General features: G+C 62.8%; 53 protein-coding genes and 1 tRNA gene (2 of these 54 only partly in view). 33 read left to right on the top strand and 21 right to left on the bottom strand.

The annotated features are described in order from the left end of the window. Positions 1–718 carry the 5' portion of a GntP family permease gene (locus FHW75_RS10445; protein WP_183673589.1) on the bottom strand. Its footprint begins 668 nt before the window's first position, so only the first 718 of its 1386 coding nucleotides appear in the window; the start codon lies at positions 716–718; the stop codon falls past the left edge of the window. 388 nt (positions 719–1106) lie between these two features. On the opposite strand from FHW75_RS10445, the gene FHW75_RS10440 reads away from it, so the two are divergent. Then, entirely contained in the window at positions 1107–2036 is a 930-nt protein-coding gene (locus FHW75_RS10440; RefSeq protein WP_183673586.1) for a malate dehydrogenase, read from the top strand. A 163-nt stretch (positions 2037–2199) separates the two neighbouring features. Here FHW75_RS10440 and FHW75_RS10435 read toward each other — a convergent pair whose 3' ends face one another. Then, positions 2200–3021, bottom strand: coding sequence for an amino acid ABC transporter permease (locus tag FHW75_RS10435; protein WP_025754705.1), 822 nt, complete (start codon positions 3019–3021; stop codon positions 2200–2202). Continuing rightward, positions 3018–3839, bottom strand: a complete 822-nt coding sequence (locus FHW75_RS10430) for an ABC transporter substrate-binding protein (RefSeq protein WP_183673584.1) — start codon at positions 3837–3839, stop codon at positions 3018–3020. Before FHW75_RS10430 ends, FHW75_RS10435 begins: the two co-directional genes overlap by 4 nt. 118 nt (positions 3840–3957) lie before the next feature. On the opposite strand from FHW75_RS10430, the gene FHW75_RS10425 reads away from it, so the two are divergent. The 9 genes from FHW75_RS10425 (at position 3958) to FHW75_RS10385 (ending at position 13695) form a co-directional block, all read left to right on the top strand. Next, entirely contained in the window at positions 3958–4842 is an 885-nt protein-coding gene (locus FHW75_RS10425; protein ID WP_182362581.1) for a homocysteine S-methyltransferase family protein, read from the top strand. 170 nt (positions 4843–5012) lie between these two features. After that, positions 5013–6284, top strand: coding sequence for a cystathionine gamma-synthase family protein (locus FHW75_RS10420; RefSeq protein WP_016713372.1), 1272 nt, complete (start codon positions 5013–5015; stop codon positions 6282–6284). Positions 6285–6426: 142 nt separating this feature from the next. Beyond that, the gene (locus FHW75_RS10415; protein WP_026020391.1) at positions 6427–7866 is read left to right on the top strand and encodes an amino acid permease; all 1440 of its coding nucleotides are present in this window, start codon (positions 6427–6429) and stop codon (positions 7864–7866) included. Positions 7867–7912: 46 nt separating this feature from the next. Further along, positions 7913–8797, top strand: a complete 885-nt coding sequence (locus tag FHW75_RS10410; RefSeq protein WP_016713370.1) for a LysR substrate-binding domain-containing protein — start codon at positions 7913–7915, stop codon at positions 8795–8797. Between the two features lie 24 nt (positions 8798–8821). Beyond that, positions 8822–10210 carry a threonine synthase gene (locus FHW75_RS10405; RefSeq protein ID WP_016713369.1) on the top strand — a complete coding sequence of 463 codons (1389 nt, stop codon included), beginning with the start codon at positions 8822–8824 and terminating at the stop codon, positions 10208–10210. Beyond that, positions 10207–10644: an Lrp/AsnC family transcriptional regulator gene (locus FHW75_RS10400; protein ID WP_183673582.1), complete on the top strand. Its 438-nt coding sequence runs from the start codon at positions 10207–10209 to the stop codon at positions 10642–10644. Before FHW75_RS10405 ends, FHW75_RS10400 begins: the two co-directional genes overlap by 4 nt. Before the next feature lie 208 nt (positions 10645–10852). Next, entirely contained in the window at positions 10853–11896 is a 1044-nt protein-coding gene (locus tag FHW75_RS10395; RefSeq protein ID WP_027615766.1) for a homoserine dehydrogenase, read from the top strand. 12 nt (positions 11897–11908) lie between these two features. Continuing rightward, a complete protein-coding gene (locus tag FHW75_RS10390) occupies positions 11909–13345 on the top strand; it encodes an aldehyde dehydrogenase family protein (protein WP_183673580.1) in 1437 nt (478 codons plus the stop codon). After that, positions 13342–13695: a RidA family protein gene (locus FHW75_RS10385; RefSeq protein ID WP_016713365.1), complete on the top strand. Its 354-nt coding sequence runs from the start codon at positions 13342–13344 to the stop codon at positions 13693–13695. Before FHW75_RS10390 ends, FHW75_RS10385 begins: the two co-directional genes overlap by 4 nt. 23 nt (positions 13696–13718) lie before the next feature. Here FHW75_RS10385 and FHW75_RS10380 read toward each other — a convergent pair whose 3' ends face one another. The 3 genes from FHW75_RS10380 to FHW75_RS10370 form a co-directional block, all read right to left on the bottom strand. Then, positions 13719–14672, bottom strand: a complete 954-nt coding sequence (locus FHW75_RS10380; RefSeq protein WP_183673578.1) for an arsenic resistance protein — start codon at positions 14670–14672, stop codon at positions 13719–13721. A gap of 114 nt (positions 14673–14786) precedes the next feature. After that, positions 14787–16040, bottom strand: a complete 1254-nt coding sequence (gene glyA / locus FHW75_RS10375; RefSeq protein WP_016713363.1) for a serine hydroxymethyltransferase — start codon at positions 16038–16040, stop codon at positions 14787–14789. Between the two features lie 180 nt (positions 16041–16220). Beyond that, positions 16221–20051 (bottom strand): bifunctional diguanylate cyclase/phosphodiesterase, encoded by a 3831-nt coding sequence (locus tag FHW75_RS10370; protein WP_027615764.1) that lies wholly within the window; start codon positions 20049–20051, stop codon positions 16221–16223. A gap of 248 nt (positions 20052–20299) precedes the next feature. Here FHW75_RS10370 and FHW75_RS10365 point away from each other — a divergent pair, with 248 nt between their 5' ends. The 3 genes from FHW75_RS10365 (at position 20300) to gdhA (ending at position 24176) form a co-directional block, all read left to right on the top strand. Continuing rightward, positions 20300–20707, top strand: a complete 408-nt coding sequence (locus FHW75_RS10365; RefSeq protein ID WP_019099379.1) for a hypothetical protein — start codon at positions 20300–20302, stop codon at positions 20705–20707. A gap of 239 nt (positions 20708–20946) precedes the next feature. Then, positions 20947–22614, top strand: a complete 1668-nt coding sequence (gene ettA, locus FHW75_RS10360) for an energy-dependent translational throttle protein EttA (protein ID WP_025754696.1) — start codon at positions 20947–20949, stop codon at positions 22612–22614. Between the two features lie 221 nt (positions 22615–22835). Next, positions 22836–24176 (top strand): NADP-specific glutamate dehydrogenase, encoded by a 1341-nt coding sequence (gene gdhA / locus FHW75_RS10355; protein ID WP_019099378.1) that lies wholly within the window; start codon positions 22836–22838, stop codon positions 24174–24176. 39 nt (positions 24177–24215) lie between these two features. Here gdhA and FHW75_RS10350 read toward each other — a convergent pair whose 3' ends face one another. The 4 genes from FHW75_RS10350 to FHW75_RS10335 all read right to left on the bottom strand — a co-directional run bounded on the left by FHW75_RS10350 (position 24216) and on the right by FHW75_RS10335 (position 27635). After that, positions 24216–24707 carry a GreA/GreB family elongation factor gene (locus FHW75_RS10350; RefSeq protein ID WP_025754695.1) on the bottom strand — a complete coding sequence of 164 codons (492 nt, stop codon included), beginning with the start codon at positions 24705–24707 and terminating at the stop codon, positions 24216–24218. Between the two features lie 67 nt (positions 24708–24774). Continuing rightward, positions 24775–25131 carry a hypothetical protein gene (locus FHW75_RS10345; protein WP_025754694.1) on the bottom strand — a complete coding sequence of 119 codons (357 nt, stop codon included), beginning with the start codon at positions 25129–25131 and terminating at the stop codon, positions 24775–24777. A gap of 90 nt (positions 25132–25221) precedes the next feature. Next, positions 25222–27075 (bottom strand): DUF4105 domain-containing protein, encoded by a 1854-nt coding sequence (locus tag FHW75_RS10340; RefSeq protein WP_025754693.1) that lies wholly within the window; start codon positions 27073–27075, stop codon positions 25222–25224. Between the two features lie 71 nt (positions 27076–27146). Then, on the bottom strand, positions 27147–27635 hold the full coding sequence (locus FHW75_RS10335) for a DUF3015 domain-containing protein (RefSeq protein ID WP_016713355.1): 489 nt from the start codon (positions 27633–27635) through the stop codon (positions 27147–27149). A gap of 251 nt (positions 27636–27886) precedes the next feature. Between FHW75_RS10335 and FHW75_RS10330 the strand changes: the two genes are divergently transcribed. The 5 genes from FHW75_RS10330 (at position 27887) to FHW75_RS10310 (ending at position 32549) form a co-directional block, all read left to right on the top strand. Beyond that, entirely contained in the window at positions 27887–30325 is a 2439-nt protein-coding gene (locus tag FHW75_RS10330) for a Lon protease family protein (protein ID WP_019099374.1), read from the top strand. A gap of 160 nt (positions 30326–30485) precedes the next feature. After that, positions 30486–30824, top strand: a complete 339-nt coding sequence (locus FHW75_RS10325) for a hypothetical protein (RefSeq protein ID WP_084297418.1) — start codon at positions 30486–30488, stop codon at positions 30822–30824. Between the two features lie 99 nt (positions 30825–30923). After that, on the top strand, positions 30924–31412 hold the full coding sequence (locus tag FHW75_RS10320) for a TIGR00645 family protein (RefSeq protein ID WP_003247486.1): 489 nt from the start codon (positions 30924–30926) through the stop codon (positions 31410–31412). Positions 31413–31540: 128 nt separating this feature from the next. Then, positions 31541–31846, top strand: coding sequence for a DUF6482 family protein (locus tag FHW75_RS10315; RefSeq protein WP_016713352.1), 306 nt, complete (start codon positions 31541–31543; stop codon positions 31844–31846). Between the two features lie 85 nt (positions 31847–31931). After that, entirely contained in the window at positions 31932–32549 is a 618-nt protein-coding gene (locus tag FHW75_RS10310) for an FKBP-type peptidyl-prolyl cis-trans isomerase (RefSeq protein ID WP_016713351.1), read from the top strand. 135 nt (positions 32550–32684) lie between these two features. On the opposite strand, the gene FHW75_RS10305 is transcribed toward FHW75_RS10310, so the two are convergent. The 3 genes from FHW75_RS10305 to FHW75_RS10295 all read right to left on the bottom strand — a co-directional run bounded on the left by FHW75_RS10305 (position 32685) and on the right by FHW75_RS10295 (position 34489). Then, a complete protein-coding gene (locus FHW75_RS10305; protein ID WP_016713350.1) occupies positions 32685–32930 on the bottom strand; it encodes a hypothetical protein in 246 nt (81 codons plus the stop codon). 84 nt (positions 32931–33014) lie between these two features. After that, positions 33015–33356 carry a zinc ribbon domain-containing protein YjdM gene (locus FHW75_RS10300; protein ID WP_016713349.1) on the bottom strand — a complete coding sequence of 114 codons (342 nt, stop codon included), beginning with the start codon at positions 33354–33356 and terminating at the stop codon, positions 33015–33017. A gap of 164 nt (positions 33357–33520) precedes the next feature. Next, complete coding sequence (locus FHW75_RS10295) at positions 33521–34489, bottom strand: polyprenyl synthetase family protein (protein WP_016713348.1); 969 nt, start codon at positions 34487–34489, stop codon at positions 33521–33523. Positions 34490–34733: 244 nt separating this feature from the next. Here FHW75_RS10295 and rplU point away from each other — a divergent pair, with 244 nt between their 5' ends. The 5 genes from rplU (at position 34734) to FHW75_RS10270 (ending at position 38421) form a co-directional block, all read left to right on the top strand. Then, positions 34734–35048 carry a 50S ribosomal protein L21 gene (gene rplU / locus FHW75_RS10290; RefSeq protein WP_003247466.1) on the top strand — a complete coding sequence of 105 codons (315 nt, stop codon included), beginning with the start codon at positions 34734–34736 and terminating at the stop codon, positions 35046–35048. Between the two features lie 38 nt (positions 35049–35086). Continuing rightward, the gene (gene rpmA / locus FHW75_RS10285) at positions 35087–35344 is read left to right on the top strand and encodes a 50S ribosomal protein L27 (protein ID WP_003247464.1); all 258 of its coding nucleotides are present in this window, start codon (positions 35087–35089) and stop codon (positions 35342–35344) included. 188 nt (positions 35345–35532) lie between these two features. Beyond that, complete coding sequence (gene cgtA / locus FHW75_RS10280; RefSeq protein ID WP_016713347.1) at positions 35533–36759, top strand: Obg family GTPase CgtA; 1227 nt, start codon at positions 35533–35535, stop codon at positions 36757–36759. A gap of 85 nt (positions 36760–36844) precedes the next feature. Continuing rightward, positions 36845–37963, top strand: a complete 1119-nt coding sequence (gene proB, locus FHW75_RS10275) for a glutamate 5-kinase (RefSeq protein ID WP_025754691.1) — start codon at positions 36845–36847, stop codon at positions 37961–37963. After that, entirely contained in the window at positions 37960–38421 is a 462-nt protein-coding gene (locus FHW75_RS10270) for a CreA family protein (protein ID WP_019096697.1), read from the top strand. The genes proB and FHW75_RS10270 overlap by 4 nt, the downstream gene beginning before the upstream one ends. 128 nt (positions 38422–38549) lie before the next feature. Here FHW75_RS10270 and mksF read toward each other — a convergent pair whose 3' ends face one another. Genes mksF through mksB form a run of 3 tightly spaced genes read right to left on the bottom strand, consistent with a single transcriptional unit; the run spans position 38550 to position 43364 of the window. Continuing rightward, positions 38550–41381 (bottom strand): Mks condensin complex protein MksF, encoded by a 2832-nt coding sequence (gene mksF, locus FHW75_RS10265; RefSeq protein WP_089230423.1) that lies wholly within the window; start codon positions 41379–41381, stop codon positions 38550–38552. Beyond that, positions 41378–42085 carry an Mks condensin complex protein MksE gene (gene mksE, locus FHW75_RS10260; RefSeq protein ID WP_016713343.1) on the bottom strand — a complete coding sequence of 236 codons (708 nt, stop codon included), beginning with the start codon at positions 42083–42085 and terminating at the stop codon, positions 41378–41380. Before mksE ends, mksF begins: the two co-directional genes overlap by 4 nt. Next, positions 42075–43364 carry an Mks condensin complex protein MksB gene (gene mksB / locus FHW75_RS10255; protein ID WP_016713342.1) on the bottom strand — a complete coding sequence of 430 codons (1290 nt, stop codon included), beginning with the start codon at positions 43362–43364 and terminating at the stop codon, positions 42075–42077. Before mksB ends, mksE begins: the two co-directional genes overlap by 11 nt. A 229-nt stretch (positions 43365–43593) precedes the next feature. On the opposite strand from mksB, the gene FHW75_RS10250 reads away from it, so the two are divergent. The 3 genes from FHW75_RS10250 (at position 43594) to FHW75_RS10240 (ending at position 45472) form a co-directional block, all read left to right on the top strand. Then, on the top strand, positions 43594–44379 hold the full coding sequence (locus FHW75_RS10250) for a hypothetical protein (protein ID WP_016713341.1): 786 nt from the start codon (positions 43594–43596) through the stop codon (positions 44377–44379). Then, on the top strand, positions 44376–44831 hold the full coding sequence (gene rimI / locus FHW75_RS10245; RefSeq protein WP_016713340.1) for a ribosomal protein S18-alanine N-acetyltransferase: 456 nt from the start codon (positions 44376–44378) through the stop codon (positions 44829–44831). Before FHW75_RS10250 ends, rimI begins: the two co-directional genes overlap by 4 nt. Positions 44832–44896: 65 nt before the next feature. Then, on the top strand, positions 44897–45472 hold the full coding sequence (locus FHW75_RS10240; protein ID WP_016713339.1) for a D-Ala-D-Ala carboxypeptidase family metallohydrolase: 576 nt from the start codon (positions 44897–44899) through the stop codon (positions 45470–45472). On the opposite strand, the gene FHW75_RS10235 is transcribed toward FHW75_RS10240, so the two are convergent. Continuing rightward, positions 45412–46329 carry a LysR substrate-binding domain-containing protein gene (locus tag FHW75_RS10235; protein WP_027609765.1) on the bottom strand — a complete coding sequence of 306 codons (918 nt, stop codon included), beginning with the start codon at positions 46327–46329 and terminating at the stop codon, positions 45412–45414. The two genes, FHW75_RS10240 and FHW75_RS10235, sit on opposite strands and share 61 nt — an antisense overlap. 183 nt (positions 46330–46512) lie before the next feature. On the opposite strand from FHW75_RS10235, the gene FHW75_RS10230 reads away from it, so the two are divergent. After that, entirely contained in the window at positions 46513–47127 is a 615-nt protein-coding gene (locus FHW75_RS10230) for a LysE family translocator (protein WP_183673576.1), read from the top strand. Between the two features lie 163 nt (positions 47128–47290). On the opposite strand, the gene FHW75_RS10225 is transcribed toward FHW75_RS10230, so the two are convergent. Together FHW75_RS10225 and FHW75_RS10220 are read right to left on the bottom strand one after the other, a co-directional pair. Continuing rightward, positions 47291–47367, bottom strand: a tRNA-Met gene (locus FHW75_RS10225). 95 nt (positions 47368–47462) lie between these two features. Beyond that, positions 47463–48386, bottom strand: a complete 924-nt coding sequence (locus FHW75_RS10220; RefSeq protein WP_019098876.1) for a FecR domain-containing protein — start codon at positions 48384–48386, stop codon at positions 47463–47465. Positions 48387–48576: 190 nt separating this feature from the next. Here FHW75_RS10220 and FHW75_RS10215 point away from each other — a divergent pair, with 190 nt between their 5' ends. The 3 genes from FHW75_RS10215 to FHW75_RS10205 all read left to right on the top strand — a co-directional run bounded on the left by FHW75_RS10215 (position 48577) and on the right by FHW75_RS10205 (position 51270). Continuing rightward, positions 48577–49791, top strand: a complete 1215-nt coding sequence (locus FHW75_RS10215; protein WP_016713335.1) for an MFS transporter — start codon at positions 48577–48579, stop codon at positions 49789–49791. A 100-nt stretch (positions 49792–49891) separates the two neighbouring features. Continuing rightward, complete coding sequence (locus FHW75_RS10210; protein ID WP_016713334.1) at positions 49892–50029, top strand: hypothetical protein; 138 nt, start codon at positions 49892–49894, stop codon at positions 50027–50029. 83 nt (positions 50030–50112) lie between these two features. After that, complete coding sequence (locus FHW75_RS10205) at positions 50113–51270, top strand: MFS transporter (RefSeq protein ID WP_027609763.1); 1158 nt, start codon at positions 50113–50115, stop codon at positions 51268–51270. 7 nt (positions 51271–51277) lie between these two features. Here FHW75_RS10205 and FHW75_RS10200 read toward each other — a convergent pair whose 3' ends face one another. Next, complete coding sequence (locus FHW75_RS10200; protein WP_019098874.1) at positions 51278–52234, bottom strand: FecR domain-containing protein; 957 nt, start codon at positions 52232–52234, stop codon at positions 51278–51280. After that, entirely contained in the window at positions 52221–52736 is a 516-nt protein-coding gene (locus tag FHW75_RS10195; protein ID WP_025754686.1) for a sigma-70 family RNA polymerase sigma factor, read from the bottom strand. The genes FHW75_RS10200 and FHW75_RS10195 overlap by 14 nt, the downstream gene beginning before the upstream one ends. A gap of 171 nt (positions 52737–52907) precedes the next feature. On the opposite strand from FHW75_RS10195, the gene FHW75_RS10190 reads away from it, so the two are divergent. From FHW75_RS10190 to FHW75_RS10180, 3 genes are all read left to right on the top strand, one after another. Next, positions 52908–53534 carry a DNA-3-methyladenine glycosylase gene (locus tag FHW75_RS10190; protein ID WP_019098872.1) on the top strand — a complete coding sequence of 209 codons (627 nt, stop codon included), beginning with the start codon at positions 52908–52910 and terminating at the stop codon, positions 53532–53534. Between the two features lie 85 nt (positions 53535–53619). Further along, positions 53620–54672, top strand: a complete 1053-nt coding sequence (ada, locus tag FHW75_RS10185; protein WP_019098871.1) for a bifunctional DNA-binding transcriptional regulator/O6-methylguanine-DNA methyltransferase Ada — start codon at positions 53620–53622, stop codon at positions 54670–54672. Between the two features lie 56 nt (positions 54673–54728). Beyond that, a protein-coding gene (locus FHW75_RS10180; protein WP_161751625.1) for a DUF3772 domain-containing protein crosses the window boundary here: on the top strand, positions 54729–54964 show its start. It continues 2167 nt past the right edge of the window; 236 of the gene's 2403 nt are visible here — the first part of the coding sequence; its start codon is at positions 54729–54731; its stop codon lies off the right edge, out of view.

Here is a 54964-nt window from a genome sequence, read left to right as displayed (position 1 = left end):
CGGGGCGGGGCTGGTTGTCGGCTTTTTCAGTCAGGGTGAACTGGTCCAGCAATGCCTGATCAGGCCGCGTGCTCATACGCTTCGAGATGAACATGCCATACAGCGGGCCGCCCAGAATCATTGCAGGGATAGCGGCCAGGAAGCCATAGAGCATGGTCGGCCCCACCGAGGTCTTGAGTACGGCAATGGCGGTCAAGGGGCCTGGGTGCGGGGGGACCATGCCGTGCATGGCGGCCAGCGCTGAAATCACCGGCACACCAACGTACACATACGCCGAGCCTTTGAAGCGCGCCTTGCCTTCCAGCTTGCGTGCCACGCTGAAAATCAGCGGCAGCATGATCACCAGGCCCACTTCGAAAAACATCGGGATGCCGATGACAAAGGCAACCAGCATCATGGCCCACGGAATCAAGCGGTCCGGGGTGCGTTTGAGGATCACATCCGCGACCTGCTCGGTGACGCCCGCGTCAGCCAGGATTTTGCCAAGCATGGCACCAAGCGCGATCACCACCCCGACTGCGCCCAGGGTCTTTCCGGCGCCTGTGAGCAGGTGGGAGACGATGCTGCCGGGCTCCATGTGGGTAGCGAAACCCACGCCGATGGACACCACCAGCAAGGCCAGGAGGGGATGCATCTTCAGGCGCGACACAATGAGTGCCACCAACACCAGGACACTGACCAAGGCAGTCAGCAACAGCTGTATATCTAAAGGAGTCATGCAAGGAATCTCGGTTGGGCAGGCGCTCTGGCGGCACTCAGGATTTGAAGGCGGACGATTCGACGTCGAGAGGAATGGCACTGAGGCCTGCGGGTGGGGGTTCCGCACACGGCAAATGAACATTGTTTGGTGGGGTATTCATGGAGCGATTCACCTTGTTATTTGGTCATCTATATGAATCGTTTCAAAGTATTTCGGTTGTGACCGGACACTGTCAAGCGCAGGCGGTCGTCTCTAGAGAAATGCACAGAGCCATTCCTGTGGGGGCGGGGTAAGGGGCGCTCTGTTGTCAGGCATCACATTCGAGTGGCCTTTTAGCCCCGGCGGGCAATACTTCTCTCTATACGCAGGCGTGTTCCTGGTGGCGCGCGCCGCTGGGAGGTGTCTGGTGAACAAACTTTCAATCATAGGTGCCGGCCTGGTCGGCGAGGCGGCGGCGCAGGTCATCGCCAGGGATGAGTTGTGCCGTGAGCTGGTGTTGATGGACGTGCAGGGTGAGCTGGCGCAGGGCAAGGCGCTGGATGTGTGGCAGGCCGCTGTGGAGTCCGGCTCCGATACCCGTGTGTACGGCGGGGCCAAGGCTGAAATGCTGGTCGGCTCCGAGCTGGTGGTGATCACCGCAGGCGTGCCGCGCAAGCCCGGCCAGTCGCGCCAGGATGTGCTGAGCATCAACCTGCCGATACTGGATGGCATCATGGCGGACATCAAACGCCATGCCCCGGCGGCAACGGTGCTGGTGGTGTCCAACCCGGTCGACGTGCTCACCTATCGTGCCTGGAGCCTCAGCGGCCTGGGGCGCGACAAGGTGTTCGGGCAGGCGGGGGTGCTGGATACTGCGCGCATGAAGTGTTTTATCGCTGAGCAAACCGGGTTCTCTGCACGGGATATCACGGCGCTGGTGCTGGGCGGGCATGGCGACAGCATGGTGCCGCTGATGCGCTACTGCCAGATCGGCTCGGTGCCGCTTTCCCACTTCCTGTCCAATGAGCAGATCGAGCAAATTGTGGAGCGCACGCGTAAGGGCGGCGGCGAGATTCTGGGCTTGAAGAAGATGGGCAGCGCCTGTGATGCACCAGGCGTGGCCATTGCGCAGATGGTGGATGCCATCGCCAATGGGCGAAACCGCATTTTGCCGGCAGTGGCCATTCTGGAAGGGGAATACGGGCGCAAGGATATTGCCATGGGCGTGCCCTGTGTAATGGCGGACGCGGGGCTTACGCGGGTGATCGAGTTGCCGCTGGATGCGCAGGAGCAGGCGATGTTTGACCATTCAGCCGATCAGGTGGCGCGGGATATTGCTGAGATGAAGGCGTTGTGAATGAAAGGCTGGCCTTATCGTCGGCGCACTGGTCGGCGATAAGGCTTATTGGAAACAGCGGTCAGAGCAAGATGACCCAGACCGAGGTTGGCGAAGACTACAAGATTCAACCTGGCCCTGCGGGCCAGGTTCTGACTGCCTAGCCCGCGGCTGGGCCTGTCAGCTACCGCTGATAGGCCTTGCCAAAATGCCGCTCCAGCCGCGCCTGCACCAGCTCCAGCAGGATCGACAGCACCCAGTAGATAACCGCCGCCGTCGTCAGCATCTCCAGGTAGCGATAGCTCGATCGCCCATACGATTGCGCAAGGAACATCACTTCCCACACCCCCATGACCGAAATCAGCGATGAATCCTTCAGCATCGAGATGAACTGGTTGGCCGTAGGCGGAATGATCACCCGCATGGCCTGGGGCAGGGTGATGTACCAGAAGATCTGTGGCGTGCGCATACCCAGGGCCAGTGCCGCTTCACGTTGGCCCCGCGCTACGCCCAGGATGCCGGCGCGGAAGATCTCGCTCAGGTAGGCGCCATAGTTCAGCGACAGCGCGATGATGCCGGCACTGATGGCGCCGGGTACCAGGCCAAGTTGGGGCAACCCCAGGTAGATCAGCAAAATCTGGATAAGCAGTGGGGTGCCGCGGAAGAACGAGGTGTAGAAGCTGGCGATGCCCACCAGCACCGCGCTGTTCGACAACCGCGCCAGTGCAGCGGCAAAGCCGAGCAGCACCGATACCACCATCGAGCACAGGCACAGAAACAGGGTCAGCGCTGCGCCTTGCAGAAAGCCGTTAGGCCCCAGCCGGAAGCCGGCAAGGTTCGGAAACTTCTCCAGAATGATCGAAAACTTCAGATCGAAGCTGAGGAAAAACGCAACGAACAGGCCGAACAATGCCAGCCAGGTCAGCAATAACCGGGTGCGAAAGCCGAACAGGCCGGCGCCCGTGGGCTTGACCACAGGCTTGGGGGAGGGGGGGAAGGTGCTCATTTGCTGATATCGGCGCCAATCCATTTCTGCGAGAGCTTGGCCAGGGTGCCATCAGCCTTCAGCTCGGCAAACACCTGGCGCACTTTGGCATCCCACTCCGCGTCGCCCTTTTCGATGGCCACCGAGTTCGGCTCTTCATACAGCGGGGCGCCGGCCAGCTTGAAGCGCTTGTCCTGGTCCAGACGCGGTTGCGCGGTCACCAGGTTGGTGAGAATGGCGTCCAGGCGTACACCGGCGCCCAGGCCCAGGTCCTGGAAGGCGACGTTGTCGGTGTCGTATGGCGCAATCTGCACGAAGTCGAAGGGGTATTCGATTTTCTTGTCTTCGTCGCCTTCGATGACCAGGTTCTTGTTCAGGTAGCTTTCGTAGCTCGAGGCGCTGGTCAGGCCCACCTTGCGGCCATCCAGGTCCTTGGCGGTGTGGATACGTTCGTCCTTGGCATTGACCACGATCACCGCAGGGGAGGCGTAGTACTCCACCGGGAAGTCGAACACTTCGCTGCGTGCCTTGCTCGGGGTCATCGAGCAGATGCAGATGTCGTAGCGTCCGCTCCAGCGGCCCGCCGCGATCACGTCCCAGGAGGGGGTTTCGAGGCGCAGCTTGACGCCGAGTTTGTCTGCCACGGCCTTGGCGACGTCCACGTCAAAACCGTCCAGCTGGTTCTGGTCGTTGAGGAAGGAAAACGGCGGGTAGCTTTCCATCAGCACGTTGACCAGCTCCTTGCGCGATTCAACCCGCTCGAGCGTGGCGCCGGCAAAGGCCTGGGAAGCAGTGGCGAGCAGCACGAGGCCTGCACCGAGCACGGTAGGAAATCGCATGTACATACCTGATATGTTGGGCAAAGGAGTGATAGGGTATTTAATAGTTATAAACCTCCGTGAACTAATGAATTTAATTCATAAGAACCTTCAGAGTAGTTATATGAAACAGCGAGCGATGGTGATTCTTGACGGCGGCATGGGCCGTGAGCTGCAGCGCAGTGGGGCGCCGTTTCGCCAGCCCGAATGGTCGGCACTGGCGCTGAGCGAAGCGCCCGAGGCGGTGGTGGGGGTGCACGCAGCGTTCATCGCCGCCGGTGCGCAAATCATCACCAGCAACAGCTATGCGGTGGTGCCGTTCCACATCGGCGAAGAGCGCTTTGCCAAAGAAGGGCGGCAACTGGCCAATATCGCAGGCCAACTCGCGCGCCACGCGGCAGATGCCGGCCCGCACCCGGTCCGGGTGGCGGGGTCGCTGCCGCCGCTTTTCGGCTCCTATCGCCCAGACCTGTTCCAGCCCGAACGCGTGGCAGAAGTGCTGTCGCCGCTGCTGCAGGGCCTGGCGCCACATGTCGACCTGTGGCTGGCAGAAACCCAGAGTTCGGTAGCCGAGGTGCGGGCCATTCACGCCCACTTGCCGGCAGACGGCAAGCCGTTCTGGGTGTCGTTCACCCTGCAGGACGAAGAGGTTGATGAAGTCCCGCGTCTGCGTTCCGGTGAGCCGGTGGCAGATGCCATTGCCGCCGTGGTCGATCTGGGCGCCGCCGCAGTGCTGTTCAACTGCAGCCAGCCCGAGGTCATTGGCGCTGCGGTCGATGTGGCGCACGCGTTGATCGAGCAACGCAACGCCGACGTCGCGATCGGCGCCTATGCCAACGCCTTCCCGCCGCAGCCGAAGGAGGCCACCGCCAACGACGGCCTGGATGAGCTGCGCGAAGACCTTGACCCGCCGGGCTATCTGGCCTGGGCCAATGACTGGCGTAAACGGGGCGCCAGCATGATCGGTGGCTGCTGTGGTATCGGCCCGGAGCATATCGCCGAGCTGAAACGCAATTTGGCGTAAAGCCTGGCAGGTGGCTGGGCGGCTGCTGCGAGCGCCCGGTCCCCAGCCATTAAAAAAAACGCCACTCAGACCCGGATTCCATCGTTTTTCAGTCTCCCGCCATGTCCCTATAGTCCGCTGAAGGCCGATCCTGAATCGGTGTACACAACTCAGCTGTGCGGGAACCGGATATGAACAACAACGAAAAAATCGAGGGTAATGCAGCGGCCGGTGTCGGTACGCGCGTGGTGTGGGGCGGCGAGCAGGTGCAGCACCCGTACAATGCCACTCAGACCCCGATCGTAGTCAGTGCCGCCTACGGCTACAACGACATCGACGCCTGGTACGACGTGGCTCAAGGCAAACTGCCGGGCTACATCTACAGCCGCATGAGCAACCCTACAGTCGCCACCCTGGAATCGAAGCTGTGTGAACTGGAGCAGTCGGAGTCGGCAGTGGCATTCAGTAGCGGCATGGCGGCCATCAGTGCCGTGCTGCATACCTTCCTCTCCAGCGGTAAACGCGTGGTATCCACCCGAGACAGCTACGGCGGTACCAACAAGATTTTTGAAGAGTTCCTGCCCCGCATGGGCGTGCAGGTGTGCCTGTGCGACACGCTGGACACCGAGGCGCTGGAACGCGAAATCGCTGCGGGCTGCGACCTGCTGTACCTCGAAACCCCCACCAACCCCACCTTGAAGGTGCTGGACATCCGGCGCTTGAGCGCTGCCGCTCGGCAGGTGGGCGCTGTGGTGGTGGCCGACAATACCTTCGCCACCCCGCTGAACCAGAACCCGCTGGCCCTGGGCGTGGATGTGGTGGTGCACAGCGCCACCAAGTTCCTGTCCGGTCACGGTGACGTGCTGGGCGGTGTGGTCTGCGGTGCGGAGCCGTTGATGGCGCAGGTACGCCACTACCGCGAGATCAACGGTGCGGCGCTGGACCCGTTTTCGGCCTACCTGATCATCCGGGGCATCAAGACCCTGGCTCTGCGCCTGCGCCAGCAGCAGGCCAGTGCGCTCGTGTTGGCGCAGTACCTGAGCACCGAACCCTTGGTCGAGGCGGTCAACTACCCCGGTTTGCCCCAGCACCCTGGCCATGCGATTGCCAAGGCGCAGATGCGTGGCTTCGGCGCCATCGTCAGCTTTGTGCTCAAGGGCGGTATGCCGACCGTTGCGCGTTTGCTGCCACGGCTCAAGTATGCCCACCGTGCCGGCAACCTTGGCGCGGTAGAAACCATCTACGGCCCGGCCCGCACCACCAGCCATGTGGAGAACACCCTCGAAGAGCGGCTGGCCCTGGGTATTTCCGAAGGGCTGGTGCGCGTTTCGGTGGGTATCGAGGACACCGAAGACCTGCTGGCAGACCTTGCCCAGGCCTGTGCATCGGTGCGCCAGGAGTTGGCCGCAGCAAAGGAGTTGCACGGTGACGCGTATGCCGGCCTGGGCCAGGCGCAGGCCTGAGGCTGACGCGTAGCACTCACCCTCGCGGTGAGTGCCACTTCATGAAGTCGAACAAAAACAATATGCAAGGCCATTCGCTTCGCTCTGCCAAGACGAGGTCGTCGTAACGTCCTTGCCCGCCCACTTTCATGAGAAACCCACAATGTCCCTGCAAACAACGACAACGAGAAATGCTTCGGCGCATGGCTTCAAACAGGACATGCAAACCCGCCATATCGTCATGCTGGCGCTGGGCGGTGTTATCGGTACCGGCCTGTTCCTGACCTCGGGCTACACCGTCAATCAGGCGGGGCCGCTGGGCGCGGTCATCGCCTATGTGCTCGGCGCGATCATGGTTTACCTGGTGATGATGTGCCTGGGCGAGCTGGCGGTACACATGCCGGAAGTCGGTTCGTTCAGCAGTTACGCCACCCGCTATATCGGCCCAGGCACCGGTTACATGGTGGCCTGGATGTACTGGCTGACCTGGACGGTAGCCATTGGCTCGGAGTTCACCGCCGCCGGCATTCTCATGGTGCGCTGGTTCCCGGACACGCCGGTATGGATATGGAGTGCGCTGTTCGGGCTTGCGGTATTCATCAGCAACATCATTTCGGTACGTTCGTTCGCCGAGACCGAATTCTGGTTGTCTTTGGTCAAGGTGCTGGCGGTGATCGCTTTCCTGGTGGTGGGTGGCGGCGCCATCCTGGGCGGCTTCGAGGTTGCCCACGCGCAGAGTGTCGGGCTGGGTAATTTTACCCGCGAAGGGCTCTTCCCCACGGGGTTCTGGTCGATTGCCATGACCTTGCTGGCAGTGGCCTTCGCCTTCTCCGGCACCGAGCTGATCGGCATTGCTGCCGGCGAAACCCAAGACCCTGAAAAGAACGTACCCAAAGCCATCCGTACCACCGTGCTTCGCCTGGCGTTGTTCTTCGTCGGCACCATCTTCGTGCTCGCCACCTTGTTGCCGCGCGAACAGGCCGGTGTGGTGGAAAGCCCGTTCGTGATGGTCTTTGAAATGATAGGGATCCCCTACGCGGCGGACATCATGAACTTCGTCATCATCACCGCGCTGTTGTCGGCGGCCAACTCCGGGTTGTACGCAGCCGCGCGCATGCTCTGGACCCTCAGCGACCAAGGCAACATGCCACGCCGGTATGCCTCGCTGTCCCGTCGCGGCACGCCCTTCAATGCCATCGTGCTGAGCATGGCGGGCGGTATGGCTTCACTGCTGAGCAGCGTGTTTGCGCCCGATACCATCTACCTGGCGCTGGTGTCCATTTCCGGGTTGGCGGTGGTTGTGGTGTGGATCAGCATCGCCGCCAGCCAGATTGCGTTCCGCCGTCATTACATCGCCAATGGCGGCAAGCTCGAAGACCTCAAGTGCCGCGTGCGTGGTTACCCGTTCGTGCCGCTGGCAGCCATCTTCTGCTGTGTGCTGGCCTGTGTGGGTATCGCCTTCGACCCGGCCCAGCGTGTGGCGCTGTACTTTGGTTTGCCCTTTATCGCCTGGTGTTACCTGGCGTTCTGGCTGACCTGCAAATTCCGCCAGCGTCGTCCGTTGCCGCTGGAAACCGTGGCGCCCGGTTCCGAGGCCGCCTGAGCAGGGTGATACTAGGCCACCGGAACGTTGCCACGAGAAACCGCCGATGACCCAGAAAACCCTGCCCCCCTTGAACTGGCTCAGAGCCTTCGAAGTGTCGGCGCGCTACCTGAACTTCACCCATGCAGCAGAAGAGCTGCACCTCACCCAGGGGGCGGTGAGCCAGCAGATTCGCCACCTGGAGAGCCAGTTGGGGGTAGCGCTGTTCAAGCGACTGCCGCGTGGGCTGGGGCTGACCGAAGAAGGGCAGTCCTACCTGCCGGTGGTGCAGGACGCGATCAGCCGGCTGGCGGTAGGCACCAACGAAATCTTCGGGCAGCGCCAGCGTCGGCCCTTGAAGGTGCGCGGCAGCCTGTCGTTCCTGCACTTCTGGCTGGCGCCCCGGTTGGCCGATTTTCGGCGTTCGCATCCCCAGGTGGACATCCGCTACATCAGCAACCTGTGGGTCAAGGAACTGGATGCCGAGGACGACCTGGAAATCCGCTGGGGCAGCGGGCAGTGGGCCGGTGTGGAGGCGCAACGCCTGACCCGCGACGTGCTGGTGCCGGTCTGCGCGCCCGCGCTGGCCGCCGATTGCCCGCTGCGCGAGCCGCGTGACCTGGCCCGTGCCCCGTTGCTGCATGTGCTGGGTTACGAGGAAGGCTGGGGCTACTGGCTGGAGCGGGTGGGGGCCGATCAGGTCGACTCTTCGAGCGGCCTGCAATTCGACACGCTGGTGTCGACCTTGCGCATGGCTGAGTTGGGGCTGGGTGTGGCGCTGGCGCGCTCGTCGCTGGTAGAGGACTTGCTGCAGGAGGGGCGGCTGGTCGCGCCCTTTACCCCGCGCATCGAGGCGAGCGAGTCGTTTTACCTGGTACGCGGCCTGGGTGAAGCGTTGTCCCCGGACGCCCAGGCGTTCAGCCACTGGCTGGTGGCCATGGCGCACCGTTAATTCAAGTACCTGTCTGGAGCACCGATGCAGTACACATCCACGCGCGGCAACGAAACACGAGTCGATTTCCGCACAGCGTTGCTTTCTGGCCTGGCCGACGATGGCGGGCTTTACGTGCCCACCTCGGTGCCGGTGTTCAGCCCGCAGGAGATTGCCAGCTGGTCGTGGTTGCCGTTCGACGAACTGGCCTGGCGGGTGATGGCACCGTTTGTGGGCGATACCCTCGACGAACCGACCCTCAGGGCGCTGGTCAGCGACAGCTATCGTGGGTTCAAACACCGTGGCATCGCGCCGTTGCAGCAGTTGGGCCATAACGAATGGATCCTGCAGCTGTTTCACGGGCCTACCCGCTCCTCGAAGGACTTTGCCGCACAGTTGCAGGCACGGCTTATCCGGCACTTTTTGGGGGCCGATTGCGAGCGGGTCATGCTGGTGGGCGCCAGTAACGGCGATACGGCGGTGGCGGCGATCGAAGCCCTGCAGCATTGCCCGGCAGCGGGCTTGCTGGCGCTGTATCCCAATGCAGGCACACCCGCTGACCGGGCAGCGGTGATGCGCCGTGCCGCGTCCGACAGCGTCAGCTGCGTGGCCGTGGATGGCAGCTTTGACGACTGCCAGTCGCTGGTGTCGGCGCTGCTGCGTGCCTGGCCATGCCCCGGGCTGATTCCGGTGAGTTTCAATTCGACCAACTGGGTCGGTGTGCTGGCGCAGATCGTGTTCTATTTCCATGCGGCGCTGCAACTGGGCGGTGGGACACGCCCCGTGGGCTTCAGCATCCCCACGGCCAGCTTTGCCGAAATCTACGCAGGGTTCATTGCCCAGAAGATGGGCCTGCCCATCAACCAGATCATCGTCTCCACCAACCGCAACGATGCCTTGCACCGGTTCATTCACTGCAATCGCTACAGCCGTGGCTCAACCCGTCAGACGTTGTCACCGGTCATGGATTTCTCGCTGTTCTCCAATCTGGAGCGCTTCGTCTGGGAGCTGTATGACCGCGATGGCGGGGCGACCCGCGCGCTGATGGAGCATTTCGAGGCCTGTGGCGAGCTGAGCATCGGCAACCGCCAGTGGTTGCATGCACGCATGCTGTTTGACTCCTACGCCGTGGACGACGCGTTGATTCGCGAGGAGATCATCACGCTGTTCCACGAAACAGGCAGCGCAGTAGACCCGCATGCCGCAACAGGGGTGTTCGCCGGGCGTTTACACCGGCGCAACATCGGCGCGCCCATCGTCACGCTTGGGCAGTTTGCCCCGGAAAAGTCTGCCGGGCTGCTGGCGGAGCTGGGGGCCTGGCACGGTGAGGTGCCGGCCGACGTCGAAGGTACTGCCGGCGCCGGGCCACTGCTGAAACCAGAGGACCTGGCGGGGGTTCATGCGTTGTTGGCACGCTTGCAGGCCGGGCGATGAAGCGCATCCTCGACCTCCTGGACGAGCGCATTCTTGCCGAGCTCACCGCCAATGCGCGTATTGCCCATGCCGAATTGGGGCTGAAGGTAAACCTGTCGCGCAATGCGGTACGCCAGCGCATCGAGCGACTTGAGCGCGACGGGGCCATCCAGGGCTATACCTTGCGCATCGGTGAGGGCCGACGGCCGACGTCGCTGATCAACGCGGTGATATTCGTCTACCGCTATGACCGCATGCGCGGTGACGCGGTGCTTGATGCGCTGCGCCAAATCCCCGAGGTGATCCAGTGCGAAGTGCTCAGCGGTGAATTCGACCTGCTGCTGCGCGTCGAGGCCTCAAGCCCGGAGCGGGTACACCATGTGTGGAAGGAAATCGCCGCCATGCCCGGGGTCGAGAACACCGTGACATCGTTTGTGCTGGCCACGGTGATCTGAGCTGCGCTGTTGCGTTTGATGACCCGCCTTACACCCACGCCGCCCGGGCTTGCACCCTGGCGGCGTTTTGCATTCCAGCAGGCGCTCGGGCGTGCAGGGGCACTGGCCAGATTGACCAATAAATACAGCGGATTGCCATATTCAACTGGCATTGCACGGCTCTTACGCTTGTCCTCATCGACCAACCGCCTGGAAAGGACAGCAAACCATGACCGAATACAAAATTGCACTCGTTGGCTTTGGTGGCGTGAACCGTGCCCTGGCCCAACTGATTGCCGAACGCAACGCGCGCTGGCAGCAAGAGCTGGGCTTTGGCTTGAAGATCGTTGGCGTCACCGACCTGTTCCTGGGTTCGGCAATCGACCGCGATGGCCTGGATGCCGCCACGCTGGCCGCGTTGCCGGCTCAAAAGGGGGCGCTGGCGCAAATCCCTCAAGGTTCGGCTGAAGCCTTCAATGAGGCGGTGATCAAGCAGTCTGGCGCCGACATTATCGCCGAGGCCACATTCACCAACCCAACGGACGGTGAGCCAGCGGCAACCTTCTGCCGCTGGGCGCTGGAAGCGGGCAAGCATGTGGTCACCACCAACAAGGGGCCGATCGCCTTGCATGCCCAGGCGCTCAAGGCATTGGCCAGGGCCAATGGCGTGTCGTTCGAATACGAAGGCGCGGTGATGAGCGGTACGCCAGTGCTGCGCATGGCGCGCCAGACCTTGGCGGGCGCGGGCCTGGTGGGGTTCGAGGGCATCCTCAACGGCACCTCGAACTACGTGCTCACGCGCATGGAGGAGGGGCTTGGTTTTGCCGAGGCGGTGGCCCAGGCACAAGCACTTGGGTATGCCGAGGCAGACCCGACCGCCGATGTGGAAGGCCATGACGTACGCCTGAAGGTGGTCATTCTGGCCAATGAGTTGCTCGGCGCCTGCCTGCAGGTGAGTGATGTCGCCTGCAGTGGTATCAGCGCCATCGACAGCGCGGCTATCGAGCAGGCGCAGGCCCAGGGCCAGCGTTGGAAGCTGATTGGCAGCGCCAGCCGGCAAGCCGATGGTTCGGTAAGTGCCCGTGTCGAGGCCCGCCTGTTGCCGGGTCAGCACCCGCTGGCGGGCATTTGCGGTGCGATCAATGCGGTTGCATTCAACACCGAGCTGCTGGGCGCGGTGACCGTGTCCGGCCCGGGTGCAGGGCGTGTCGAAACCGCATTTGCCCTGCTGTCGGATATCGTCGCCATTCACACCGCCGGCCGTTCGGCCTGAGGAGCAACGTTCATGAGCCTGACTTCCGTGTCCCGGGTCGCCAATTGCCAACCCGACTTGATCGATGTGTTCAGCCCCTTCGACGGCAGCCTGGTGGGGAGCGTTGCCAACCTTTGCGCCGACGCGGTGCCAAGCCTGCTCGCCCGTGCTCGCGGCGGCGTGCGCGAAAGTGCCGCGCTACCCCGGCATCGACGCGCCAGCATTCTGGAGCAGGCTGCCCGCCTCATCGAGCGCGACGCTGCAGATTTTGCCGGCCTGATCGTCGATGAAGCAGGCAAGACCCTGCGTCAGGCCGAGAAGGAGGTGAAGCGCTGCATCAATACGCTCAAGCTGTCTGCAGAAGAAGCGCGGCGCAATGCCGGTGAGGTGTTGCCTTTCGATGCCTATGAAGGCTCCGAGTCGCGCCAGGGCTGGTTCACCCGCGAGCCGCTGGGGTTGATCCTGGCCATTACCCCGTACAACGACCCGCTTAACCTGGTCGCGCACAAGTTGGGGCCAGCCATTGCGGGCGGCAATGCAGTCATTCTGAAACCCTCGGAGCTGGCCCCGCTTTCTGCCGTGAAGCTGGTGCAGTACCTGGTTGATGCAGGGCTGCCGGAGGCCGTCGTCACGGTAGCCACGGGGGGCGCCGAGCTGGGCAAGGCCCTGGTGGCCATACGTGAAGTACGCATGATCTCCTTTACCGGAGGCTTCGCTACCGGCGAACAGATTGCGCGGGGGGCTGGCCTGAAAAAGCTGGCGATGGACCTGGGCGGCAATGCGCCGGTGCTGGTGCTGAAGGACTGCGACCTCGAGGCGACTGTCGAGTCGTGCGTGTCGGGCGCGTTTTGGGCGGCGGGCCAGAACTGTATCGGCACCCAGCGCATCCTGGTGGACGCCGCGATCTATGAGGCGTTTCGCCAGCGCTTCGTCGCCCTCACCCAGGCAATGGTACTGGGCGACCCGGGGCAGCGCGCAACCGACATGGGGCCGATGATCACCGAAGCCGCTGCACGGCAGATCGAAGAACGCGTCAACCAAGCACTTCAGGGTGGTGCTCGCCTGCTCTGCGGCCATCAGCGTCAGGGTGCCGCCTATGCCCCGACAGTGCTGGAGGGCGTTGACCACGCCAGCAGGCTGTGGCGTGAAGAGGTGTTTGCACCGGTGGTGATGCTGGCGCCGTTCGAGAGCATCGAGCAGGCGGTAGCGCAGGCCAACGCCCCGGATTACAGCCTGCATGCCGGCGTGTTTACCCGCGACCTGTCGCTGGCGTTGAGCTTGGCCCGGCGTATTGAGGCTGGCGGGGTGATGATCAACGATTCGTCCGACTACCGCTTCGATGCCATGCCATTTGGTGGCTCCAAGTATGGGAGCCTTGGGCGCGAAGGGGTGCGGTTCGCCTATGAAGACATGACCCAGCCCAAAGTCGTCTGCCTCAACCAGATTGGCGGCGGGGAGGCCGCTTCATGATCACTCGTTTCGGGGCCGGCGAGCGGATGTCCCTGGCGGTCAGCTACAGGGGGTTGTTCGAAACGGCGGGGGTGGTGGCGGGCAACCTGCAGGAAGATGTGCAGGGGCAGCTGCGTCAGGCGCTGAGCACGATCGACGGCCTGATGGCAGAGGCCGATATCGGCAAGGCGCAACTGACCAGGGTTCAGTTGTGGCTTGCCGACTACCGCCATTTCGACTTGGTCAATGAGGTGTACGACACCTGGCTGCAGGGTTTTCCCAAACCACCACGGGCGTGCGTCGGCGCAGACCTGGGCGAGGGGTACCTGGTCGAGGTGCAGGTGTTTGCCGCATACCCTTGGCGCTCGTGACCGGCGCGATCCTTAGCCACGGGTCAGCGTATGGCCCGTGGCACCGCTCTTACATAGACAAGCTCGCTTATCAACTCCACCAGTGTCTGCGTGATCACCGCCGCAGCCGCCAACCCGCGTATCGCTTCGGGCAATGCCAATGCCAGCGGTAGCACCACCAGCGAGTTTCGCGTGGCGGCGCTGAAGGTGACTGAGCGTGCTTCGGCGACGGGCAGGCGCAGCAGCCGCGCCGAAATGAACCCGAGCACGGGCGCTAGCAACATGAAGCCGATGTACACCGGAATGACCGGTAGCAAACGGTCGAAGTCTCGCAGCACCACAGCAATCTGCGAGGCGATCACAACCACCAGCACCAGGGCCATCGCCGGTACGGGCAACCACGCCCAGGCGTCGTTCCAGGCCGAAACCGCGCTTGAGCGACGAGCCCCGGCACTGGTGAGCACGGCCAGGATCATTGGCAGCACAATCAACACTAAAAAGGCGTCCACGAACGGGATGATGGAGATGGCCACGTTGCTGCTGTCTCCCAGCATCCAGGCCAGATACACCGGCAGTAGCACCAGTTGCAGCAACAGCAGCACAGGTGTGGCGGCCAGGGTAAGGCGCGAATCGCCTTTGCCGATGTGGGTGAACACCACCACATAGTCGATGCACGGCGTAAGCAGCACCAGCAAGGCGCCGACGAGGATCGCCGGGTGTTCCACCAGCCCACGGGTAATGGCCCAGACCAGTAGCGGCACGAGGATGAAGTTGGCGAGCAGCAGCGCGGTGATGAAGCGGCGGTTGCCCAAACCCTGACGCAGGTCGAGGAAAGGGATCTGCAGAAACATCGCATACATCAGCACGGCAATGGCGGGGGTGACCAGGGCTTCCAGCTGGCTGGCGCTGTCGCTGGCCATCAAGCCGAAGGCTACGGCAGCAAGCACGGCGGCGAAGTAGATCGGGATCTGGTGGGTTTCGAGTTGTTCCCTGGTCAAGGTGCGGCCTGTGCTCGATGAGTGAATGGGGGCACAGGGTAATACGTGATTGCAGCGGCGCAAACGAAAAAGCCCGGCACTAGGCCGGGCTTCTTCACATCAGGCAATCGCCAATCAGTTGCCGTAAACCGGCAGCTTCTTGCAGATGGCCTTGACCTTCTCACGTACAGCGTCGATAACCGCTTCGTTGTTCAGGTCAGCCAGGATGTCGCAGATCCAGCCGGCCAACTCGCGGCACTCGGCTTCCTTGAAACCACGGGTGGTAACGGCTGGGGTGCCGAAACGCAGGCCCGAAGTGACGAACGGCGAACGTGGGTCGTTCGGTACCGAGTTCTTGTTGACGGTGATGAAGGCTTTGCCCAGTGCGGCGTCAGCGTCTTTACCGGAGATTTCCTGCTTGATCAGCGACAGCAGGAACAGGTGGTTCTGGGTGCCACCGGACACCACGTCGAAACCACGCTCGATGAACACGCTGGCCATGGCTTGGGCGTTTTTCACCACTTGCTGCTGGTAAGCCTTGAACTCAGGCTGCAGGGCTTCCTTGAAGCAGATGGCCTTCGCCGCGATGACGTGCTCCAGCGGGCCGCCTTGGGCGCCCGGGAAGACAGCGGAGTTCAGCTTCTTCTCGATGTCGGCGTTGGCGCGGGCCAGGATCAGGCCGCCGCGCGGGCCGCGCAGGGTCTTGTGAGTGGTGGTGGTGACCACGTCGGCGAATGGAACAGGGTTCGGGTACACGCCAGCGGCAACCAGGCCGGCAACGTGGGCCATGTCGACGAACAGGTAGGCACCGACCTTGTCGGCGATGGCGCGGAAGCGGGCGAAGTCCAGAACCTGCGAGTAGGCCGAGAAGCCGGCAACGATCATCTTCGGCTTGTGCTCGACAGCCAGGCGCTCGACTTCGTCGTAGTCGATCAGGCCGTTGCCGTCGATGCCGTACTGGATGGCGTTGTACAGCTTGCCCGAAGAGCTGACGGAAGCACCGTGGGTCAGGTGGCCACCGTGGGCCAGGCTCATGCCCAGGATGGTGTCACCGGCCGACAGCAGGGCCAGGTAGACGGCAGCGTTGGCCTGGGAGCCAGCGTGCGGCTGGACGTTGGCGTAGTCGGCGCCGAACAGCTCCTTGGCACGGTCGATGGCCAGTTGCTCGACGACGTCGACGTACTCGCAACCACCGTAGTAGCGCTTGCCTGGGTAGCCTTCGGCGTACTTGTTGGTCAGGACCGAGCCCTGAGCTTCCATGACTGCCGGGCTGGTGTAGTTTTCCGAAGCGATCAGCTCGATATGCTCTTCCTGGCGCAGAGCTTCTTGCTGCATGGCTTCGAAGAGCTCGGCGTCGTACTTGGCAATGGTCAAATCACGGCTGAACATGGCGGTCCTCAAGGATCGGGGTAGTTTGGGGGGGCATTCTAACCGATTGATTCGCGGCTGGCATATGAAGTGGCATCAAGTCGCGGACCAATGGGCTTCATGTTGCATCCCGCGCCGTGTCTGGGCTGCGCGGGCGCGGTAGTTGACCCGAAAGTCCGCTTTTGAGGGGCTTTGCACCCCTCAATGGAACATGAACAGGGTCTCGTTGGAGAACTGCGCCTCGAACTGATGCGCCGGCATCGGCCGTCCGAACAGGTAGCCCTGTACTTCGTCGCAACCATGCTCGCGCAGGAACTCCAGCTGTTCGTGGGTTTCCACACCCTCGGCGATGACCGCCAGGTTGAGGCTGTGGGCCATGGCGATGATCGCCCGGGCAATTTGCGCATCCTGCTCACCTTCGGGCAGGCCGTCGACGAAGGTGCGGTCGATCTTCAGTACGTCGATGGGGAACTGCTTGAGGTAGTTGAGCGACGAGTAACCGGTGCCGAAGTCGTCGACCGCAATGCTCAGGCCGAGGTTCTTCAGGCTGGCAAGAATCTGCAGCGCCTCGTTCACTTCGCGCATCAGGATACTTTCGGTCAGTTCCAGCTCCAGACACGCAGGCGGCAGGCCGCTTTCTTCAAGGATGTTGGCAATGCGCGTGCCCAACTGGCCGTCGGAGAACTGCCGCGCGGAAATGTTCACCGACACCTTGGGTACTCGCACTTTGGCCTTGTGCCAGGCCTTGAGCTGCCGGCTGGCCTCGCGCAGCACCCAGTCGCCCACATCCACCACCAGGCCCAGTTCCTCGATCACCGGGATGAAGTCGCCCGGTGGCACCAGCCCACGGGTTGGATGGCGCCAGCGCAGCAGCGCTTCGGCGCCGGTCAGGCGCTTGCCGTCGCCGCTGAACTGCGGCTGGTAGTAGAGGATGAACTCGTTCTGCTCCATGGCATGGCGCAGGTCGCTTTCCAGTTCCAGCCGTTCCAGGGCGCTGGCGTTCATTTCGGCCTGGTAGAACTGGAAGTTGTTCTTGCCGCGTTCCTTGGCGTGGTACATGGCGGTATCGGCGTTTTTCATCAACTGGCTCAGCTCGCCCCCATCCTGCGGGCTGAGGGCGATGCCGATACTGGCGGTGACGAAGAACTCGCGGTTTTCCAGCACGAACGGGCGCACCAGGCTGCCGAGGATGTTCTCGGCCACGTGGATGGCGCGGTTAAGGGCCATCTCGCGGGTGGGGCGCGGTTGCAGCAGCAGGGTGAACTCGTCGCCGCCCATGCGCGCCACGGTGTCGTCGTCATCCACGCAGGCCAGCAGGCGCAGGGCCATGTCCTTGAGCATGCGGTCGCCGGCGGCATGGCCGAGGGAGTCGTTGATCGGCTTGAAACGGTCCAGGTCGAGGAACATCAGCACCACCCAGGCCTTCTGCCGCTCGGCCTGCTGCAGGGCGTTGTACAGGCGGTCCTGGAACAGTGTGCGGTTGGGCAGGTGGGTGAGGGCGTCGTAGTAGGCCAGGCGGTGGATGCGCTGTTCGCTGGCCTTGCGCTCGCTGATGTCGGTGAAGAAGCATACGTAGCTGGCCAGGTCGCCCTCGTCATCGAGTACGGCGGTAATGCCGACCCACGCCGGGTAGTGGTCGCCGTCGCGGCGCTTGAGCCACACCTCGCCTTCCCAGCTGCCGCGCTGGTGCAGTTGCTTGACCACGTAGCGCAGGTGGCCTTCCTGTTGTTCATCGACGGTAAGCATGCCCGGCAGCTGGTCGAGCACTTCGCTGACGGCATAACCGCTGACACGGCTGAATGCCTCGTTGGCCTGGACGATATAGCCGGCCGGGTCGGTGATGAGGATCGCCGACGTGGAGTGCTCGAATACCGTCGCGGCCATGCGCAGGTCTTTTTCGGCGCGGCGTTGCTGGCTGATGTCGCGGCCCACGCCAAGTACGCCTTCAAAGCGTTGGTCATCGTCCCACACCAGCACCAGTCTCAGCTCGATCGGGATCTTGCGGCCATCGGCGCGCAGGCAGTCGAACAGGAACAGCTGGGTTGGCAGCTGGCTGCGCAGCTGGGCCAGTTGTGCCGGGTCGCCCATGGCGTTGCTGACGCGTTCCATCAGGCTGTAGATGCCGGTGAGCTGGGCCGGGTTGGCGATGATCGATTGCCAGCCGTTGGCAAAAATCCAGTCAGCCTGGTAGCCCAGCACGCTCTGCACGGAGGGGCTGACATAGTTGAGCTGCAGCAGGCTGTCGGTGGAGAAGATCACGTCGCTGATGCTTTCGGCGAGCATGCGGTAGCGCTGTTCGCTGTCGCGCAGCGACTGGCTGGCCTCGATCTGCACCGTCACGTCCTTGCCCACGCCGATGATGCGCGTTACCAAGCCATCGGCGTCACGGGTCAGCACCTGTTCGCGGATGTCGTAGCAGCGCCAGCCGTCATCACGGTGGCGGAAGCGCAGCTGGCAGTGCAGCGGTTGATCATGGCCGTTGTCACGCTGTTGCTGGCGCAATGCCTGGTAGTGCGCGGCATCTTCGGGGTGCAGCAGCAGCTCCCAGAAGCGGTCGCCCATTTGCGCAAGCTCGGTACGGTCGTAACCCAGGCTCTGCCCCAGGTGGCGGTTGCTGAAAATCATCCGCTGGCTGATTACGTCTTGCACGTACAGCTGATCGGGCACGGTACGCACCACGTCCGACCAGAAACTTTCGCGCTCCAGCAACGACAGCTCGACCTGTTTACGGCTGGTGATGTCGCTGATGCTGAGGATCACGGCCTGGTAGTCGCGGCGCTGCTGCGGCAAGCGCGCCATCAGCCACAGGTGCAACTCACCACCCAGCGGAGCCGGCAGGCGCACTTCAAGCTCCAGCACCTGGCGTTGTTCGATCAGCGCGTCGATCAGTTGCATGCCGACGCTGTCGCGGCCATCGCCACTGCCATCGATCAGCCGCTGCCAGGCCCCTTCGTGGCATTCGATGTTCAACAGCTGGCGCGCTACCTGGTTGACCTCGGTAATCTTCAGCTCCAGCAACAGCGAGCGGCGCAGGTTCGGGTCCAGTGCCAGGCTGTGCTTGAGTGCGGCGTGGTTGCGCAGGTGGTAGCGGTCGAGCTGGCCGGGCAGGCTGGACAGGTCGAGCACGCACAGGGCCACGCCGGTGCCTTCGAAGATTTCCTGGTAGCGCCGGCGGTCTTCCTGCAGCGCGCGCTGGCGGCGGCGCATGTTGATCAGCGCCAACACGGGCAGCAGGGCGCAGAACAGCACCAGCAGGCATTTGCCGATCAGCGCAGGCAGCAATTTTTGCTGGGTCAGCTTGGCGTCGAACAGGCCGCGCAGTTGCCAGGTGCTGTTGTCGATGAAGGCCAGCATCACGCTTTGCAACGGCTCGTGGCTCGTGTCGGTTGGGGCGTGCTGCTGCAGCACTTCGCCGCTGCGGCTGTTTTCCAGCAGCCACAGCGGGTGGCCGCCGCCATCGAGGTGAGTGGTGAGTTCGCGGTAGTAGTCCGGTGACAGGCGCAGCAGCCAGTAGCCGCGGTCCTGTTCGGCGGCCTGGCGCAGCAGCAGGTACAAGGTTTGATTGTCGACCGAATTGGTAAAGAAGTACGGGCGCCCCTGGTTCAGCGTGAGCAGCTCGTCAAGCAACTGGCGGTCTGGGCTGCCTGGCAGGCTGTCACTGCGCAGCTGCCCGACGCTGTCCAGCCAGGCCATGCTCTGCAGGGCGGGCAGGCGTTGGCGCAGGGTATCCAGCAGGCTGGGCAGGGCGGCAGGCGTCGGCGCATTGACGTAGGGCTGTACCACGTTCACGGCCTGCTGGGCCTTGAACGCCATGTTCAGGCTCAGGTGGTCGGCCAACTCTGCGGTGGCGTCCAGGCTTTGTTTGCGCAGGTCGGCCTGGGTGTGGTTGAACTGGGCGAACAGCTGCCACAGCAGCAGGCCCAGCAGGATCAGGGCCAGCAGCGCCAGCGCACCCTTGATCGACCCGCGCAGGGTAGCGGCGGGCGCTTGTGGCGCGGAACGCAATGACGACGGATGAGTTAGGTTGGTCAAGCGTTGATCCTGCGATTGGGCTGGCGATGGCAGGGAAGGATCATGCACGGTGTGTGCCGGTACCTGGCTGGCGCAACGCGGTGGCGCACTATAAGGCCGGACACCTGAAACCGGCTAGCATGCCTAGGATTATGGCAAAGTGCCAGCCATGTTGACCGATGGTGCCTGCCGGGTGGTTCGGCAAGCCCCTGCAACCTGTGCGAGAATAGCGCCCGCTTCACATGACAACGCATCGGAGATGTTCGGTTTTGGTTACTCACTTTTCCTCCAATGGCCTCGATTCCGCCTGTGGGCGCAGCAGTCAGACCCTTGTCAGCACTGCCGTGACCGAGGACGTATCCTGCAAGTCTTGCCAGCGTTCGCTGAGCAAACCCGAGGCGGCCAACGCCGCCAAAAGCAAGGCCCCATCGCTGGCTGAACTGCGCAAGACCGCCAAGGCGGCAGCAGAGCCGGCAGTTGCAGTTGCTGCGGCCAACAAGCCGGTAGCCAAGGTGGTCAGCACGGCGCCTGCGGCCGCCAAACCCGCCAAGGTTGCCGAGCAGCAGCCTGCCCGCAGCGGTGGCTTCAGCGTGAAGTCTGCCTGGGCTGCGCGCCTGGCCGAGCAGGGTGACCGTTGTCGGTTGCCGCGTGGCAAGGCCCCACAGCGTCACGTCTGAGCCATTTTCGGCTGCTGTGCCGGCCCTTTCGCGGCTAAAGCCGAGAAGGGGCCAGCACAGGCAATACGTTTCTCCCAGGGATCACTCCGATCCCAGCCCACCATCGCCCCTCCTATGCAACGCCGTGCGTTGGCGTAGAATGGTCGACTTTGTTCAACGACACCCAAACACACATCTCCCTGGCCAGCGCGCCGGGGCGATCGTCGATGTCTTTACCTATCTGATTAGAGGGCTTGGTTTTGGCTCAATACGTCTACACCATGCATCGGCTGAGCAAGGTCGTGCCGCCGAAGCGGGAAATTCTCAAGAACATTTCCCTGTCGTTCTTCCCGGGCGCCAAGATTGGCGTGCTCGGCCTGAACGGCGCCGGTAAATCGACCCTGCTGCGGATCATGGCGGGCGTCGACAAGGAATTCGACGGCGAAGCCCGTCCGATGCCCGACATCAACGTAGGCTACCTGCCGCAGGAACCGCAACTGGACCCTAACAAGTCCGTTCGCGAAGTGGTCGAGGAAGCCGTCAGCGTGATCAAGGACGCCCAGGCGCGCCTGGACGAGGTCTACGCCGCCTACGCCGAACCGGATGCCGACTTCGACAAGCTGGCTGCCGAACAGGCCAAGCTGGAAGCCATTCTGCAAGCCGCCGATGGCCACAACCTGGAGCGCCAGCTGGACGTCGCCGCCGATGCTCTGCGCCTGCCAGCCTGGGATGCCCGCATCGAGCACCTGTCCGGTGGCGAGAAGCGCCGTGTGGCCCTGTGCCGCCTGCTGCTGTCGGCCCCCGACATGCTGCTGCTCGACGAACCCACCAACCACCTGGATGCCGATTCGGTGGCCTGGCTGGAGCGCTTCCTGCACGACTTCCCGGGCACCGTGGTTGCGATTACCCACGACCGTTACTTCCTCGACAACGTCGCCGGCTGGATCCTGGAACTGGACCGCGGCGCCGGCATCCCGTACGAAGGCAACTACTCGGGCTGGCTGGAAGCCAAGTCGGACCGTCTGGCGCAGGAATCCAAGCAGCAGAGCGCCCACGAAAAGGCCATGAAAGAGGAACTGGAGTGGGTGCGCAAAGGCGCCAAGGCTCGCCAGTCCAAATCCAAGGCCCGTTTGCAGCGCTTTGAAGAAATGCAGTCGCAGGAATTCCAGAAGCGCAGCGAAACCAACGAGATCTACATCCCGGCTGGCCCGCGCCTGGGCGACAAGGTCATCGAGTTCAAGAACGTCACCAAAGGCTACGGCGACCGCGTGCTGATCGACAACCTGTCGTTCGCCATGCCAAAAGGCGCTATCGTCGGCGTTATCGGTGGTAACGGTGCCGGTAAGTCGACCCTGTTCCGCATGCTGATGGGCAAGGAACAGCCGGACTCGGGCAGCATCGAGATCGGTGAAACCGTGCAACTGGCCTGCGTGGACCAGAGCCGCGAAGACCTGGACGGCGCCAAGACCGTGTTCCAGCAGATTTCCGACGGTTCCGACATGATCCGCATCGGCAACTACGAGATCCCGTCGCGTACCTACGTTGGCCGCTTCAACTTCAAGGGGGGCGACCAGCAGAAGTTCGTCAAGGACCTGTCCGGTGGTGAGCGTGGCCGCCTGCACCTGGCGCTGACCCTGAAGGAGGGCGGCAACGTCCTGCTGCTCGACGAACCGTCCAACGACCTGGACGTTGAAACCCTGCGTTCGCTGGAAGAAGCCCTGCTGGACTTCCCGGGCGCCGCGATCGTGATTTCCCACGACCGTTGGTTCCTGGACCGTGTGGCTACCCACATCCTGGCGTACGAAGACGACTCGAACGTGGTGTTCTTCGAGGGTAACTACACCGAGTACGAAGCCGACCGCAAAAAGCGCCTGGGCGATGCTGCTGCCCAGCCGCACCGTGTACGGCACAAAAAACTGGCCCAGTAAGCCGGTTTGAGATGCACAAGGATGGGGCTCTACGGAGCCCCATTTTTGTGCCTTGGTGAACCTTGAAAACGGCTGTTTCGGCAAGAATTTTGTATACACTTACATAAAACGCACCAAATAATTTCAAAAAAACGACATCGCGCCCTATTCCAGTGCGATTGCTTCTTGGTACATTCCTGAAAAAAACCAATAAGTCCAAACCCTTCGGTGAGATGTCTACCATGATCGAATCTGTCGACAATTTCCTTGCACGCCTGCAACAGCGTGACCCAGGCCAACCCGAGTTCCACCAGGCGGTGGAAGAGGTGCTGCGCACCCTGTGGCCATTCCTTGAAGCCAATCCGCATTACCTGCAATCCGGCATCCTCGAACGTATGGTCGAGCCGGAGCGTGCTGTGCTGTTCCGCGTTTCCTGGGTCGATGACCAGGGCAAGGTGCAGGTCAACCGCGGCTACCGCATCCAGATGAGCAGCGCCATCGGCCCGTACAAGGGCGGCCTGCGCTTCCACCCGTCGGTGAACCTCAGCGTGCTGAAGTTCCTGGCCTTCGAGCAGGTGTTCAAGAACTCGCTGACCTCGCTGCCCATGGGTGGCGGCAAAGGTGGCTCGGACTTCGACCCGAAAGGCAAGAGCGACGCCGAAGTGATGCGCTTCTGCCAGGCGTTCATGAGCGAGCTGTACCGCCACATCGGTGCTGACTGCGACGTACCGGCCGGTGACATCGGCGTGGGTGCCCGCGAAATCGGCTTCATGTTTGGCCAGTACAAGCGCCTGGCCAACCAGTTCACCTCGGTGCTGACCGGCAAGGGCATGACCTACGGCGGCAGCCTGATCCGCCCCGAAGCCACCGGTTATGGCTGCGTGTACTTCGCTGAAGAAATGCTCAAGCGCCAGGACAAGCGTATCGATGGCTGCCGCGTGGCGATTTCCGGCTCGGGCAACGTGGCCCAGTATGCGGCGCGCAAAGTCATGGACCTGGGCGGCAAGGTGATCTCGCTGTCCGACTCCGAAGGCACCCTGTACGCCGAAGCTGGCCTGACCGACGCCCAGTGGGATGCGGTGATGGAACTGAAAAACCTCAAGCGTGGCCGCATCAGCGAGCTGGCCGGGCAGTTCGGCCTGGAGTTCCGCAAGGGCCAGACTCCGTGGAGCCTGCCGTGCGACATCGCCCTGCCGTGCGCCACGCAGAATGAACTGGGCGCCGAAGACGCCCGCACCCTGCTGCGCAACGGCTGTATCTGCGTGGCCGAAGGCGCCAACATGCCGACCACCCTTGAGGCTGTGGATATCTTCCTGGACGCAGGCATTCTGTACGCCCCGGGCAAGGCCTCCAACGCCGGCGGCGTGGCCGTGTCGGGCCTGGAAATGTCGCAGAACGCCATGCGCCTGCTGTGGACTGCCGGTGAAGTGGACAGCAAGCTGCACAACATCATGCAGTCGATTCACCATGCGTGCGTGCACTACGGTGAAGAGGCGGATGGCCGTATCAACTACGTCAAAGGTGCGAATATCGCAGGCTTCGTGAAAGTGGCCGATGCGATGCTGGCTCAAGGCGTGGTCTGATTCGAGATCACCTGGGGCCGCAACACGGCCCCAGGTTTTTCAACCACCAATCTCGATAATCTCGATTTCCTGATCCCCCACCGGCCGCCGCCAAACCACCTCATCCCCAGGCCCTGCGCCCAGCAACGCCCGCCCCAACGGTGAGCCCCAATTAATCAAGCCCCGGCCGGCATCCGCTTCATCCTCGCCCACCAGCTGCACCACCTGCTCCTGATCCTGGGCATCCACAAACCGCACCCGGCTACCAATCTGCACCTTGCTGCGTGAAGTCGCTGCCGGCACCACCTGGGCACTCTGCACCCGCGCAGTGAAATAACGCAGGTCCCGCTCGGTCTCGGCCATGCGCTGTTTGTCGGCACGCTCACCCTGCGCCTGCAGTTCGCTGCGCAGGGCATTCAGTTCGGCCAGGCGCGCCTGTAAAAGGCGCAGGCCGTTGGCAGTGACGTAGTTGGGTTGTTCGCTGACGCGGCGCTCGACGGGCGGGTCGGCCTGGTCGGCAGCCTGGTCTTCGTTGACGAATGCTCGGCTCATGCTGGGCCTCCTTGTGCTGAAGACCAGCATGGCAGGCCGCCGGTTTCAAGGGATGTCCGTTTGCGACTCAGTTGTGGCGATAGGCGCGTGCCGCGTCGCGGTCTTTTTCCTGCTCCCAGTCGCGGTCGCGCTGGTCCCAGAAACGCTCATGGTACTCGCGCTGTTCTTCGCTGTTCTGCATGGCGTGGCACTGGCGAAAGCCGTCGTCCCAGCCGGTTTCATACTGACGTTCGTGCAGGTAGCGCGGCACGTCCTTGCGGAAGTTGCCCACCATCAGCCCGGCGGCCTGGCGGCCGCTGCTGCAGCCGTCCTGAAAGCCATCGGCGTAGGCAGGCGGATAACCACGGTTGACCATCTGCTCGTGGGTGGTTTCGCAACCTGACAGCAACAACGCCATGCACACGCCGAACCAGTACCGCGACATAACCACCCAGCCCTCCAATTGATAATGGAAAGTCTAGGTGGCGATTTGTCGGGGAGCTGTCAAAACGGTGTCAAAGAGTCGATTGGGTCACTAGTAGTGATACCACTTCAGCTCCAGCATCACCTCATTCTGCGCCGTCGCCAGGTGGCTGAACGCGCGCGATGCACTTAACCGCACGCCCAAATTCTGGCTGATCTCCCACTGCTGGTTCAGGCTCACACTGCGCCGTACTTCACCATTGGTGAAGTAGTCGCCCTTGGCCTCCAGTGTCATGTTGCCCAGCCCGTTGCGCCACAGCAGGCCGCCATTGAACCCCGCCGCAGGGGCGATGAACTGGGAAAAATCGTTGTGATGCTCGACCCGCACGGTCCCCAGGGCAAAGCCCAGCAACCCGTCGGCCAACTGCCAGGTACCCCCGGCGCCACCATTCACATGGCTGACCAGCACTTCGTCATCGTGCTTGCCGGGTACGCGCTCCAGCCCGCCAGCCACTTGCCATGACCAGGGCTTGAGCAAGGCGTTGCGCGGCGTCAGCGAGCGGATGGTGGCCAGGTCAAGGCGCTGCACTTGCCAGTCGTTGCCTTCGTACTGGCGCACTTTCAACTGCAGGATCTCGATTTGGGCACCCAGCGGGAAACCGTAGGCGTTGTCGTTGAGGTCGTGATAGGCCATGCGCAGCCCATACTCGGCGTAGGCGCGGTCTTCACGGGTGCCCACTCCCAGCTGCCAGGTGCGTGAATCGTGGCCATCCTCGGGTAAGCCGGGGCGTTCGATCTGCAAGGGTGGCGGCGGGTTGCTGTTGATCGCCCGCAGCAGCTCGAAGCTGCGCTTCGCCTGCCCAGGGTCGCGCTCCTGGCCATTGGCCCGGTAACGCTCCAGGCGGTACGCGGCGTCTTGCACGAGCGCTTGCCGTTCGCGGGGCAGGGCCTTGAATTCGGGGCTCTGCAATTGTGCGGTGTCGGCACTCACGGCCAGCACCTGCTGCTTTTCGTCGTGGTCCAGTGGCTCGGCGCGGGCCAGCAATTCACGTTCGCGAGAAGGGCGGTATGTCTCGCTGGCGACCAGGCCGGACTGCTTCACGGCCTTCACAGTATCGGTCGGGATGGCGGTCAACGGGAACTGCGAGGTCAGGTCCAGGCTCGGTCGGGCCACTTGCAGCAGCTCCAGCAGGCGGTACGAGCAGTTTTCGTCGAAGAAGAAGTAGTCGAACTGGATCTGCTTCAACTCCCACACATGTTCGACCATGCGCCCGGTTTCTTCGGGGGTGAGGTCCAGCTGGTACTCCCACAGGTCGCGGTTTTCCAGGCTGCGGTATTCGGACAGTTTTTCCTGGTAGGGCATTAGCGCGAACAGCCCCGGGTAGCCGCCCATCAAGCCCTTCCAGGCGTACAGGATGCTGTTGTCGCTGCCTTCGATGTAGGCACCGAAGTTGATCGCATAGCTCAGCAGCGTGGTGTCGTCGCTGCGGGTGTTGGACTGGTCGATGCGCAGCAGGGTGTGGCCGAACATGGACGATGGGCTGTTCAGGTAGGCCGCCGGGAAAATCAACGCGGCGCTGTGCGGGTCGATCGACTGGTACCAGGTCTTGAATTCCTGGCAATCCGGTTGCGGCAGGCCCTGCAGGCCAAGCTGTTCACGTAGCCAGCGGGTGCGTGCTGGGAATACACACTGGGCATGCTTGTCGCCGAGGCTGGCCGGGGCATACAGCGCCTCGACCGTGGCTTGCAGCTCCTGGTCGGGGTGGTGTGCGCCGTCCTTGGCGAGGAAGAACGCATCGTCGTCCACATAGCTGCGCCAGCCCCCGAGCTTGGCGGTTTCGTAATGGCCCAGGGCAATCCAGTAAGGGGTGTTGGCCAGTTGCTGGAGACGGCCTTGATCCAGTACGGGCGCGGCATGAACAGGGGCGCAGGCACACAGCGCCAGGGCAGCGAGGCGTTTGAGCATATCGGGCAACTACTTCTTGACGATGCCGAAAAAGGCGAAACCCGCCCCGGGTGGGGCGGGAGCAGCTGGGCTTAGGCCTCGGTAGCGTATTTGGCCAGGCGTGGGTCGTTCTTCAGAACGGCCAGGGTGTTGCTGTGGACAGTTTCAGCAGTGACGTCGGCGCTGGTGAAAATCTGGTTGAAGTGCTGGTGGGCGACCGACTGGAAGTAGCTGCGGTCTTCCGGGGCCACACCGAGGACCACGGCATAGGTGGTCAGTGCTTCGCCCTGGCCCATGGCCATGTCTTCGGAAAGCTCGTTCATCATGCCGTTCATGGCGAACCACGACTTGCCGCCGTAGGTCAGCGAGGCTTTGGTGGAGCAGCCGTTGGTGCCGGAGGTCATGCCGAAGGTGGCGTTACCGGAGGTGCCGTTGGTGGTGGAGGCCAGGAAGTGTGCCGGCGTGCCGCGCTGGCCTTCGAACAGCATGTTGCCCCAGCCGCAGTTCGGGCCGCCTGGCGCTTCGGCCATGGCGTTCAGCGAGACCACGGTGAACAGAGTACCCAGAAGAATCCGTTTCATAGCATTTGTTCTCTTTGTCTTAACCAAGGGTCAGGGTTTCTGGCAACTCGGTTGCCAGGTCGGGAAAGCATTTCACCCACCCGCGCAGCTTGGAGTTTAGGCACGATCTAAAGGTTGCGTTGTTGATTGCGAAAAATTTGCTGTCACATGACGTGCATGGGCTGCGACATAAAGTCCCGCAGAGCCTTGCAAGGCGCGCGCAGGCAGCGCCAGAATGCTGCGTATCTGCCCCGCCGAAGTAAGGAAACCCAATGCCCGATCCTGTCGCTGCGCGCCTGCGTCTCGCGCCTGAAGCCCTGACCCGGCGTTTCTCACCCGAGCAGTTTGCCTTTACCAATACCGACGATCTGGAGCCGTTTCGCGGAGTCCTGGGCCAGGAGCGTGCTGTCGAGGCCCTGCAGTTTGGTGTGGCCATGCCACGCCCCGGTTACAACGTGTACGTCATGGGCGAGCCGGGTACCGGCCGCTTCTCGTTCGTCAAGCGCTACCTCAAGGCCGAGGGCAAGCGCCAGCAGACCCCGGCTGACTGGGTCTACGTCAACCACTTCGACGACACCCGTGAACCGCGTGCGCTGGAATTGCCATCCGGCAGCGCCGGAGCGTTCATTGCCGACATGGGCGGGCTGATCGACAACCTGCTGGCGACCTTTCCGGCCGTGTTCGAACACCCGTCGTACCAGCAGAAGAAGGGCGCCATCGACCGTGCCTTCAACCAGCGTTATGACCGTGCCCTGGATGTGATCGAGCGCGCCTCGCTGGAAAAGGACGTAGCGTTGTACCGCGATGCCAGCAACGTTGCCTTCACCCCGATGGCAGACGGCAAGGCGCTGGATGAAGCCGAGTTCGCCCAGTTGCCGGAAGACGTGCGCGAACAGTTCCATGAGGACATTGCCCAGCTCGAAGAGCAGTTGAACGAAGAGCTGGCCAGCCTGCCGCAATGGAAGCGTGAGTCGAACAACCAGCTGCGCCAGCTGAATGAAGAAACCATTACCCTGGCCTTGCAACCGTTGCTGGCGCCGTTGTCGGAAAAGTATGCCGAGAACGCGGCAGTGTGCGCCTACCTGCAGTCGGTGCAACTGAACCTGCTGCGCACCGTAGTCGAGCAATTGGTCGACGACAGCAAGACCGACGCTGCCGCGCGCAAGCTGCTCGAAGAGCAGTACGCCCCCAACCTGGTGGTCGGCCACCATGCTGCCGGTGGTGCGCCGGTCGTGTTCGAGCCGCACCCGACCTACGACAACTTGTTTGGCCGTATCGAATACAGCACCGACCAAGGCGCGCTGTACACCTCGTACCGCCAACTGCGCCCGGGCGCGTTGCACCGTGCCAACGGCGGTTTCCTGATTCTCGAAGCCGAGAAGATGCTGGGCGAGCCGTTCGTCTGGGATGCGCTCAAGCGTTCCTTGCAGTCGCGCAAGCTGAAGATGGAATCACCGATCGGTGAGCTGGGCCGTGTTGCCACTGTCAGCCTGCAGCCGCAGATGATTCCGCTCAACGTCAAGCTGGTGATTATCGGTTCGCGCCAGCTGTACTACGCCTTGCAGGACCACGACTCGGACTTCCAGGAGATGTTCCGGGTGTTGGTGGACTTCGACGAAGACATGCCCATGGTCGACGAGAACCTGGAGCAATTCGCCCAGCTGTTGCGTACCCGCACCAACGAAGAGGGCATGGCGCCGTTGACCAGTGACGCGGTCGCGCGCCTGGCGACCTACAGCGCCCGCCTGGCAGAGAACCAGTCGCGCCTGTCGGCACGCATCGGTGACCTGTTCCAACTGGTCAGCGAAGCCGACTTCATCCGCCAGTTGGCCAGTGACGAAATGACCGACGCCGGGCACATCGAACGTGCGCTGAAGGCCAAGGCCACCCGCACCGGGCGTGTGTCGCAGCGGGTGCTGGACGACATGCTTGCCGGCATCATCCTGATCGACACCGAGGGCGCGGCCATTGGCAAGTGCAACGGCCTGACCGTGCTGGAAGTGGGCGACTCGGCGTTCGGTATGCCGGCGCGCATCTCGGCCACCGTGTACCCGGGCGGCAGCGGCATCGTCGACATCGAGCGCGAGGTCAACCTGGGTCAGCCGATTCACTCCAAGGGGGTGATGATCCTGACCGGTTACCTGGGTAGCCGCTATGCCCAGGAGTTCCCGCTGGCGATTTCCGCGAGCATCGCGCTGGAGCAGTCGTACGGCTATGTGGACGGTGACAGCGCCTCGCTGGGCGAAGCCTGCACGCTGATTTCGGCCTTGTCGCGCACGCCGCTCAAGCAGTGCTTCGCCATCACCGGCTCTATCAACCAGTTTGGTGAAGTGCAGGCAGTGGGTGGGGTGAACGAGAAGATCGAGGGCTTCTTCCGCCTTTGCGAGGCCCGTGGCCTGACCGGTGAGCAGGGGGTGATCATCCCGCGTGCCAACGTTGCCACCCTGATGCTTGACGAGCGCGTGCTTCAGGCGGTGGAGAACGGCATGTTCCACGTCTACGCGGTCAGCCAGGCCGATGAGGCGCTGAGCCTGCTGGTAGGCGAGGAGGCCGGAGTGCTCGATGACAACGGCCAGTTCACCGAGGGCAGCGTCAATGCCCGGGTGGTGGAACGCCTGCGCGAAATCGCCGAAATGATCAGCGAGGAAGAAATCGAGAAGGCAGAAAAGGAACGCCTGGAAGAGGTGATTGCCCAGGCCAAACCGGCCTGAGTCAATAAACCGGCGCTAGCGGCGATGTGCTACCGTTCAGCGCCGGTTTTCCATCTTTCTGTACGGTTCTTCTATGCTGGAACTTAAGGACGGTACAGCGTTCAGGATGGAAACAGCCTGAGGTACAGGCTGAACAAGGCTCTTTGGAGGGGACGCGGCCATGCGCAACCTCAGCCTCACACGCCAGTGCCTGGGCCTGGTGACCCGCATCGAATGCAGTATCCGCCCACTGGCTGGGGACAACGGCATGTGGACGCTGCTGTTTGCCGCCGGCATGGCCGGTGAACAACCCTCTGCGATCAAGGCTCAAGGGCCTTTCCATGGGCCGCTTGTGGCCGAATCGGTGCTCAATGCCATTGTCGACAGCCTGACCTTGCACGGGTACCAGGTGGCCGAGGACCCGCAGATCTGGTGCCTGCACCTGCAGGCGCAGTTGCGCAAGATCAATGGCGAGCGGTGCCGGAACCTGGGGGATTACCAGTTTCATCCTGAGACTTGATTGAGCCTGGGGCCGCTTTGCGGCCCCAGGCTTTTGCTGTTACAGGTGGCTGGCTATACTCGCCGTCGTTTTTTAGTCACCTGATGAGTCCTGAACTTCATGGAACGTATCCTCGAAAATGCGATGTATGCCTCGCGCTGGCTGCTCGCACCCATCTACTTCGGCCTGTCCCTCGGCCTGCTGGCCCTGGCGCTGAAATTCTTCCAGGAAGTGGTCCACGTCCTGCCCAACGTTTTCGCCCTGAGCGAAGCCGACCTGATCCTGGTGATCCTGTCGCTGATCGACATGTCGCTGGTGGGCGGCCTGCTGGTGATGGTGATGATTTCCGGCTACGAGAACTTCGTTTCGCAACTGGATATCGACGAGAGCAAAGAGAAGCTCAACTGGCTGGGCAAGATGGACTCTTCGTCGCTGAAGATGAAGGTTGCTGCTTCGATCGTGGCGATTTCATCCATTCACCTGCTGCGGGTGTTCATGGATGCGCAGAACATCTCCACCGATTACCTGATGTGGTACGTGATTATCCACATGACCTTCGTGGTGTCGGCGTTCTGCATGGGCTACCTGGACAAGCTGACCAAGCACTGAGCCAGATAGCTGTTGGCGCCGCCCGTCCGTTGCAAAACGGACGGGCGGTGTTGTTTCTGGCTTGTGCTTTCAGCCGACCTGTACAAAAAATGAGCTCTCATGCGTGGTTCCCGTCGCGAGGTGCTCTCATGAACCTGCATCAGCTCAATACCGAGGCCAGGGCTGGCCATGTCGATGAACTGAACCTGATCGCCATCGAAGGCGGTGACTACCTGCTCGAGGCCCGGGTCAAAGGCCGTGCCCACCCCTTGTCCGACACCCGTGGTGAGCGCTTGCGTGTGCACTCGGTGGAGGATGCGCGCAAGTTGCTGCAAACCATCCCCATGGTTTCGATGAACCTGGTGCACTGGTCGGTGCAAGATGAAATGTGCGGCATGGGCACGCACCCGGAAGAAGACCTGAAGGTGCCGATTTCCCAGCGTTCGGCCTGGTAGCTGCTCGCAGCGCCCCAGTGTGCTAGGCTGCTCGCCCTTTTCATCAAGGGCGCGGCTGCACTGCGCCCTGCAGTGGAGCACGACAATGTCCGAACTCAACCTGTCCACCGACGAAACCCGCGTCAGCTACGGCATCGGCCGTCAGCTGGGCGGCCAGCTGCGCGACAACCCGCCACCAGGTGTCAGCCTGGAGGCCATCCTGGCCGGCCTGACCGATGCCTTCAATGGCGCCGACAGCCGCGTCAGCGAAGCCGACCTGTCGGCCAGCTTCAAGGTCATCCGTGACGTGATGCAAGCCGAAGCCGCAGCCAAGGCCGAAGCCGCTGCTGCTGCTGGCAAAGAATTCCTGGTCGAGAACGCCAAGCGTGAAGGCATCACCACCCTGGCGTCGGGCCTGCAGTTCGAAGTGCTGACCGCCGGTGAAGGCGCCAAGCCGACCCGCGAAGACAACGTGCGCACGCACTACCACGGCACCCTGATCGACGGCACTGTGTTCGACAGCTCCTACGACCGTGGTCAGCCGGCTGAATTCCCGGTAGGCGGCGTGATCGCGGGCTGGACCGAAGCCCTGCAGCTGATGAACGCAGGCAGCAAATGGCGCCTGTACGTGCCGAGCGAGCTGGCTTACGGCGCCCAAGGCGTTGGCAGCATCCCGCCGCACAGCGTGCTGGTGTTCGACGTCGAGCTGCTCGACGTTCTGTAATGCCTCGGGGCCGCTTTGCGGCCCATTCGCGGCACAAGGCCGCTCCTACAGGGGTATGCATTTTCCCATGAATATGTGTACCCCTGTAGGAGCGGCCTTGCGCCGCGAACGAGGGCGAAGCCCTCGCCAGACCTGTCAGTTCCAATCCGTTCCCGCCGGGCGCAACGCCCGCGCATAGCAGAACAGAAACAGATTCCGCACCAGCTCCTTGAGCACCCCCGGTTCACTCGAATTCAGCCCGCTCATGTCCAGGTCTCCCTGGTCACGCAGCTCGTCGAGTGCTTCCTCTTCAAGCACCGCGCACACTTCGCCGGTTTCCCGATGAAGAATGCGCAGGTAGGGGTGAGGGCGATCCAGCCAGGCGTCGATCAGATAAGTCATGGCTATTCTCCTTGGATAGCAGTCCCAATGAGAATAATTCTTATTATCTAAATAGCAAGCGCCAATTGGCAGATTTTTGTGTAATCAGACTTTGCGCACGAACTCGGACTTCAGCTTCATGGCGCCGATGCCGTCGATTTTGCAGTCGATGTCGTGGTCGCCGTCGCACAGGCGGATGTTCTTGACCTTGGTGCCGACCTTGACCACCAGGGACGAGCCCTTGACCTTGAGATCCTTGATCACGGTGACGGTGTCGCCGTCCTGCAGGATGTTGCCGACCGAATCCTTTTTCACCACCTCGTCGCTGGCCGCCTCGGTATCGCCGCTGGCCGACCATTCGTGGGCGCATTCAGGGCAGATCAGCTGAGTGCCATCCTCATAGGTGTATTCGGAGTTGCATTTAGGGCAGGGTGGCAGAGTGCTCACTTCGGTTCCTCAAACAAACAGACGGGCGGTTAAAGGCCTGCATTGTAAAAGGTATTTTTCCAGAAGGGATTATGTCCGGACAAAAGCACCGCGGGCAAACACGCTCCTACAGTCGCAAATCCTGTAGAAGCGGGTTTGCCCGCGAATGAAGACGGCTCGGTCTATCAGTGAGTACGCGCGACCGCAAACTCGCTCAATTCAACAAGCGCATCCCGATACTCGCTGGCCGGCAGCACTTCGAGGCACTCGATGGCACGCTTCACGTAATCACGGGCCAGCTCTGCGGTGTACTTAAGCGCCCCCGATTCCTCCACGGCCACGCGAATCTGCTCAAGGTCCTCCAGGCCACCTTTCTGGATCGCCTGGCGCACCAGTGCAGCCTGTTCGGCAGTGCCTTCGCGCATGGTGTAGATCAGCGGCAGGGTAGGCTTGCCTTCAGCCAGGTCGTCACCCACGTTCTTGCCCAGGGTTTGCGAGTCGCCTTTATAGTCCAGCAGGTCGTCGACCAGCTGGAAGGCCACACCCAGGTGGTCACCGAAGGTGCGCAGGGCTTCGCGTTGTTCGTCTGTCGCTTCGGCCAGCGCGGCAGCGCTGTGGGTCGAGGCTTCGAAGAGCATCGCGGTCTTGCCGCGGATGACTTCCATGTAGACTTCTTCGGTGGTGCTGGCATCGCGTACTCGCGACAGCTGCAGCACCTCACCCTCGGCAATCACGCGGGTGGCCTTGGACAGGATCTGCATGACCGGCATCGAGCCAAGCTCGACCATCATTTCGAACGAGCGCGAATAAAGGAAGTCGCCCACCAGCACGCTTGGCGCGTTACCCCACAGGGCATTGGCGGTGGAGCGGCCGCGGCGCATGCCGGACATGTCGACCACGTCGTCGTGCAGCAAGGTGGCGGTGTGCAGGAATTCGATGGTGGCGGCCAGCAGGCGCAGGTCGTCGCCTTCGCGGCCCAGGGCTTTGCCGCACAGCAGCACCAGCAGGGGGCGCAGGCGCTTGCCACCGGCGGACGTGATATAGTCGCCGATCTTCGATACCAGCGGCACGCGCGAGGTCAGCTGCTTCTTGATGATCTCGTCGACGGCGCTGAAATCATCAGCCACCGCACGGTAGAAGGTTTGGGGTTGCATCGGCTGCTCCAGTGAGGTTGCGCGGCATGCTAGGTCGCAGGTCCCGGTGTGTCAAGGCGCGGTGCCAGCTGGCCGGGGGCGGCACTTGCAAGCAAAACCTGGGTTGCGTACAATCGCGCACCCTAACTTCCTGGGCAGCACCTGCCTTACGCAATTGCACCGGGCCGTTCCAGCCCCATGCAGCCATGCCAGCCAATACTCATCATATAAAGCGCTGGGTGAGCAGGATTATCGGAGAAATACCATGTCTTACGCAGTAATCGTTACCGGCGGCAAGCAGTACAAAGTCGCTGAAGGTGAATTCCTCAAGATCGAAAAACTGGAAGTCGCCACTGGCGAATCCGTGACCTTCGATCGCGTTCTGCTGGTCGCCAACGGTGAAGAAGTCACCATCGGTGCTCCAGTTGTTGCTGGCGCTAAAGTAGTGGCCGAAGTCGTTTCGCAAGGCCGCCACGACAAGGTTCGCATCATCAAGTTCCGTCGTCGTAAGCACCACATGAAGCGTATGGGCCACCGCCAGTGGTTCACCGAGATCAAAATCACCGGCATCCAGGCTTAATCCCCTAGATCCCCTGAATTTATTTGGAGAATTGAACCATGGCTCACAAGAAGGCTGGTGGTAGTACTCGTAACGGTCGCGACTCAGAATCTAAACGCCTTGGCGTGAAGATGTATGGCGGCCAGGTTATCAAGCCAGGCAACATCATCGTCCGTCAGCGCGGCACTGAATTCCACGCTGGCTACGGCGTTGGCATGGGCAAGGACCACACCTTGTTCGCCAAGATCGAAGGCGTGATCAAGTTCGAGAAAAAAGGCGAGTTCATGCGCCGTTACGTGAGCATCGTCGCCGCTTAATCGCGACGTCGCTCCAGAAGCCCCGTCATGCGACGGGGCTTTTTCGTTTGTGGTGAGCCTCTTGCAAAGCTGTTTGTCTGGGTTGCCGGCGTTGGTTTCTACGGTCGTACGGGGCCGCCGCGCTCATTTTTGCAAGAGCCTCATGTTTTTGAGTCATTCAGCTCGTCTGCCGACGAGAGGCGGTTTTAATGAAGTTTGTTGACGAAGTATCCATTCGGGTCAAGGCCGGTGACGGCGGCAACGGTTGCATGAGCTTCCGTCGCGAAAAATTCATCGAGAACGGTGGCCCCAACGGCGGTGACGGTGGCGACGGCGGCTCGGTGTACATGGTCGCCGACGAAAACCTCAACACCCTGGTCGACTATCGCTACACCCGTCACCACGAGGCCCAGCGCGGCGCCAACGGCGGTAGCACCGACTGCACTGGCAAGAAAGGCGAGGACCTGTTCCTGCGTGTGCCGGTCGGCACCACCGTGATCGACGCTTCCACCCAGGAAGTGATCGGTGACCTGGTGACCCCGGGCCAGAAGCTGATGGTCGCCCAAGGCGGCTGGCACGGCTTGGGCAACACCCGTTTCAAGTCCAGCACCAACCGTGCACCGCGCCAGACCACCCCGGGCAAACCAGGTGACCAGCGCGACCTGAAGATGGAAATGAAAGTGCTGGCCGACGTTGGCCTGCTGGGCCTGCCGAACGCCGGCAAGAGCACCTTCATTCGCTCGGTTTCCGCAGCCAAGCCGAAAGTGGCCGACTACCCGTTCACCACCCTGGTACCGAACCTGGGTGTGGTCAGCGTCGACCGTTGGAAGAGCTTCGTCATCGCCGACATCCCCGGCCTGATCGAAGGCGCCTCCGAGGGGGCCGGCCTGGGTATCCGCTTCCTCAAGCACCTGGCGCGTACCCGCGTGTTGCTGCACCTGGTCGACATGGCGCCGCTGGACGAAAGCAGCCCGGCCGATGCCGCCGAAGTGATCGTCAACGAGCTGACCCGCTTCAGCCCGTCGCTGGCCGAGCGTGAGCGCTGGTTGGTGCTGAACAAGGCCGACATGGTCATGGAAGACGAGCGCGATGCGCGCGTTCAGGAAGTGGTCGAGCGCCTGCAATGGGAAGGCCCGGTCTACGTGATTTCGGCCATCTCCAAGCAGGGCACCGAAAAGCTCAGCCACGACCTGATGCGCTACCTCGAAGACCGCGCCGACCGCCTGGCCAACGACCCGGCCTACGCCGAAGAACTGGCCGACCTCGACCAGCGTATCGAAGACGAAGCCCGTGCCCAGCTGCAGGCCCTGGACGACGCGCGTACCCTGCGCCGTACCGGCGTCAAGAGCGTGCACGACATCGGCGACGATGACGGTTGGGACGATGATTTCGAGGACGACGAAGACGGCCCGGAAATCATTTACGTGCGCGACTGATCGGTTGCAGTACACTAAACGCCGCTCTCTGGAGCGGCGTTTTTGTATCCACGGTATCTACAGATTCGACATAGGTTGGAAGAAGATGCGAAGCAAGGTGACGGGCGCCAAGCGCTGGGTCGTGAAGATTGGCAGTGCTCTGCTGACCGCCGATGGCAAAGGCCTCGACCGCGGCGCCATGGCCGTTTGGGTCGAGCAGATGGTCGCGCTGCGTGAGGCGGGCGTGGAGTTGGTACTGGTGTCCTCCGGGGCCGTGGCTGCCGGCATGAGCCAGCTGGGCTGGACCACGCGACCGAGCGCGATGAACGAGTTGCAGGCGGCTGCCTCGCTCGGCCAGATGCGCCTGGTGCAGGCGTGGGAGTCGAGCTTCGGCGAGCACGGCAAGCACACCGCCCAGATCCTGCTGACCCATGACGACCTGTCCGACCGCAAGCGTTACCTGAACGCCCGCAGCACCCTGCGCACGCTGGTCGACTTGGGCGTGGTGCCGGTGATCAACGAAAACGACACCGTGGTCACCGACGAGATCCGTTTCGGCGACAACGACACCTTGGCGGCGCTGGTGGCCAACCTGGTCGAGGCCGACCTGCTGGTGATCCTCACCGACCGCGATGGCATGTTCGACGCCGACCCGCGCAACAACCCTGAAGCCCAGCTGATTTACGAAGCCCGCGCCGACGACCCGTCGCTGGACGCCGTGGCCGGTGGCACCGGTGGTGCCCTGGGCCGTGGCGGCATGCAGACCAAGCTGCGCGCTGCGCGCCTGGCTGCCCGTTCCGGTGCCCACACCATCATCATCGGTGGCCGCATCGAGCGCGTGCTGGACCGCCTCAAGGCGGGTGAGCGCCTGGGTACCTTGCTGTCGCCCGAGCGCGGCATGCTCGCTGCGCGTAAACAGTGGCTGGCAGGTCACCTGCAAACCCGTGGGACGTTGGTGCTGGATGCCGGTGCCGTGCAGGCGCTGCGCCAGGCCAACAAGAGCTTGCTGCCGGTTGGCGTGAAGACCGTGCAGGGCAGTTTCCGCCGTGGCGAGATGGTGGTGTGCGTCGGCCCGGACGGTCTGGAGGTGGCGCGCGGGTTGGCCAACTACAGCGCCCTGGAAGCGCAGAAGATCATTGGCCAACCGTCCGATGCCATCGAAAGCCTGCTGGGCTACAGCGCCGAGCCGGAGCTGGTGCACCGCGACAACCTGGTGCTGGTATGAGCCTGTTCAAGCGGGTGATCGGAGTGGCAGCGCTGGTGCTGCCAATGCTGGCCGGGGCCGAGGAAATCGGCCAGGTGTCCACCGTGTTCAAGTTCCTCGGGCCGAATGACCGCATCGTGGTCGAGGCGTTCGACGACCCCAAGGTCGAGGGCGTGACCTGCTACCTGTCGCGGGCCAAGACAGGCGGTGTGAAGGGTGGGTTGGGGCTGGCCGAGGACCGGGCGGAGGCATCGATTGCCTGCCGTCAGGTCGGGCCGATCAACTTCAAGGGTGAGTTGAAGGACGGCGAGGAGGTGTTCAAGGAGCGCACCTCGCTGGTGTTCAAGACCATGCAGGTGGTGCGCTTCCTGGACAAGAAGCGCAATACGCTGGTGTACCTGGTGTACAGCGACCGCATGATCGAAGGCAGCCCGCAGAATGCGGTGACCGCGATACCGATCTTGCCTTGGGCGCATTGATAACCTTGCAGATCGCCGGGAGGCCTTCGGCCTCCTATCGCGACCAGCGGTCGCTCCTACGGGAGATTGCGATACCCCTGTAGAAGCGATCGCAGGTCGCGATGGGCCGCAAAGCGGCCCTGGTTACCTCAGGCCAACTCTTCGGCCTGATCCTCACGCACAATCGCCTTAACCTCATCCAGCCGGCTGATGAACTTCCAGTCCGCCTCGTCGATGTAGATGCCATTCGGCCCGCTACCGCCTTCCAGGTCGATCGCCACACGCGCCGATACCTGAGGCTTCACACTCGCCAGAATCGGCACGAAGCCCAGCTGCAGGCTGGTCTCCAGCAGTGCTGCCTGGTTGCGTTCGTCGATGTCTGCTGCCTCATCCAGGTAGTACGGCAGGCGAATGCGCCCGGCCAGGTCACGGTCCATCAAGTGCAGCAACAGGTACATGTTGGTCAGCGCCTTGATGGTCATGGTGGTGCCGTTGGACGCCGCGCCGTCGATGTCGGCGTGGATGACCGGTTGGCCGTTGACCTTGGTGATCTCGAACGCCAGCTCGAACAGGTCCTTCAGGCCCAGCTGGTTGTGGTTGGCCGCCACCAGCCGTGCCAGGTACTCCTTGGCCTCTTCGTTCTTGTTGTCCTGCTCGGCGCTTTGGGTCAGGTCGAACACCGACAGGGTTTCGCCTTCTTCGTACTGGCCGGCACTGTGGATGATCTGGTCGATGTGCTTGAGCGCTTCCTTGTTCGGTGCCAGCACCACGCGGAAGCTTTCCAGGTTGGACACCTGGCGCTTGTTGATCTCGCGGTTGAACAGGGCCAGCTGGTGCTCGAGGCTGTCGTAGTCGCTGCGGATGTTGCGCAGAGTACGGGCAATGTCGGTGACTGCAGCGCGGCGTGCCTTGGCCAGGGTCAGGGCTTCGTCGGTGCGGTGCGCGTAGGCGTTCACCAGCAGTTGCAGGCGGCGTTCCATGTCGTCTTCGCTGTCGAACTTGGCCACGCCTTTCAGGCGCACCTGGGCGTACAGCGCCTCGATCTGGTTATCCACGCGCTGCAGGGCTTGCCAGCTGTCCTGGTAGTCATTGAGCAGCGGCAGCAGGTTGTCCATCGAGTCGTCGATGGCTTCCATGAACGGCGTGCCGTAGGGCAGGTCGGCCGGCAGCAGTTGACGACGGCGCAGGGCGTCTTCCAGGGTGCGTTGCTTGGACTCGAGGTCGCCGATCTGGCGGCCGACCAGCTGCAGCTTGGCCGACAGCTGCTGGACGCGCTCGGTGAAGGCGTCGCTGGAACGCTTCAATTCGTCCTGGGCAGCTTCCAGCTGCGACAGTTGTTCCAGCTTCTCTGGCTCTTCGGCGCTGAGGGTTTCAGTGCGGCGGAAGTCTTCCAGCGCCTTTTGCGCATCCAGCACTTCCTGATACAGGGTTTCGGTTTGCGCTTTGGAGGCGGAGCGGTCGGCGGCTACGGCTTGCTGGGTCTTGAGCTGTTTCAGCTCTTTTTCCAGGCGCTCCTTCTGGTCGCGCAGGGCGGCACGGTCGGCCAGGGCCTGCAGTGCCGGCGGGTCGATGTTGGTCAGGTCGATGGCCAGGCCCGGCGCTTCGAAGCGCTCGCCCTTGAAGCCGTCGAGCACCGCTTCCAGCGATTTTACCCACAGGTCGCTGTCGTCCAGCTCTATGCCACGGTCGCCCAGCGGCAGGCTGAACAGCGCGCCGTTGAACAGGCGCATCAGGCGGTCGACGTCGGCTTGCGAGAACTCTTCGCGCAGGCGGGCGTAGCTGTTGTTGTCGGCGTGGTCGAGCTGCTGCTTGACCTGTTTCAGGCGTTTTTCCAGGTCGCGTACGCGCTCGTCGAGGTCTTCGGCGCTGAACTGCCGCGACTGGGCCAGGGCGCCGGCCAGTTCGTCGTGGGCGTCCTTGGCTGCCAACAGTTGCTGTTCCAGGACCTTGACGTCATCGACCAGGGCAAAGCGGTGCTTGAGCACCGACAGCTCGCCCAGCCAGCGCTGGATGCCGGTGATTTCACGCTCCAGGCGCATCAGCTCCTGGGTGCCGCCGCGCTGGTCATTCTGCAGGCGATCCTGCTCGCCACGGTAGTGCTCGGACTGGATGACCAGCTCTTCCTTGCGCGCCATGGCGTATTCCTGCCAGGTGCCCAGCAGGGTGTCGAGTACGGGCGAAATGCGGTGCAGTTTGCCGCGCAGGATGTCGCGCTGGGCCACACCACCGGCCAGGGCCTCGACCAGCGGGCCGGCGGCGACCAGGGCGTTGTAGTCCTGCTCCATGCGGCGCACGTCGCGGAACGCTTCCTCGCAGGCGGCGATGTAGTCGACGCTGCCCGAACGCAGGCTGTGCTCGAACGCATCGAGGAACAGCTGCTTGAGCTTGGCTGCGGTGATTTCGCGCATGTGCAGCAGGTTGATGAACAGTGCGCGGAAGGTTTTCAGGCTTTGCTCGCTGGTGGAGCGCAGCGGGATCATGGTCAGGTCCAGCGGCACCGAGGTGTGGCCGCCAACCAGCAGGCGGCGCAGTTCATCCGGCTTCAGCTCGTAAGCCTTGATCCCTAAGCGTTCAAGGTTGGTGAACAGCTCTTTCTGGCGCAGGCAGGTGTCGTTCTTCTGGTAGTGGGCCAGGTCCAGTTCGCCCTTGTAGGCAAAGAACTGGTGGCCGAAACCGCCACCCGGGCCGCGACCGACCACGCCGATCACGTGCGGGCCGTGCGGCAGGCTCAGTTCGCAGAGAATGTACGACGTGTCGCTGGCGAAGTAGAAGCGGCGCGACTGCTCCAGGCTGTACTTGCCGAAGCTCATGTCCGACATGCGTGCCAGGATCGGGAACTGCAGGGCGTTGATCGACGCCGATTTACCCAGGTTGTTGGCGCCGTACACCGACAGCGGGTGTTCCAGCGGGAACAGGCCAAGGCTGTAGCCGGCGGTGTTGAGCAGTGCGAAGCGGCGGATGCCGTAGCGTTCCTGGCTCATGCGTCAATCTCCTGTTGCTCTTCGCGGATGGCCCGGGCCAAGGCTTGCTCTTCGCTTTCCTCGCCGTCGAACGGGCTGAGGTCCAGCGGATCGTCGGTGCGGTTGAGTTCTTCGGGGCTTTCTTCCTCGACCAGTACCGGGGTGGGCAGCGGCAGGTCGCTGTGCAGGGTGGCGGCCAGGTCGCGGTCCTGCTGCACCGACAGGCACACATCGAGGAAGCGGTGCATCGGCGGCAAGAAGCGGTAGATGCCGCCTTCTTCGTGGGCAAAGCCAAGCTGGGTCATGCGGCGCAGGATTTTTTCTTCCAGCTCGTCCACGGTCTGCACTTCGGCCTGCAGGAACAGGTCGCGGTACTTGTCCAGCAGCGAGGGCAGCTCGTCACGGCCAATACTGCCGCCATCGAGCACGGCCATCGGATCGCGGCCCTGGTCGGCCAGATGCTCGACCAGAATGAAGGTGAACAGCGACAGGCGCTGTGCGGTCTTGTTCACCTGTGCGGCGGTCATGTCCGGCACGAAGTAGTAGAAACCACGGGTGTCGCACACCAGCTCGAAGCCCAGGGCCTTGAACAGGGTGCGGTACTGGTCCTGGAAGTTCGACAGCTGGGCGTACAGCTCCGGGTCGCGGCGGCTGACGTGGAAGCCTTTGAACAGCTCGCGGAAGATCGGTGCGAGCTGGGACAGTTCGGAAAGATCAAGATGCATGGGCTGGGCTCGCGTTGGGTTCGGTAGGCGCGCTGGTGGCGTCTTCGCGGCTGGAGGTCAGGGCGAACGAGCGCAGGCTGACCAAGTGTTCCTGGGTGGTGTATTCGCGGCGGTCGAGGCGTTCGCGCTTGAAGCGCTTTTCCCGCGACAGGCGCGAGAACCAGTACAGCAGCTCGTCGGTGGCGCCTTCGGGTTCTTGCTCCAGCAGCCAGACCATCAGGTCGGGCAGCGGCAGGGCCTGTTCGCAGCGTTCGGCCATCTCTTTGACCGTGCGCGGTGCGCGGGGCAGGGCGCCGGACTGGGTCTTGTGGGCCTTGGGGAAGCGCGCCGGCTTGGGCTCGAAGCGGGCCAGGGCGTACACATAGGCCTCGACCTGGCTCGCGCTGCCCAGGAAGGTGCTTTGCGGGCGGGTGAACATCGGCATGGCCGCTTGCGGCACGGCATCGATGCCCTTGCGCCGGATCACCGACAGGGCCAGCGCAGCGCCACGGGTCACGGCGTTGTGCCGGCGGGCTTCTTCACGCAGCGGCAGCAGCAGTTCACGGGCATGGCGCAGGGTGAGCTGGGCGCTGGTCTGCATTTCCAGAATGCGCGCGTGGGTACGCAGCAGCATGTCGTCGTCGACCAGGTGGCCCAGACGGGCCTGTTCGCCCAGCAGCTTCAGCAGCACGGTCTCGACCTTGCGCACGCCTTGTTCGAAGGCGCCGTCGGCGTTCACCAGCTGGATCATCGGCTCGACGTATTCGTCCCAGGTGGCCAGGACTTCAGCATAACGCTGACGCAGCGGGATCTGGCGGTTGCTGGTCTTGGCCCGCTCGGCCACGGCCACCAGCGCCTGCTCGTCGTTATCGAGCTTTTTCAGTACATCGCGCACACGCATGTCGAGCAGGCGCAGCTGGCGCGCCAGGTCGTCGCTGTCGCGGTTGTCGAAGGCATCCTGGATGTGGCCGGCCAGGCGCTCCAGGTGGCGCAGGTAGGCTTCGATCTCCAGGCACAGGCCCAGCCGGTGTTCGCGGCGCAGGTAGGCGAGGAAGTCGTGGATCTGCGCGTTGAGCTCGAAACGGTTCGGGCTTTTGGCCACCGGGACCAGGATATCCAGGCGGATCCATACGTCGAGCAGCTGGGTGATGTCCTGCGGGGTGCTCTCGACCTGCTGACGGGCCACGTGCTGGCGCAGCTCGACCAGGCTCAGGGTGCCCTGGTCGAAACGCTCGCACAGCGGCTCGATCAGGGCCCAGTGTTCGGCTAGGGCGCGCAGGACGCGCTTGGGTTCGATCATTGGCTTCGACTCGTTGCCAAGAAAAAGGGGGCGATTGTACTGCATCCGGGGGGGAGGTTTTTACCCCTTGGTCTGTAATGAGAGATGTTTGGCTTGAGGTTTGTGCTGGATGTGGGACCGAGCGCCGCCCGCGCGGCGCATCGGGGCGGCGCTCGGTCGGACAGACCCTGCAAAAACCGAGGCGTACACGCTAGAATGTGCGACGTTTCATACCCCGGACCCCCGAGCCTTGCTGACCGAACCCCGCCGCCGCGCCTACCTTTCCGCCATGCAAGTGGTGCATTGGCTGCCGCGCGCCGAACTGCCGTTCGCCGCACCGTCGCGGCCCGAGCTGCTGCTGCCGGTGGCACCGGTCGAGGACATCGATTTCGAGGTCAGGCCGGCACCGGCTGCAAACACTGCGCCCGCCGCCCCTCAGGCTCGCTCCGGCGAGCGGCCAAAAATCGAAATCCCGCGCCCGGGCAGTGCGCCCAAACCGGCTGCCAAGCCTGTCGAGGCCGAGGAACAGCCCGCACCGCCACGGCCGGCCCCCGTGCCGCCCCCGCGTTTCTCGCTGCAACTGCTGCGCGCCGGCAGTTGCCTGCTGCTGGTCGAACTGGCCACCGGCCAGCCGTTCCAGAGCCGCGATCCATCCTACCTGCTGCTCAAAGACATGCTGCGCGCCGCCGGCCTGCCTGACGCCCCGCAGATCATCGGTGAACCGGTGCGCTGGCCGTTGCTGGTGCGAGGCAACATGGACCAGGGGCCTGAAGCCGCGCGCGATTTTGTCCGGGGCTTTGTCCAGGCGCGCCTCGAAGATGCCCCGAGCACCTGCCTGTGGCTGATCGGCCTGCCGGCGCTGCGCTTTGCCGCCAATGCCGACGTCGAAGCCTATTACCAAACCCTGACGCTCGACGGCCTGGGCGACGCCTGGGCACTGCCGGGCCTTGAACTGTTGATGGACGAGCCGCAGCGCAAGGCGGACGTCTGGAAAGCCATGCGCCAGCTGATGGCGCGCTGGAAGAGCGTTGAATGAGTGAATCGATCAGTTTCCGCCCGATGACCGAGGCGGATCTGGATGCCGTACTTAAGATCGAATATGCCGCCTTCAGTCATCCCTGGACCCGCGGGATCTTTCAGGATGCGCTCAAATCGTACGAAATCTGGCTGATGTTCGACGGCCAGCAGCAGGTAGGCCATGGCGTGATCAACGTGATCATCGACGAGGCGCACCTGCTCAACATCACCGTCAAACCTGAAAACCAGGGCCGTGGCCTGGGCCTGCGTTTGCTGGAGCACCTGATGGCCCGGGCCTACCAGCTCAATGGTCGCGAGTGCTTCCTGGAGGTGCGTGCCAGCAACCAGTCCGCCTATCGTTTGTATGAGCGTTACGGCTTCAACGAAATCGGCCGCCGCCGCGACTATTATCCGGTTGCCGGGGGGCGTGAAGACGCGCTGGTGATGGCGTGCACCCTGCTTGAGGACTGACCGAGCATAGCCGCTACCACCTTTGGCCTGGTTTTCTTTGTTCTCTATGCACGGATGGATAAAGGATGAAAAAACGGCTTCTGGTGGCGGGCCTGCTGATTGTTGGTGCAGCACACGCCGACGAACGCGACCTGTGGATGTTCGCCCAATGGGCTGGCGACCACCAAACCCGGCCTTTCCGTGAAATGTTGGTGGATGCCCGCCTTTACGGCGTAGTGCCTATCCACCAGTTGCTGCGCTCGGCTTCGGACTGGAAGCTGTGCCAGGCGTCTCCCTTTGCCGTGCCGCCTGCCAGCAACTGGGCGGCTGTACGTTCGACCCTTTCGCTGATCAAGACGCTTGATGACCAAGGCATCCTGCGCCAGTTCGAAGTGGTCTCCGCCTACCGCAACCCACGCCTGAATACCTGCGCGGGTGGTGCTGCCAACAGTGCCCATACCCGCGCCTTCGCCGTCGATATCCTGTTGCCGGCCTGGGCTGATCCCAACCCGCTGTGCCGCTTCTGGCAGCAGTATGGCCAGGCCTGGAACATGGGCCTGGGGCGCTACCCGTCCGGGCGTATCCATGTGGATACCGCCGGCTATCGCACCTGGGGCGGCGATGGCAGCGCCGGCTCGTCGTTCTGCATCAAGCCCAGGTGAGCCAGGCAGCGCTGGCATTCGCTTGTGACCCATTCGGCAAAACGCTGGCGCTTTCCGCCGTCTTCGACCGGTTGTGGGCTCAGCAAGTGGTAGGCCGAGCCATCGCGCACAAAACCGAAGGGTGCCTGCAACTGCCCGCTGTCGAGTTCGTCGCGCACCATCAGGGCTGAGGCCATGGCCACGCCCAGGCCGGCGTTGGCGGCCTGGATCGACAGGTAGAAGTGCTCGTAGTCGCTGCGTTCGTTATGCCGCGCCTGCTGGCCGCTGAGGCGTAACCAGGTGGGCCAGGCGCCGGGGCGGGTGGTGCTGTGCAGCAGGCGCTGGCCGTTCAGCTGGTTGGGGGCGGTGGGATGACACACCGGGCCGATCCATTCTTCGCAGATTTTCTGGTTGTACAGCTGGTTATCCCAGTGAAAGTCGTCGCGGCGGATTGCCAGGTCGACACCGCTACGGGCGAAGTCCAGCGGCCCGCCTGCGGCTACCAGGTGCAACTGCAGGTCGGGGTGGTCGGCATGGAAGCGAGGCAGGCGCGGGATCAGCCAGCGCATGGCGATGGTCGGCTCGCAGGACAGCACCAGCACATTGTCGCGGGCCTGTTGTTGCAAGCGCTGCACGGCGCCTTCGAGCTGTTCGAAGATCGCCTGGGTGGTGCCCTGCAGGGCGCGGCCGGCTGGGCTGAGGAAAATGGCCCGGTTACGGCGTTCGAACAGGTCCACGCCGAGGTGTTCTTCAAGCAGGCGTACCTGGCGGCTGACGGCGCCGTGGGTGACGTGCAGGTGCTCGGCGGCGCGCACGAAGCTTTCGGTCTGGGCGGCGATGTCGAAGTAGCGGAAGGCGTTCAAGGGCGGCAATTTCATGGCTTGCATGTTTTCAGGCCCGGCCTCTTCGCGGGCGTGCCCGCGAAAAGGCCAGTACTGGCAAAACACCTCTGTGAGAAAAACTGTCAGATATGTCTCACTATAAATCGATTTTTCCCCACCTATAAGCGCTCGATAATCATCCCTTCTGTGCATTTTCATCGCCTATCGAGAGCCACCCGCATGACCGAACTCATCGCCGTCGCCCTGTTCACCCTGCTCGCCGTCATCAGCCCAGGCGCCGATTTCGCCATGGTCACCCGCAGCAGTTATGCACAGGGCCGAAGGGCCGGGTTGGCCGCTGCCGTGGGCATTGCGCTGGGAGTGCAGGTGCATGTGCTGTACACGGTGTTGGGCATTGCAGTGCTCATCAGCCAGAGCCCGGCTTTGTTCTTCACCATGAAAGTGCTGGGTGCGGGTTACCTGATCTATCTGGGTTACCAGTCATTGACCAATACGCGGCGCATCAGCCTGGAGGGTGTAGGGCAAGCCGATGGTGGCGTGCTGCAAGCCCTGCGGTCGGGCTTTCTGACCAACGCCCTCAACCCCAAGACCATGTTGTTTGTCATCAGTGCGTTCACCCAGGTCGTCCAGCCCCACAGCCCGTTGGTGCTGGATTTCGCCTACGGCGCGTTCATGTCCTTTGCCCATTGGCTGTGGTTCAGCCTGGTGGCGGTGTTCTTCTCCAGCACGGCACTGCGCAAGGCCATGATCGAACGGCAAATGCTGGTGGACCGTGCCATAGGCCTGGCGCTGATCGGGCTTGGCCTTGCGGTAGCCGTAACCGGCATACGGTGAAGTGTCGATTGCATGACGGGGTGATGGCCATGGCAGGCGCCTGCAGCCAGCGCTGTAGTTGCAGCAGGGGCGGCCTTGGCTGCAAGTGAGGGTATTGCCCGGCGCTAACTTTTTCGCAGGCAAAGAAAAAGGGCTTACCTTGCGGTAAGCCCTTCGTCTTGTTTGGTGGCTACACAGGGACTTGAACCCCGGACCCCAGCATTATGAATGCTATGCTCTAACCAACTGAGCTATGTAGCCGATGGCGCGCATTATTCTCTTGAACGCCCCCCCTGTCAACACTCATTTCAAAAAAAATTTGCACGCTTTCAAAAACTTAGCGGCCGGGCACGGTTTCAGCGCACCACAAGCCAGTGGCCGAGCACGTCCTGAAGCTGCAAATGCTGGGCCGCAGCCAGGGATTGCAGGCTCTCCTGTGGCCGGTCGAGGTTGAAATCACCGCTTACGCGCCGATGGGCCATTTGTTCATCCATCATCCACAGGCGTTGCCCCTGGTACCCGGCAAGGCGCTCCAGCACCTGCCCCAAAGGCATGTCGGTGGCTTTCAGGCGGCCGTTGCGCCAGCTGTCGGCGGTTTTCAGGTCAGCTTTCTGCACCTGGTTGATACGCATGTCATCAAAGGTAACCCGCTCACCCGCCGAGACCATGCGTTGATCCCCCCCTTGGGTGACCAGGGCCTTGCCACTGAGTACCACGAGTTCATCATGATTTGCATGGCGGGCGACCTGCAGGCGGGTGCCGAACACCTGGATGCGTGCGTTGCCCACTTCCACTTCCATCGCCCGCCCATCGAGCACAACCTCCAGGTACACCTGGCCCTGCACCAGGTGCAGTTGACGCGTGCGGCCGCGCAGGTCGACGTTCATGGCGCTGGCGCTGTCCAGGTTAAGCGTGGTGCCATCTGCCAGACGCGTGCTGCGGCGTTCGCCCACGTCGGTGTGCAACTCGCTGGCAAGGCGCTGCATCAGCGGCCAGTAGAGGTAGGCTGCGGCGCTTAATACGAGCAGGAACACCAGTGCCAGCCATTTGCCCAGGTGACTGCGGCGCACGGTGACCTGCCGTGGGCGGGGGCGGGCGGGTGGTGGCTGCAACTGCTGCCAGCACGTTTCCAGCTCGGCGTAGGCGCGAGCGTTTTCGGGGGCCTGGCACCAGGCCGCGAATGCCTGGCGCTGGGCTTCATCACAGCCGGGTTGGTGCAATAGCGAAAACCACTCCAGCGCTTCCTGCTGTGGGTCGGGCTGCAGTTGCATGGCGGGCATCGGGCTCATGGGTAGGTCTGCTCACGATAGGGGCCGTTTCGCCCAACGATGACAGGGGTATGGGTCAAGGATGCTAATTATATTGAGAACCATTTTCAAGTGCGTCGCAAAGGGGGATAAAAAAGGTAGCTATGTATCTATTTGTTTCCTGATAATCGGATCCCAAACCTAAGGACGGAGATTTAGGCAAATGGCCATCAGTAGTGCCTCCACCGCGTCCACCAACGCAACGGCGAACCAAGCCACGCCGCTGGTGATGCGCATCATTGGTTTCTGCGCCCTGGCGCACCTGATCAACGACCTGATCCAGTCGGTGCTGCCGGCGATCTACCCGATGCTCAAGGCCAACTACGACCTGAGCTTTGCCCAGATCGGCCTGATCACGCTGACGTTCCAGATCACCGCTTCGTTGCTGCAACCCTGGGTCGGCTTTTTCACCGACCGCCGGCCGACACCGAACCTGTTGCCGATGGGCACCTTGTGCACGCTGGTGGGCATCGTGATGCTTGCCTTTGTGGGCAGCTTCCCGATGATCTTGCTGGCCTCGGCGCTGGTCGGTATCGGCTCATCGACGTTCCACCCGGAAACCTCGCGTATTGCACGCCTCGCCTCTGGCGGGCGCTTCGGCCTGGCCCAATCAACCTTCCAGGTGGGCGGCAACACCGGTTCGGCCCTGGGCCCGCTGCTGGCGGCGGCCATCGTCATTCCATTCGGTCAGACCCACGTCGCCTGGTTCGGCCTGGCCGCGCTGTTCTTCTTTGGCGTCACCTTGATGCTGCGTGGCTGGTACAAGGAGCACCTCAACCAGGCCAAGGCGCGCAAGGCGGTGCAAGCCACCCACGGCATCTCGCGCAACCGGGTGATCGCGGCGCTGATCGTGCTGGGCTTGCTGGTGTTCTCCAAGTACTTCTACATGGCCAGCTTCACCAGTTACTTCACCTTCTACCTGATCGAAAAGTTCGATGTGTCGGTGGCCAGCTCGCAGCTGCACCTGTTCCTGTTCCTCGGCGCGGTGGCGGCCGGCACGTTCTTTGGCGGGCCGATCGGTGACCGCATCGGGCGCAAGGCGGTGATCTGGTTCTCGATTTTGGGCGTGACGCCGTTCACCTTGGCACTGCCGTATGCCGACCTGTTCTGGACCACGGTGTTGAGCGTGGTGATCGGCTTTATTCTGGCGTCGGCGTTTTCCGCGATCGTGGTGTATGCGCAGGAGCTGGTACCGGGCAGCGTGGGCATGATCGCCGGAATCTTCTTCGGGCTGATGTTCGGCTTCGGCGGCATTGGTGCGGCGCTGCTGGGGTATGTGGCGGACCTGCGCGGTATCGAATATGTGTATGGGCTGTGCTCGTTCCTGCCGTTGTTCGGCTTGTTGGCGGTGTTCTTGCCGTCTACGGGTAAACGCTGATATCCCTGGGGCTGCGTTGCAGCCCCGACGATTGACGACCTGACACCCTTGGCCTAGAGTGCCGCCTCTTTTTCCAACCACCTGCGTAGTAGTCAAAGCAATGCGCCGTACCCAGTCCCTGCCAAACGCCCGTCAGCCTGCCTTCCAGGCCTTGCGTCGTGCGTGGCCGAGCGACACGGTGCTCAAGCGCCGCCGCAGCGTGCTGTTTGCCTTCACCTTCTCGCCACACCTCGCCTGAACTGATCTGCGCTTTTGCGTCGCTCGCCACCCTGGCGTGCGCGCCTGTGTCTGCACGTCTTTTCGGTTTGCAAGGAGTGGTACATGAACATGCGTTTGCTGGCGGGCCTGTTGTTCGCCGTTTCGGTCGTGGGTTTCAGTTTGGGGGCCAGCTTGCCGCTGGTGTCGTTGCGCCTGCATGAAGCGGGGGCGAGCACCCTGGAGATTGGCATCATCTCGGCCATCCCTGCTGCGGGCATGATGCTCTCGGCGTTTCTGGTCGATGCCTGCTGCCGTCACCTCACCCGGCGCACCATCTACTTGCTGTGTTTCAGCCTGTGCACGGTCAGCATTGCCTTGCTCGAGCCGGCATTCGGTTCGCTGTGGCTGCTGGCGCTGCTGCGCCTTGGCCTCGGGCTCGGCATGGGGATCGCCATCATCCTCGGCGAGTCGTGGGTCAACGAGCTGTGCCCGGAGCACAACCGCGGCAAGATCATGGCCCTGTATGCCACCAGCTTCACTGGCTTTCAGGTGCTCGGCCCGGCCATGCTGGCGGTGCTGGGTGCCGATAGCCCGTGGATCACCGGGGTGGTCACCGCCTGCTATGGCCTGGCGCTGCTGTGCATCGTGCTGACCGTGCCAAACGACCATGTCGAACATGAAGAGGGCGAAAAGAGCTTTGGCTTGGCCGGGTTCTTCCGTGTGGCGCCGGCGCTTTGCGTGGCGGTGCTGTTCTTTTCGTTCTTCGATGCCGTGGTGTTGTCGCTGTTGCCGGTGTATGCCACCAGCCATGGGTTTGCCGTGGGCATCGCGGCGCTGATGGTGACTGTGGTGTTTGCTGGCGACATGCTGTTCCAGTTGCCGCTGGGCTGGCTAGCCGACCGGGTGGAGCGCACCGGGCTGCACCTGGTGTGCGGGCTGGTGGCGATGGCGATCGGCATCGGCCTGCCTTGGCTGTTGAACCTCACCTGGCTGCTGTGGCCGCTGTTGGTGGTACTGGGCGCGGTGGCAGGGGGTATCTACACCTTGGCGTTGGTGTTGATCGGGCAGCGCTTCAAAGGCCAGGACCTGGTCACTGCCAACGCCAGCGTAGGGTTGCTGTGGGGCGTGGGGAGCCTGATCGGGCCGCTGCTCAGTGGCGCGGCAATGAATGTGGCGCCACATGGCTTGCCCATGGCGCTGGCGCTGATGGCCGGGTTGTTCGTGTGTTTTGCCAGGCAGTCGTACCGGCGTGCGGGGCGCATACGCGCTGTGGCGCAGTGATGACCTTTCAGGCTGCGTCGACGTTTACCCAGAAGCGCGTCCGGTAGTCGACCCGCACAGGCAGGCTGCGAGTAAGCAGTTGCAGGACCTGCTCGGTGTCAGCCAGCTGAAAGGTGCCAGACACTTTCAAGCTTGCCACTTCAGGCGCGCAGCGCAACAGGCCTGGACGGTACCGGCCGAGTTCGGCGACAAACTCGGCCAATGGCATCTGCCGCACACTGAGTACACCGTCGGTCCAGCCCCACGGGTCGCTGTGCAGCGTCACTGCGTGGATGCTGCCATTTGCCCCGATCTGCAAGGTTTCGCCCTGCTCGATTTGCCGCGCAGAGGCGGAGGAGGGGAACAGCGTAACTTCGCCACGACGCACCGACAGCAGCAGGCCCTGGCTGTTTTCGCGCAGCAACAGCTGGCTGCCGAGTGTGGTCAGCGGGCCGACACGGGTGTCGATACGGAACGGTCGGTTGTCATTCGGGTTGCTGTCCAGGCTGACCTCGCCGTGGATCAGTTCCAGCCGGCGCTGCGCTGAGCTGTAGCGCAAGTCGATGGCGCTGGCGGTGTTGAGCTGGATGCGGCTGCCGTCGCTGCCTTGCCATTGGCGTCGTTCACCTGTGGCGGTGCTGCTGTCGGCCAACAGTTGTGGCAAGCCCAACGGTTCGCGTGCGGCCCAGCCCAGGCTGCCGCCCACGGCCAAGAGCCCTAGCAACTTAAGGTGGTTTCGGCGGCTGACGCGTTGGCGCTGGCCGCCCTCCAGGGTGCGCCGGCTCAAGTCCTTGGGCAACGCGGCCATCTCGTCACTGAGGTGGCTGACACGCTGCCAGGCCAGCGGGTTGTGCGGGTGGCTGGCCAGCCATTGCCGGAACTGTTGCTCGGTATGTGCGCTGGGGCGGTCGAAGCGCAGTTTCACCAGCCAGTCGATCGCCTGGTCGACCTGTGCCTGCGCGGGTGCGCTGTCAGGTGTCGGCATAGCGCAACCGGTAGCAGACGCCCAGGGCCTTGGCCAGGTCGCGCTCGATGGTGGCGCGGGATACGTCCAGCTGCTGCGCGATCTGCACGATGCTCAAACCGTCCAGCTGGGCCAGCAGAAACGCCTGGCGTACACGCGGTTTCAACTGGTGCAGGGCACGGTCCAGGTGCTCTAGGGCATCGAGGATGACCAACCGGTCTTCCTCGCTGGGCACTTCAGCCTCGGGCAAGTGCGCAAGGCTTTCCTGGTAGGCCCGCTCCAGTGCGCGGCGGCGGAACTGGTCGATCATCAAGCCGCGGGCGATGCTGCTGAGGTAGGCGCGTGGCTCTTTCAGCGGCGACACCTGGCGGGCGCGCAGCAAGCGTACGAAGGTATCCTGAGCCAGGTCGGCGGCATGCTCGCCGCAACCGACCCGGCTACGCAACCAGCCGCGCAGCCAGGCATGGTGGGACTGGTACAGCAGAGCGACCTCGGCCGGTTTGAGCGTGTCGTTGATCTGCATCGTAGCGAAGGCCCGATCCCTTGATGTGTGCGATTGTGAATTGTTCTCAATTCTATGCGGGGATGATGGCGTGGAGCAATGGTATGCCAGGAATTAGCCGAGCAAGAACCGGCGTTTGCCCGATGAACGGCTGCGCTAAGCTGGACCTGCAATCGACTTGATGGAGGTGCCATGATTCTGGCCGACCTTTCGCCGCAGGCCTTGCGCGAGGCCACCGATTACCTTGCTGCGCTCGACCCGGACTGGTCGCGGCACGTCGCGGTGACCGGGCCGTGCCTGCACCAGGCCACGCCGGGGCGTGAGCCTTATGAGGCACTGGTGCGGGCGATTGCCTACCAGCAACTGCATGCCCGTGCCGCCGAGGCGATTCTGGGTCGGTTGCTGGCGCTGTTCCCGCAGGTTGCGTTCCCGGCACCTGAGCAACTGTTGGCTGTCAGCCCCGACACCCTGCGCGGTTGTGGGTTTTCGGCAAGCAAGATGGCCACGGTGCAGGGCATTGCCCAGGCCCGGCTGGAAGGCCTGGTGCCGACGCGGGAAGAGGCATTGGCCATGGCTGATGAAGCCCTGATCGAGCGCCTGGTGGCATTGCGTGGGGTAGGGCGGTGGACAGTGGAGATGCTGCTGATCTACAGCCTGGAACGGTCGGACATTCTGCCAGTGGACGATTTTGGTGTGCGTGAGGGCTATCGACGGCTCAAGGGGCTGGAGAAGGCGCCAACGCCTGCGCAGATGCGCTCGCTGGGTGGCGCCTGGCGGCCGTACCGCACGGTGGCCGCCTGGTACCTGTGGCGGGCCTGAGGCTTTTGCACTGCCTGTGCCTGCCCTTTCGCGGGTTTACCCGCGAAGAGGCCGGTACAAGCAACCACATACTCGGAAATCAAAGATGAACGCCTACACCACCCCCGACAAACGCTGGCACGCTGTAGAATCCCGCGACACCGCTGCCATCGGCCACTTCGTCTACGCCGTGCGCACCACCGGCGTCTACTGCCACCCCGGTTGCAAGTCTCGCATGGCCAAGCGCAGCAACGTCGAGTTCTACGACACCCCCGTTGCCGCCGAAGCGGCCGGTTACCGCGCCTGCAAACGTTGTATCAGCAAGGCCAGCGCCACCCGCCACAGTCAACTGGTCACCCGTGCCTGCCGCCTGATCGAAGCCAGCGACCCTGCACCCAGCCTCGACCAGCTCAGTGCGCAACTGGCCGTCAGCCCCTTTCACCTCCACCGCCTGTTCAAGGCTGAAACCGGCGTCACCCCCAAGGCTTATGCCACCGCCTTCCGCGCCCGGCGTGTACGTGCGCACCTGGAAGACGGTGAGCGTTCAGTCACTGACGCCATCTACGATGCGGGCTACAACTCCAACAGCCGCTTCTACGAAAGCGCCGGTCAGCGCCTGGGCATGCGCCCCCGGCAATTTCGTGCTGGCGGCACCGGGGCAACGATCCATTTCGCCATTGGTCAATGTTCACTGGGCGCGATCCTGGTGGCCCAAAGTGAGAAGGGTATTTGCGCGATTCTGTTGGGCGACGATCCCGAGGCCCTGTTGCAAGACTTGCAGGACCAGTTCCCCAAAGCCCGTCTGATTGGCGGCGACAGCGCCTACGAACAGCTGGTTGCCGAAGTGGTGGGTTTCGTCGAAACGCCGGCGCTGGGCCTGAGCTTGCCGCTGGATGTACAGGGCACGGCGTTTCAGGAGCGGGTGTGGCGGGCCCTGCGTGAGGTGCCGGCCGGCAGCCGGGTCAGCTACACCGACATCGCCGAGCGCATCGGTGCGCCCAAAGCGGTGCGCGCAGTCGCCATGGCCTGCGCGGCCAACCACATCGCGGTGGCCATCCCATGCCACCGGGTAGTGCGTCGGGACGGCGACATCAGCGGCTACCGTTGGGGCGTCGAGCGCAAACAGCAGCTACTCAAACGAGAGACGGCACTCTCCTGATGGCTTGAAGCCGCGTAGAATCCTCCGCCAAATCGAGTTGTAAAGAGGAATATTCGATGAGGCGTGTCAGCCTTGCCCGTTATTGTGCAGGCCTTATGGTCCTGCTGTTGGCGCTTGCCAGCCCGGCGTGGTCGGCCCCGGCCACGCCATTGTCCAACCTGGCGGCAGCCGAAGCGCCAGCGCTGGATGAAAACGCCAGCATCGAGCAACTGAGCGAACGGTTGGATCAGGTCCGTCAGGGCGTCACCAGTGAGGCCAACGACGACCTGCTGTCGCAATTGCGCCTGGCCGC

This window comes from Pseudomonas sp. OG7, from assembly GCF_014192825.1.
Taxonomy (GTDB): Bacteria; Pseudomonadota; Gammaproteobacteria; order Pseudomonadales; family Pseudomonadaceae; genus Aquipseudomonas; species Aquipseudomonas monteilii.
Note: the sequence above shows the minus strand (reverse complement) of the source record. Positions and strands in the feature narration are given on the sequence as shown.

Excerpts from the sequence above, each read along its gene's own strand:
- FHW75_RS10435 (WP_025754705.1), bottom strand. The coding sequence starts at position 3,021 with ATGAGCACCTTCCCCCCCTCCCCCAAGCCTGTGGTCAAGCCCACGGGC.
- FHW75_RS10430 (WP_183673584.1), bottom strand. The coding sequence starts at position 3,839 with ATGCGATTTCCTACCGTGCTCGGTGCAGGCCTCGTGCTGCTCGCCACT.
- FHW75_RS10425 (WP_182362581.1), top strand. The coding sequence starts at position 3,958 with ATGGTGATTCTTGACGGCGGCATGGGCCGTGAGCTGCAGCGCAGTGGG.
- FHW75_RS10420 (WP_016713372.1), top strand. The coding sequence starts at position 5,013 with ATGAACAACAACGAAAAAATCGAGGGTAATGCAGCGGCCGGTGTCGGT.
- FHW75_RS10415 (WP_026020391.1), top strand. The coding sequence starts at position 6,427 with ATGTCCCTGCAAACAACGACAACGAGAAATGCTTCGGCGCATGGCTTC.
- FHW75_RS10410 (WP_016713370.1), top strand. The coding sequence starts at position 7,913 with ATGACCCAGAAAACCCTGCCCCCCTTGAACTGGCTCAGAGCCTTCGAA.
- FHW75_RS10405 (WP_016713369.1), top strand. The coding sequence starts at position 8,822 with ATGCAGTACACATCCACGCGCGGCAACGAAACACGAGTCGATTTCCGC.
- FHW75_RS10400 (WP_183673582.1), top strand. The coding sequence starts at position 10,207 with ATGAAGCGCATCCTCGACCTCCTGGACGAGCGCATTCTTGCCGAGCTC.
- FHW75_RS10395 (WP_027615766.1), top strand. The coding sequence starts at position 10,853 with ATGACCGAATACAAAATTGCACTCGTTGGCTTTGGTGGCGTGAACCGT.
- FHW75_RS10390 (WP_183673580.1), top strand. The coding sequence starts at position 11,909 with ATGAGCCTGACTTCCGTGTCCCGGGTCGCCAATTGCCAACCCGACTTG.
- FHW75_RS10385 (WP_016713365.1), top strand. The coding sequence starts at position 13,342 with ATGATCACTCGTTTCGGGGCCGGCGAGCGGATGTCCCTGGCGGTCAGC.
- glyA (WP_016713363.1), bottom strand. The coding sequence starts at position 16,040 with ATGTTCAGCCGTGATTTGACCATTGCCAAGTACGACGCCGAGCTCTTC.
- gdhA (WP_019099378.1), top strand. The coding sequence starts at position 22,836 with ATGATCGAATCTGTCGACAATTTCCTTGCACGCCTGCAACAGCGTGAC.
- FHW75_RS10350 (WP_025754695.1), bottom strand. The coding sequence starts at position 24,707 with ATGAGCCGAGCATTCGTCAACGAAGACCAGGCTGCCGACCAGGCCGAC.
- FHW75_RS10345 (WP_025754694.1), bottom strand. The coding sequence starts at position 25,131 with ATGTCGCGGTACTGGTTCGGCGTGTGCATGGCGTTGTTGCTGTCAGGT.
- FHW75_RS10340 (WP_025754693.1), bottom strand. The coding sequence starts at position 27,075 with ATGCTCAAACGCCTCGCTGCCCTGGCGCTGTGTGCCTGCGCCCCTGTT.
- FHW75_RS10335 (WP_016713355.1), bottom strand. The coding sequence starts at position 27,635 with ATGAAACGGATTCTTCTGGGTACTCTGTTCACCGTGGTCTCGCTGAAC.
- FHW75_RS10330 (WP_019099374.1), top strand. The coding sequence starts at position 27,887 with ATGCCCGATCCTGTCGCTGCGCGCCTGCGTCTCGCGCCTGAAGCCCTG.
- FHW75_RS10325 (WP_084297418.1), top strand. The coding sequence starts at position 30,486 with ATGCGCAACCTCAGCCTCACACGCCAGTGCCTGGGCCTGGTGACCCGC.
- FHW75_RS10320 (WP_003247486.1), top strand. The coding sequence starts at position 30,924 with ATGGAACGTATCCTCGAAAATGCGATGTATGCCTCGCGCTGGCTGCTC.
- FHW75_RS10315 (WP_016713352.1), top strand. The coding sequence starts at position 31,541 with ATGAACCTGCATCAGCTCAATACCGAGGCCAGGGCTGGCCATGTCGAT.
- FHW75_RS10310 (WP_016713351.1), top strand. The coding sequence starts at position 31,932 with ATGTCCGAACTCAACCTGTCCACCGACGAAACCCGCGTCAGCTACGGC.
- FHW75_RS10305 (WP_016713350.1), bottom strand. The coding sequence starts at position 32,930 with ATGACTTATCTGATCGACGCCTGGCTGGATCGCCCTCACCCCTACCTG.
- FHW75_RS10295 (WP_016713348.1), bottom strand. The coding sequence starts at position 34,489 with ATGCAACCCCAAACCTTCTACCGTGCGGTGGCTGATGATTTCAGCGCC.
- rplU (WP_003247466.1), top strand. The coding sequence starts at position 34,734 with ATGTCTTACGCAGTAATCGTTACCGGCGGCAAGCAGTACAAAGTCGCT.
- rpmA (WP_003247464.1), top strand. The coding sequence starts at position 35,087 with ATGGCTCACAAGAAGGCTGGTGGTAGTACTCGTAACGGTCGCGACTCA.
- cgtA (WP_016713347.1), top strand. The coding sequence starts at position 35,533 with ATGAAGTTTGTTGACGAAGTATCCATTCGGGTCAAGGCCGGTGACGGC.
- proB (WP_025754691.1), top strand. The coding sequence starts at position 36,845 with ATGCGAAGCAAGGTGACGGGCGCCAAGCGCTGGGTCGTGAAGATTGGC.
- FHW75_RS10270 (WP_019096697.1), top strand. The coding sequence starts at position 37,960 with ATGAGCCTGTTCAAGCGGGTGATCGGAGTGGCAGCGCTGGTGCTGCCA.
- mksF (WP_089230423.1), bottom strand. The coding sequence starts at position 41,381 with ATGAGCCAGGAACGCTACGGCATCCGCCGCTTCGCACTGCTCAACACC.
- mksE (WP_016713343.1), bottom strand. The coding sequence starts at position 42,085 with ATGCATCTTGATCTTTCCGAACTGTCCCAGCTCGCACCGATCTTCCGC.
- mksB (WP_016713342.1), bottom strand. The coding sequence starts at position 43,364 with ATGATCGAACCCAAGCGCGTCCTGCGCGCCCTAGCCGAACACTGGGCC.
- rimI (WP_016713340.1), top strand. The coding sequence starts at position 44,376 with ATGAGTGAATCGATCAGTTTCCGCCCGATGACCGAGGCGGATCTGGAT.
- FHW75_RS10240 (WP_016713339.1), top strand. The coding sequence starts at position 44,897 with ATGAAAAAACGGCTTCTGGTGGCGGGCCTGCTGATTGTTGGTGCAGCA.
- FHW75_RS10235 (WP_027609765.1), bottom strand. The coding sequence starts at position 46,329 with ATGAAATTGCCGCCCTTGAACGCCTTCCGCTACTTCGACATCGCCGCC.
- FHW75_RS10230 (WP_183673576.1), top strand. The coding sequence starts at position 46,513 with ATGACCGAACTCATCGCCGTCGCCCTGTTCACCCTGCTCGCCGTCATC.
- FHW75_RS10220 (WP_019098876.1), bottom strand. The coding sequence starts at position 48,386 with ATGCCCGCCATGCAACTGCAGCCCGACCCACAGCAGGAAGCGCTGGAG.
- FHW75_RS10215 (WP_016713335.1), top strand. The coding sequence starts at position 48,577 with ATGGCCATCAGTAGTGCCTCCACCGCGTCCACCAACGCAACGGCGAAC.
- FHW75_RS10210 (WP_016713334.1), top strand. The coding sequence starts at position 49,892 with ATGCGCCGTACCCAGTCCCTGCCAAACGCCCGTCAGCCTGCCTTCCAG.
- FHW75_RS10205 (WP_027609763.1), top strand. The coding sequence starts at position 50,113 with ATGAACATGCGTTTGCTGGCGGGCCTGTTGTTCGCCGTTTCGGTCGTG.
- FHW75_RS10200 (WP_019098874.1), bottom strand. The coding sequence starts at position 52,234 with ATGCCGACACCTGACAGCGCACCCGCGCAGGCACAGGTCGACCAGGCG.
- FHW75_RS10195 (WP_025754686.1), bottom strand. The coding sequence starts at position 52,736 with ATGCAGATCAACGACACGCTCAAACCGGCCGAGGTCGCTCTGCTGTAC.
- FHW75_RS10190 (WP_019098872.1), top strand. The coding sequence starts at position 52,908 with ATGATTCTGGCCGACCTTTCGCCGCAGGCCTTGCGCGAGGCCACCGAT.
- ada (WP_019098871.1), top strand. The coding sequence starts at position 53,620 with ATGAACGCCTACACCACCCCCGACAAACGCTGGCACGCTGTAGAATCC.